Annotated in this window: 64 protein-coding genes and 1 pseudogene (1 of these 65 running past the window's edge); 3 read left to right on the top strand and 62 right to left on the bottom strand. The window is 44.7% G+C overall.

Features of this window, described 5'->3' with window-relative positions:
* From CARFE_RS0107375 to CARFE_RS0107360, 4 genes are all read right to left on the bottom strand, one after another.
* Positions 1–44, bottom strand: partial view of an Ig-like domain-containing protein gene (locus tag CARFE_RS0107375; protein WP_028052285.1) — the start only. Its footprint begins 2,533 nt before the window's first position; only the first 44 of its 2,577 coding nucleotides appear in the window; the start codon lies at positions 42–44; its stop codon lies off the left edge, out of view.
* A 74-nt stretch (positions 45–118) separates the two neighbouring features.
* Positions 119–1,372 carry a hypothetical protein gene (locus CARFE_RS0107370; protein ID WP_028052284.1) on the bottom strand — a complete coding sequence of 418 codons (1,254 nt, stop codon included), beginning with the start codon at positions 1,370–1,372 and terminating at the stop codon, positions 119–121.
* 541 nt (positions 1,373–1,913) lie between these two features.
* Positions 1,914–4,895 carry an Ig-like domain-containing protein gene (locus tag CARFE_RS0107365; RefSeq protein ID WP_028052283.1) on the bottom strand — a complete coding sequence of 994 codons (2,982 nt, stop codon included), beginning with the start codon at positions 4,893–4,895 and terminating at the stop codon, positions 1,914–1,916.
* 394 nt (positions 4,896–5,289) lie between these two features.
* Positions 5,290–6,093 (bottom strand): LCP family protein, encoded by an 804-nt coding sequence (locus tag CARFE_RS0107360; protein WP_154652737.1) that lies wholly within the window; start codon positions 6,091–6,093, stop codon positions 5,290–5,292.
* A 224-nt stretch (positions 6,094–6,317) separates the two neighbouring features.
* Here CARFE_RS0107360 and CARFE_RS0107355 point away from each other — a divergent pair, with 224 nt between their 5' ends.
* Entirely contained in the window at positions 6,318–6,569 is a 252-nt protein-coding gene (locus CARFE_RS0107355) for a hypothetical protein (protein ID WP_028052281.1), read from the top strand.
* A 145-nt stretch (positions 6,570–6,714) separates the two neighbouring features.
* Here the strand turns inward: CARFE_RS0107355 and mreB are convergent, their stop codons facing one another.
* The 40 genes and pseudogenes from mreB to CARFE_RS0107150 all read right to left on the bottom strand — a co-directional run bounded on the left by mreB (position 6,715) and on the right by CARFE_RS0107150 (position 37,329).
* The gene (gene mreB / locus CARFE_RS0107350; protein WP_028052280.1) at positions 6,715–7,731 is read right to left on the bottom strand and encodes a rod shape-determining protein; all 1,017 of its coding nucleotides are present in this window, start codon (positions 7,729–7,731) and stop codon (positions 6,715–6,717) included.
* Between the two features lie 160 nt (positions 7,732–7,891).
* Positions 7,892–8,146: a sporulation transcriptional regulator SpoIIID gene (spoIIID, locus tag CARFE_RS0107345; protein ID WP_011345400.1), complete on the bottom strand. Its 255-nt coding sequence runs from the start codon at positions 8,144–8,146 to the stop codon at positions 7,892–7,894.
* 77 nt (positions 8,147–8,223) lie between these two features.
* A pseudogene (locus CARFE_RS15595) lies at positions 8,224–8,462 on the bottom strand (HepT-like ribonuclease domain-containing protein).
* Positions 8,463–8,538: 76 nt separating this feature from the next.
* Entirely contained in the window at positions 8,539–8,838 is a 300-nt protein-coding gene (locus CARFE_RS0107335) for a nucleotidyltransferase family protein (RefSeq protein WP_028052279.1), read from the bottom strand.
* A 148-nt stretch (positions 8,839–8,986) separates the two neighbouring features.
* Positions 8,987–9,958 (bottom strand): stage II sporulation protein D, encoded by a 972-nt coding sequence (gene spoIID / locus CARFE_RS0107330; RefSeq protein WP_257020491.1) that lies wholly within the window; start codon positions 9,956–9,958, stop codon positions 8,987–8,989.
* Between the two features lie 48 nt (positions 9,959–10,006).
* Positions 10,007–10,423 carry a putative toxin-antitoxin system toxin component, PIN family gene (locus CARFE_RS0107325; protein ID WP_028052277.1) on the bottom strand — a complete coding sequence of 139 codons (417 nt, stop codon included), beginning with the start codon at positions 10,421–10,423 and terminating at the stop codon, positions 10,007–10,009.
* Entirely contained in the window at positions 10,411–10,692 is a 282-nt protein-coding gene (locus CARFE_RS0107320; RefSeq protein ID WP_028052276.1) for a type II toxin-antitoxin system Phd/YefM family antitoxin, read from the bottom strand. Before CARFE_RS0107320 ends, CARFE_RS0107325 begins: the two co-directional genes overlap by 13 nt.
* 132 nt (positions 10,693–10,824) lie before the next feature.
* On the bottom strand, positions 10,825–12,084 hold the full coding sequence (murA, locus tag CARFE_RS0107315; RefSeq protein ID WP_028052275.1) for a UDP-N-acetylglucosamine 1-carboxyvinyltransferase: 1,260 nt from the start codon (positions 12,082–12,084) through the stop codon (positions 10,825–10,827).
* Between the two features lie 14 nt (positions 12,085–12,098).
* On the bottom strand, positions 12,099–12,677 hold the full coding sequence (locus CARFE_RS0107310) for a hypothetical protein (RefSeq protein WP_028052274.1): 579 nt from the start codon (positions 12,675–12,677) through the stop codon (positions 12,099–12,101).
* Between the two features lie 74 nt (positions 12,678–12,751).
* The gene (locus CARFE_RS0107305; RefSeq protein WP_028052273.1) at positions 12,752–13,156 is read right to left on the bottom strand and encodes a F0F1 ATP synthase subunit epsilon; all 405 of its coding nucleotides are present in this window, start codon (positions 13,154–13,156) and stop codon (positions 12,752–12,754) included.
* Between the two features lie 2 nt (positions 13,157–13,158).
* The gene (gene atpD / locus CARFE_RS0107300) at positions 13,159–14,580 is read right to left on the bottom strand and encodes a F0F1 ATP synthase subunit beta (protein ID WP_011345411.1); all 1,422 of its coding nucleotides are present in this window, start codon (positions 14,578–14,580) and stop codon (positions 13,159–13,161) included.
* 17 nt (positions 14,581–14,597) lie between these two features.
* Complete coding sequence (atpG, locus tag CARFE_RS0107295) at positions 14,598–15,446, bottom strand: ATP synthase F1 subunit gamma (RefSeq protein WP_028052272.1); 849 nt, start codon at positions 15,444–15,446, stop codon at positions 14,598–14,600.
* A gap of 19 nt (positions 15,447–15,465) precedes the next feature.
* On the bottom strand, positions 15,466–16,971 hold the full coding sequence (gene atpA, locus CARFE_RS0107290) for a F0F1 ATP synthase subunit alpha (RefSeq protein WP_028052271.1): 1,506 nt from the start codon (positions 16,969–16,971) through the stop codon (positions 15,466–15,468).
* Positions 16,972–16,999: 28 nt separating this feature from the next.
* Positions 17,000–17,533: an ATP synthase F1 subunit delta gene (gene atpH / locus CARFE_RS0107285; RefSeq protein WP_028052270.1), complete on the bottom strand. Its 534-nt coding sequence runs from the start codon at positions 17,531–17,533 to the stop codon at positions 17,000–17,002.
* The gene (gene atpF, locus CARFE_RS0107280; protein WP_028052269.1) at positions 17,533–18,012 is read right to left on the bottom strand and encodes a F0F1 ATP synthase subunit B; all 480 of its coding nucleotides are present in this window, start codon (positions 18,010–18,012) and stop codon (positions 17,533–17,535) included. The genes atpH and atpF overlap by 1 nt, the downstream gene beginning before the upstream one ends.
* Before the next feature lie 55 nt (positions 18,013–18,067).
* Positions 18,068–18,304, bottom strand: coding sequence for an ATP synthase F0 subunit C (gene atpE, locus CARFE_RS0107275; protein ID WP_034541847.1), 237 nt, complete (start codon positions 18,302–18,304; stop codon positions 18,068–18,070).
* Positions 18,305–18,355: 51 nt separating this feature from the next.
* Positions 18,356–19,039 (bottom strand): F0F1 ATP synthase subunit A, encoded by a 684-nt coding sequence (gene atpB, locus CARFE_RS0107270; RefSeq protein ID WP_226986708.1) that lies wholly within the window; start codon positions 19,037–19,039, stop codon positions 18,356–18,358.
* A gap of 2 nt (positions 19,040–19,041) precedes the next feature.
* On the bottom strand, positions 19,042–19,389 hold the full coding sequence (locus CARFE_RS0107265) for an ATP synthase subunit I (protein ID WP_028052267.1): 348 nt from the start codon (positions 19,387–19,389) through the stop codon (positions 19,042–19,044).
* A gap of 1 nt (position 19,390) precedes the next feature.
* A complete protein-coding gene (locus CARFE_RS14650; RefSeq protein WP_011345419.1) occupies positions 19,391–19,609 on the bottom strand; it encodes an AtpZ/AtpI family protein in 219 nt (72 codons plus the stop codon).
* 99 nt (positions 19,610–19,708) lie between these two features.
* Entirely contained in the window at positions 19,709–20,851 is a 1,143-nt protein-coding gene (gene wecB / locus CARFE_RS0107255; protein WP_028052266.1) for a non-hydrolyzing UDP-N-acetylglucosamine 2-epimerase, read from the bottom strand.
* Positions 20,852–20,936: 85 nt separating this feature from the next.
* On the bottom strand, positions 20,937–21,245 hold the full coding sequence (locus CARFE_RS0107250) for a MazG-like family protein (RefSeq protein ID WP_011345421.1): 309 nt from the start codon (positions 21,243–21,245) through the stop codon (positions 20,937–20,939).
* Positions 21,246–21,248: 3 nt separating this feature from the next.
* Positions 21,249–21,695 carry a deoxycytidylate deaminase gene (locus CARFE_RS0107245; RefSeq protein ID WP_028052265.1) on the bottom strand — a complete coding sequence of 149 codons (447 nt, stop codon included), beginning with the start codon at positions 21,693–21,695 and terminating at the stop codon, positions 21,249–21,251.
* Positions 21,696–21,837: 142 nt separating this feature from the next.
* Positions 21,838–23,049, bottom strand: a complete 1,212-nt coding sequence (locus CARFE_RS0107240; RefSeq protein ID WP_051250221.1) for a serine hydroxymethyltransferase — start codon at positions 23,047–23,049, stop codon at positions 21,838–21,840.
* Positions 23,050–23,104: 55 nt separating this feature from the next.
* Complete coding sequence (rpiB, locus tag CARFE_RS0107235; protein ID WP_028052263.1) at positions 23,105–23,584, bottom strand: ribose 5-phosphate isomerase B; 480 nt, start codon at positions 23,582–23,584, stop codon at positions 23,105–23,107.
* Positions 23,562–24,041 (bottom strand): low molecular weight protein arginine phosphatase, encoded by a 480-nt coding sequence (locus CARFE_RS0107230; protein WP_011345425.1) that lies wholly within the window; start codon positions 24,039–24,041, stop codon positions 23,562–23,564. The genes rpiB and CARFE_RS0107230 overlap by 23 nt, the downstream gene beginning before the upstream one ends.
* A 10-nt stretch (positions 24,042–24,051) precedes the next feature.
* The gene (locus CARFE_RS0107225) at positions 24,052–24,594 is read right to left on the bottom strand and encodes a manganese efflux pump MntP (RefSeq protein ID WP_028052262.1); all 543 of its coding nucleotides are present in this window, start codon (positions 24,592–24,594) and stop codon (positions 24,052–24,054) included.
* 15 nt (positions 24,595–24,609) lie between these two features.
* Entirely contained in the window at positions 24,610–25,638 is a 1,029-nt protein-coding gene (locus CARFE_RS0107220; RefSeq protein WP_028052261.1) for an L-threonylcarbamoyladenylate synthase, read from the bottom strand.
* A 194-nt stretch (positions 25,639–25,832) separates the two neighbouring features.
* The gene (gene prmC / locus CARFE_RS0107210) at positions 25,833–26,690 is read right to left on the bottom strand and encodes a peptide chain release factor N(5)-glutamine methyltransferase (RefSeq protein WP_034541845.1); all 858 of its coding nucleotides are present in this window, start codon (positions 26,688–26,690) and stop codon (positions 25,833–25,835) included.
* A complete protein-coding gene (gene prfA / locus CARFE_RS0107205; protein ID WP_028052259.1) occupies positions 26,683–27,759 on the bottom strand; it encodes a peptide chain release factor 1 in 1,077 nt (358 codons plus the stop codon). The genes prmC and prfA overlap by 8 nt, the downstream gene beginning before the upstream one ends.
* Positions 27,759–28,625, bottom strand: a complete 867-nt coding sequence (locus CARFE_RS0107200) for a DUF1385 domain-containing protein (protein WP_011345430.1) — start codon at positions 28,623–28,625, stop codon at positions 27,759–27,761. Before CARFE_RS0107200 ends, prfA begins: the two co-directional genes overlap by 1 nt.
* Positions 28,626–28,678: 53 nt before the next feature.
* Complete coding sequence (gene rpmE / locus CARFE_RS0107195; protein WP_011345431.1) at positions 28,679–28,876, bottom strand: 50S ribosomal protein L31; 198 nt, start codon at positions 28,874–28,876, stop codon at positions 28,679–28,681.
* 125 nt (positions 28,877–29,001) lie between these two features.
* Positions 29,002–30,339: a HAMP domain-containing sensor histidine kinase gene (locus CARFE_RS14645; protein ID WP_051250219.1), complete on the bottom strand. Its 1,338-nt coding sequence runs from the start codon at positions 30,337–30,339 to the stop codon at positions 29,002–29,004.
* A complete protein-coding gene (locus CARFE_RS0107185) occupies positions 30,323–31,033 on the bottom strand; it encodes a response regulator transcription factor (RefSeq protein ID WP_028052258.1) in 711 nt (236 codons plus the stop codon). Before CARFE_RS0107185 ends, CARFE_RS14645 begins: the two co-directional genes overlap by 17 nt.
* Positions 31,034–31,146: 113 nt before the next feature.
* The gene (locus tag CARFE_RS15590) at positions 31,147–31,962 is read right to left on the bottom strand and encodes a DUF2680 domain-containing protein (RefSeq protein WP_028052257.1); all 816 of its coding nucleotides are present in this window, start codon (positions 31,960–31,962) and stop codon (positions 31,147–31,149) included.
* A gap of 107 nt (positions 31,963–32,069) precedes the next feature.
* A complete protein-coding gene (locus CARFE_RS15585; protein WP_051250218.1) occupies positions 32,070–32,903 on the bottom strand; it encodes an N-acetylmuramoyl-L-alanine amidase in 834 nt (277 codons plus the stop codon).
* A 116-nt stretch (positions 32,904–33,019) separates the two neighbouring features.
* Complete coding sequence (locus CARFE_RS0107170; protein WP_028052256.1) at positions 33,020–33,181, bottom strand: twin-arginine translocase TatA/TatE family subunit; 162 nt, start codon at positions 33,179–33,181, stop codon at positions 33,020–33,022.
* 1 nt (position 33,182) lies between these two features.
* A complete protein-coding gene (locus tag CARFE_RS15580; RefSeq protein WP_028052255.1) occupies positions 33,183–33,758 on the bottom strand; it encodes a TorD/DmsD family molecular chaperone in 576 nt (191 codons plus the stop codon).
* A gap of 15 nt (positions 33,759–33,773) precedes the next feature.
* Positions 33,774–34,631 carry an NrfD/PsrC family molybdoenzyme membrane anchor subunit gene (nrfD, locus tag CARFE_RS0107160; RefSeq protein WP_028052254.1) on the bottom strand — a complete coding sequence of 286 codons (858 nt, stop codon included), beginning with the start codon at positions 34,629–34,631 and terminating at the stop codon, positions 33,774–33,776.
* A 12-nt stretch (positions 34,632–34,643) separates the two neighbouring features.
* Complete coding sequence (locus CARFE_RS0107155) at positions 34,644–35,183, bottom strand: 4Fe-4S dicluster domain-containing protein (protein WP_028052253.1); 540 nt, start codon at positions 35,181–35,183, stop codon at positions 34,644–34,646.
* Positions 35,176–37,329 carry a molybdopterin-containing oxidoreductase family protein gene (locus CARFE_RS0107150; protein WP_028052252.1) on the bottom strand — a complete coding sequence of 718 codons (2,154 nt, stop codon included), beginning with the start codon at positions 37,327–37,329 and terminating at the stop codon, positions 35,176–35,178. The genes CARFE_RS0107155 and CARFE_RS0107150 overlap by 8 nt, the downstream gene beginning before the upstream one ends.
* 208 nt (positions 37,330–37,537) lie before the next feature.
* Here CARFE_RS0107150 and CARFE_RS0107145 point away from each other — a divergent pair, with 208 nt between their 5' ends.
* Positions 37,538–38,446, top strand: coding sequence for a LysR family transcriptional regulator (locus CARFE_RS0107145; RefSeq protein ID WP_028052251.1), 909 nt, complete (start codon positions 37,538–37,540; stop codon positions 38,444–38,446).
* On the opposite strand, the gene CARFE_RS0107140 is transcribed toward CARFE_RS0107145, so the two are convergent.
* The 17 genes from CARFE_RS0107140 to CARFE_RS0107050 all read right to left on the bottom strand — a co-directional run bounded on the left by CARFE_RS0107140 (position 38,443) and on the right by CARFE_RS0107050 (position 55,455).
* On the bottom strand, positions 38,443–38,946 hold the full coding sequence (locus CARFE_RS0107140; RefSeq protein WP_011345442.1) for a YeeE/YedE thiosulfate transporter family protein: 504 nt from the start codon (positions 38,944–38,946) through the stop codon (positions 38,443–38,445). The genes CARFE_RS0107145 and CARFE_RS0107140 overlap by 4 nt on opposite strands.
* Before the next feature lie 5 nt (positions 38,947–38,951).
* Positions 38,952–39,173, bottom strand: coding sequence for a sulfurtransferase TusA family protein (locus CARFE_RS0107135; RefSeq protein WP_011345443.1), 222 nt, complete (start codon positions 39,171–39,173; stop codon positions 38,952–38,954).
* Positions 39,174–39,767 carry a YeeE/YedE thiosulfate transporter family protein gene (locus CARFE_RS14625; protein WP_051250217.1) on the bottom strand — a complete coding sequence of 198 codons (594 nt, stop codon included), beginning with the start codon at positions 39,765–39,767 and terminating at the stop codon, positions 39,174–39,176.
* A 159-nt stretch (positions 39,768–39,926) separates the two neighbouring features.
* Positions 39,927–41,303 (bottom strand): phosphoglucomutase/phosphomannomutase family protein, encoded by a 1,377-nt coding sequence (locus tag CARFE_RS14620; RefSeq protein WP_210432940.1) that lies wholly within the window; start codon positions 41,301–41,303, stop codon positions 39,927–39,929.
* A gap of 2 nt (positions 41,304–41,305) precedes the next feature.
* A complete protein-coding gene (locus CARFE_RS0107120) occupies positions 41,306–42,043 on the bottom strand; it encodes a DUF421 domain-containing protein (RefSeq protein WP_028052250.1) in 738 nt (245 codons plus the stop codon).
* A 180-nt stretch (positions 42,044–42,223) separates the two neighbouring features.
* On the bottom strand, positions 42,224–43,099 hold the full coding sequence (gene galU / locus CARFE_RS0107110) for a UTP--glucose-1-phosphate uridylyltransferase GalU (protein ID WP_028052249.1): 876 nt from the start codon (positions 43,097–43,099) through the stop codon (positions 42,224–42,226).
* Positions 43,100–43,165: 66 nt separating this feature from the next.
* A complete protein-coding gene (locus CARFE_RS0107105) occupies positions 43,166–44,215 on the bottom strand; it encodes an iron-containing alcohol dehydrogenase family protein (protein WP_034541841.1) in 1,050 nt (349 codons plus the stop codon).
* An 11-nt stretch (positions 44,216–44,226) separates the two neighbouring features.
* Positions 44,227–44,940: a phosphocholine cytidylyltransferase family protein gene (locus tag CARFE_RS0107100; RefSeq protein ID WP_011345450.1), complete on the bottom strand. Its 714-nt coding sequence runs from the start codon at positions 44,938–44,940 to the stop codon at positions 44,227–44,229.
* Positions 44,937–45,671, bottom strand: a complete 735-nt coding sequence (locus tag CARFE_RS0107095; protein ID WP_034541840.1) for a WecB/TagA/CpsF family glycosyltransferase — start codon at positions 45,669–45,671, stop codon at positions 44,937–44,939. Before CARFE_RS0107095 ends, CARFE_RS0107100 begins: the two co-directional genes overlap by 4 nt.
* Positions 45,649–47,601 carry a DUF5693 family protein gene (locus CARFE_RS0107090; RefSeq protein ID WP_028052246.1) on the bottom strand — a complete coding sequence of 651 codons (1,953 nt, stop codon included), beginning with the start codon at positions 47,599–47,601 and terminating at the stop codon, positions 45,649–45,651. The genes CARFE_RS0107095 and CARFE_RS0107090 overlap by 23 nt, the downstream gene beginning before the upstream one ends.
* A gap of 18 nt (positions 47,602–47,619) precedes the next feature.
* A complete protein-coding gene (locus CARFE_RS14615; RefSeq protein ID WP_051250216.1) occupies positions 47,620–48,705 on the bottom strand; it encodes a CDP-glycerol glycerophosphotransferase family protein in 1,086 nt (361 codons plus the stop codon).
* A gap of 66 nt (positions 48,706–48,771) precedes the next feature.
* A complete protein-coding gene (locus tag CARFE_RS0107080) occupies positions 48,772–49,818 on the bottom strand; it encodes an MraY family glycosyltransferase (RefSeq protein WP_011345454.1) in 1,047 nt (348 codons plus the stop codon).
* An 82-nt stretch (positions 49,819–49,900) separates the two neighbouring features.
* Positions 49,901–50,335 (bottom strand): 3-hydroxyacyl-ACP dehydratase FabZ, encoded by a 435-nt coding sequence (fabZ, locus tag CARFE_RS0107075; RefSeq protein ID WP_218852357.1) that lies wholly within the window; start codon positions 50,333–50,335, stop codon positions 49,901–49,903.
* Complete coding sequence (locus tag CARFE_RS0107070; protein ID WP_028052243.1) at positions 50,328–51,431, bottom strand: FlgD immunoglobulin-like domain containing protein; 1,104 nt, start codon at positions 51,429–51,431, stop codon at positions 50,328–50,330. The genes fabZ and CARFE_RS0107070 overlap by 8 nt, the downstream gene beginning before the upstream one ends.
* A gap of 115 nt (positions 51,432–51,546) precedes the next feature.
* On the bottom strand, positions 51,547–52,908 hold the full coding sequence (locus tag CARFE_RS14610) for an LCP family protein (RefSeq protein WP_051250215.1): 1,362 nt from the start codon (positions 52,906–52,908) through the stop codon (positions 51,547–51,549).
* A 107-nt stretch (positions 52,909–53,015) separates the two neighbouring features.
* On the bottom strand, positions 53,016–54,692 hold the full coding sequence (locus CARFE_RS14605) for a multiheme c-type cytochrome (protein ID WP_154652736.1): 1,677 nt from the start codon (positions 54,690–54,692) through the stop codon (positions 53,016–53,018).
* 307 nt (positions 54,693–54,999) lie between these two features.
* Positions 55,000–55,455, bottom strand: coding sequence for an SH3 domain-containing protein (locus tag CARFE_RS0107050; RefSeq protein ID WP_028052242.1), 456 nt, complete (start codon positions 55,453–55,455; stop codon positions 55,000–55,002).
* A gap of 132 nt (positions 55,456–55,587) precedes the next feature.
* On the opposite strand from CARFE_RS0107050, the gene corA reads away from it, so the two are divergent.
* On the top strand, positions 55,588–56,556 hold the full coding sequence (gene corA, locus CARFE_RS0107045) for a magnesium/cobalt transporter CorA (RefSeq protein ID WP_011345460.1): 969 nt from the start codon (positions 55,588–55,590) through the stop codon (positions 56,554–56,556).
* A 216-nt stretch (positions 56,557–56,772) separates the two neighbouring features.
* On the opposite strand, the gene rd is transcribed toward corA, so the two are convergent.
* A complete protein-coding gene (gene rd / locus CARFE_RS0107040) occupies positions 56,773–56,931 on the bottom strand; it encodes a rubredoxin (protein WP_011345461.1) in 159 nt (52 codons plus the stop codon).
* Positions 56,932–57,113: the final 182 nt, after the last annotated feature.

The raw sequence follows: 57,113 nt of genomic DNA, 5'->3' as shown, positions 1-57,113 counted from the left end.
GAAACGGTTAATTCATAATAACCAAGATCCCTCAATACAAACAAATATTTTCCGGCAACTTTGGGCGTAATGTAGAAGTTGACCGTGCCATTTTCTGCAACACCAACAGTACCCAGTTTTATATAATATTATTATTATCTGTTACATTTTGATAAGGCATATTACCATTACTGTAATAGACCTCAAATGGGCTTAACGAAACACTAGTAGCAACCTCATACTTGGCTGTTTGTTCATTATATTTTGTTACAACACCACTTAACTTTACTTCTTGTCCAATTACAGGCGAAGCAATAGATTGAGTGCCATCAAACTTAAAGCCATGGTATATATATTTAACTGTAGTTCCCTTTGAGGATGAAGCAACAACTGCAAATATTACATCTAAATCTTTATAAGCATTACTATTTAAGTCAACAACAAAAGTTCCTGTCGTCCGATTAACTTCTGCATTCAAAACAGGATTTAAGATATATGGGTCACCTGTAATTTTCGGATCATTTCCTAAAACATAAACATCTACTACAGCATCTTTATCCGTAATACCCTCGATTGTCGTAACCGATTGCCCCACATAAAGGGTTGATGTTTCAGGTTTAGTAATTGTTAGCGTTGCTTTACCATCTGCATTAACAGCTAAAGTAGCAAGAGGATTATTAATTGTCAGTGTACCAGTTGCTAATGTGTATGCCTTTCCGGTATTATCAATATATTTAATTTCATAATTTTTGTAATCAGATAAGGGGTTAAGAGCAATTGAACCTGAAGCTGTATCATTAATATTTGTTGTTTTCATATAATTAATAGTGCCAGCTTCATAATATGAGCTACCATTATTAAGATAAACCGCTAAAACAGAATTATTTTCTAAATAAGTCGCTGTAACAGACATTTCTTCGGGAATTGGTCTTGTAATTGGAGCAATCAGTACATTTGTAACAGCTGGAATCCCTACATAAAATTTAGGAATAGTTAAAATATTAACCGTATAAGCCAATCCATCAGTTAATGTTGCAGTTAAGTTATAAATGCCAGCTGGTGGATTATTGCTGCTACTATCTTTAAATTGAGTATAACTAATTTCTACTGTTCCATTAATATCAAAATTGGTTGGAACAGTATATGTTGCTTCATACACCGCCGCACCAGCAGATAATTCTAGCTTTATAGTGTAAACACCACTAGAAACATCTGGAAAATCCGTAAAACCTGAAAGTACAACTTTATCACCAGAATCGCTTGTACTTAAATAATTGTTTTCAATAGTTGCCAATGGTGTTCCAGCACCAAACACCACTGCCGGCAACATGCTGAGAAGAAATGCTACGATGGTCAGGATTGCGATGGGCTTTTTGTGTTTAAATTTTGCCATCTTCTAAATTTTCCCTCCTTAAAAAATTTATTTTGGGCATAAACCCATTTTTGAAACCAGAAAGGTATATTTAATTGTTCTTCCCTTTCCCGGTCTTTCCCCCCTCTCATATGTAAACTTTCTATTGTTTACACTGTTAGGAACCCTTTAGAAGATTAGCAGGGTTCAAAACCTTTTAGACAATTTTAATAAATCGTTACCAGTATATGCCCGGAAGTTGTATTTATTACCTATTCGCCATGTTTTCCAATTTTCCTTCTATTTTATAACATATTTTTTATTTTTTTCTTTGTGTAGAATATTTTTCTTTTTTGCCAATTGACTGGAGAATTTGGAGACAGTTCATCTACTTATTAATTTTAGGGGGTCAATCCTTAGATGTCAACCATTTTCTTGTATTTTTGTATAGGATTTCCTTTATCTATTATATCAAAAAAATTATTTTTATCTTATTTATCTAAAATAAAAGACCCTCCAGGTATATAATCCTGGAGGGTTAAGCAGGAAAAAGCCCCGGGTAACCCCCGGGGCTTTTTAGTATTTAAGCTTTAGTTAATGCCCAGAAGTAGGGGTCGTAGATGTAGCCGGTGTAGGTCTTATAGCCGCCCTTCATCCAGATGGAGACTCTTACCTTGTTCCAGACCCCTTCCCGGCCGAGGTAGCGCATCTTGTAACCTTTCTTTAAGGTTACCAGGAGCTTGCCGTTAGGCGCTACCCGGAGGTTGGTCTTGGAATAAGTGAGTTTTACCATCTGGCCAACAAACTTGCTGTATTTGTCGCCGGTGTTAGTATTATCGGCCGGAGGTGCCGGCTTGGTATAAGTTACATCGGCAGTAGCGGTGGCAATATTGCCGGCAACGTCGGCAGCTTCGACGGTGATGGTATTCTTTCCTTCTTTCAGGGTTACGGTTACTACTTTGTTTACTTCAACCATAGGTGCTACCAGTTCGATCCGCTGGCCGTTCACCAGCAGTCCGGCGACCTTACCTTCGTCGGTAACTTTGATGTTCACATCAACGGTTTCCTTATCGGTGGTAGCCGGAGCTTCAATGGTGATTACCGGCTTCTTATCGTCTACAACAAATTTAGCGGTGATTGCGGGTTTGGCGATATTGGCATAAGCCGGTGCATCAACCACAATCTTACCGGTAGCAAAGGGCATTACGGTAAAGATTACTTTGCCATCGGCATCGGTTGTACCGGTAAGGGCAACTCCGGTGCCGTTTAAGGTTACGGTAGCATCTTTAATCGGGTTGTCGTGAGCATCTTTTAAGGTAGCTTCAACGGCATTGTCGCTTCCTACCGCAACTTCGGTTTTATTTACGGTAAGGACCGCCGGTTTTACGGTAAGTTCGGAAACCTTAATGCCGTTTACCAAAAGCTCTAATTTTCCGTCATAGCCATAGGAAGCATTCTTCGTTGCTAAAACGGTAACTTTCGCCGGTACTCCGGTGTTATAAGCGCTGCTATTAACACTCTTTAAAGCGTTGCCGCTTTGGTCGTAGACGCCAAAGGTAGCGGAATTGTCGTAAACGCTTAAGGTTACGGTAGTGTTAGCTGTAATTTCGGTATTATCTACCGGGCTGTAAACGGCATAGCTTACCGCTTCTTTCTGGCTGTCGGTAAGGATACCGTCAACGGGTGCAAAAACTTTAATTACCGGCAGCTTGACATTTACCGTGAAAGTACCGTATTTCTTGCCGTCGGTAGAAATTACCTTAAAGTTTATGGTACCCGCTTTGGTCAAGCTTCCCAGACTTACGGTGTATTTGCCGTTGGTATAGGTGACACCGTTTACGGTCTGGCCGGTACCGTTTAAATCGGTGTAAGCGACATTTACATTATCGGTTACTCCGTAGGCTCCTTCTTTAACGGTAAAGGACACTTCGGTATCATAACCGGCAATTAAGGTTGCTTTTTCCGGCGTTACGGTATAGACGTTGCTGCCCAGAACCGGATAGGTAAGCCGGGCTTTCTTGCCGCTGGGGTCAACCACATTTACCACAAAGTTTGTTACATCGGTTAAGGCGCCGGAAGTAAAGTTATACTGGCCATTGACGATGTTAGTAATTCTGCCATCAACAGTTCCGGAATACGGACCGGAAATAGTAACAGTTGCGTTGTTTATCGGCGTACCGTTTTTATCGGTAACGGTTACTTTGGGAGTAACAGTTGCACCGTAAACCAGGTTAGCTACCGTTGCCGCATCCAGGGTTGCTTTTAAGCCATCGACCGGAATGGTCAGGGTTTTTGTTTCCTGGGTGTTGTCGGTTAAGGTCGCCACAACGGTTACGGTAACATCTCCCGCCTGGGAGGGGTTGATGTTAAAGGTGTATTCGGCTTTATTGCTATCGCTGGCGCTGACGTCAGGACCGGTTACGGTAACCTTAACGTCTTTTAAAGTAGAACCGGTATCGCCATAAACTTTGTTGTTGACATCCTTTACATAAACCGCAAGGGTTGTGGTTGTATCCGCAGCCAGTGAAGTTACATTGGTAAAGACATTTACCTTAGCAGCCGGGTTTACCGGAATGTTTAAGGTTCCCAGAAGCTCAGCGTTGTCCGCATAAAGACCATTGGCAAAATCTACCGAATCTTTCTGATAATAAGCTTTGACCGTTAAGGTTCCGCTGGTGTCCAGCAGCTTTAAGCTGGCAAGGTTTAAGATACCGTCGGTATCTTCTATTGCAACTTTGGTGTAGTAGGCGCTGTCAATTACAGTTCCGTAAATGGTACCAGATACACTGTTTTTATCAATTTTTACACCGCTTAACTCGAAGTAATAGGTGCCGCCGGAGACGGTTACAGCCGGCTTGGCAGTAAAGGTAACGTTGTTGTCAAAGCTGCCGCCGGTAAGGGCGGTTTTATCGGCGGTTACCGTCAGGGTTTGGGGAGCGACGGTAATTTCTTCGTATTTAACGAAGCCAGTGCCATCGGTATTAGCGGTTCCCAGGACATAGGTGCCGGCATAGGTGAAAACGGGAACGCTGATGGCAAAGCGGCCGGTGTCGGTGACGGCACTGGTATAGTAAACACCCGCAACCGATTCATGCTGTAAAACCATTTGCCGGCCTGCCGGAAGGCCTTTGATGGTCCCCCCAAGAATTACGTTGGTGTCTCCTACTTTGTAGCTGCCCCGAGCATCGGGGGTGTACTCATAGCGAGAAAGGACGGTTACTACGTTGGAAACATCGGTGCCTTCCTTGACCTGGAAGGTGTAGTCCCCTTCTTTGTCAAAGACATAATTTTTGGCAAAGGTACCGTCAGCAAGAGTGCTGGTAAAAGTTTGTTCGGTACCACCTGCCGGGGTGTAGACAATTGTTACAACCCCTTTGTTGCCGTAAATGTCCACCACACTACCGGAGACCAGGGTAGCAGTGGTGCCCGGCCTTACCGTAGTCGGGCTAAGGGTTAAGACGTACTTAGCCGGCGTACTGGCCAGGACAAAAGCGGGGAGCATGGTGAGTAAGAACGCTGCCATCGTGATAATCGCAATGGCCTTCTTCCCCTTGAGTCTTATCATTTCTTTCCCTCCTTAAAAATTTTGTATATTTATTTAAAAATACGGAACCCTATGTAAGATTTTAGATATTTTGGATATTAAGGCTATTATAGATTTATTAGACTTTTTTTATCACATTTAAATTTTAAAGCATCCTCCAGTAGACTGTCAATTGTTTTTAGGCTGTAAGGCTTATTTTTAGCTTTTAATTAGGCGTAATTTACTTTATTTTTCTCTTTTCTGCGGTTAATTTGCTTTAAGGATTTTTTTAAGCCAATGGTATTCGACACCATTTTTAATATTTCGATATTTTAGAGAGTTACTGCCGCTGGTTTTCTCTTCCATCATAATATTCGTAAGCTTTGAAAATTTTCGGGGGGTTGTTTGGGGAGAAAGTTAAATTTTGCAGTTGTTTTCAGGGGAGACTTTCCTGCGTAATTTGGGAGAGAATCCGTCCGGTTACCTCCGGGGATGGAAGAGATACTTTGGTCAAGGAATTTAACTTCATGGCGGGAAGCTTAGAAAAGATATCCAGGAAAACAGGTAAAGTAAGGTTGGTTTTTATATTTTGAACGAGAAAGGAAAGATGCCCGGGAACTTTCCACATTTCTCCGGGCAACAATAATTTTTGGACCAGGGCCTTTACCAGGTCGGTGTCGTTGATACGCCTGCCGGAAAGAGTATCTTCAAAGATGGAAATTACCGGTACCGTTTCACCCTGCAGGTTTACGCTGCCCAGGCGGCGGGAGAATTGTTCGACTACCGTCTGGTCGATGATGATGTAATGGGGGATTTTGGTGTTAAAGGCTTTTTCCAGGGTTCTGGTAAAGGTGGATAAACCTTTCCGGGCATAGATTTCCCCGGTGGTGAGGGTTTCTCCGGGCAAAAGGGTACAGGTAGGCATGGTAAGAAGGGCCGGGATTTTGGTTTTGGGGTTGTAGGTGATGATGGTGATAGCTTTTAAGCCGCCCTTTTCGGTCCAGAGGAGGAGGATGTTCTGGTTTGGGCAAAAAGGGGCCGGAGGAGTAGGCTCGGGACTGGGGACAGGATAGTTTTTAATTCCTTCTTTAACGTGAAGTGGGACAGCAAGGGTAAGGCCGGTGGTTTGTTCTTCATAGCGGGTTTTTATAATAGTTTTTTTAAGGTCACCGGTTTTTACAGGAGTAGTAATAAATATGGTAATGAACAGTGCTGCTATAAAAAAGAAAAACCTTTTCAAAATAAAAACCCCCTTTTGGCCTCTAAGTAATAGTTTGGGCCGGGCAAGGGGGAAATATACGGTATTGGTGGTAAGTGATAAGTGGTTGGTGGTAAGAAAAAAAATCTCAACCCACAACCTACTACAGAGCACCGATAACTTTTTTGTAGGGTTAAGTTCATTCTGTAGAATAAATTGTTTGAAATGCCATATTTATGGTATTATTAAATCAAGAGGTGATAACCATGAAAAAAAGCGTAAAAATATTGCAACTAAAGCTTCCTTTTGACCTTGATAAAAAGTTAGCTGAACTTGCAAAAAAGAATCAAACCAGCAAAAATAAGATAATTATAGATTTACTTAATAATCAAATAACGGGATTAGAAGCGAGAAAATTATTAGATGAAATTAAAAACGAAATAAAACCAGAAGATGCACCAGACTGGTTTAATAAGCCTGCTTCTGAATATATTAAGGAGTTAAGGAGTGATGGATAGTTGCCGCCTCAGCTCAAATTAATAATTATTGGGTTATAACAAATAATAAAAAAGATTTTTCAAGTGTTAAAGCTATAACTCTTCTTGAACTAAAATAATACTATAAAAAAATCTGCCAAAGGTGGCAGATTTTTTATTTTACATCTCAATGCTGATTATTTCTTTTGCTGAGCATATCCCACATGGCTAAAGCTTTGCCGGTACCGAGGGCAACACAGGATAAGGCATCAGGGGCTACAAAAGTAGGCAGGCCGGTTTCTTTGGCAATTAGCCGGTCAAGACCGTTAAGTAACGAGCCACCGCCGGTCATAACAATACCGCGGTTGACAATGTCAGCAGAAAGTTCCGGTGGAGTGCGCTCTAAGACTTCTTTAACGGCATTTACTACAGCAACTAAGGGCTCGGTTATTGCCTCGTGGATATTGAGGCTTGTTACTTCCACATTTTTAGGAAGGCCGGTTAAGAGATCGCGTCCGCGAATTTCCATTTTTTTAATTTCCGTTCCTTCGGGAAAGGCAGTACCAATTTCGATTTTTACTTCTTCCGCTGTTTTTTCCCCGATTAAGAGGTTAAACTCTTTTCTGATGTACTTGACGATGGCATCGTCAAACTTATCGCCGCCAACCCTTAAGGATTTGCTTACCACAATACCTCCCAGGGATAACACGGCCACGTCGGTAGTCCCGCCGCCTATGTCCACGACCATAGAACCGTACGGCTCGGAAATATCAAGCCCCGCTCCCAGAGCTGCAGCGATGGTTTCCTCGATGACTTCCGCTTCCCGGGCGCCGGCCTGCTTGGCCGCCTGCTTTACCGCCCGTTTTTCCACGTCGGTGACCCCGGCGGGAATACTGACCATAATCCGGGGTTTAAAGAAGAGAGGCCTCCCGCCTAAGGCTTTGGTAATAAAGTAGCGAAGCATTTTTTCGGTGGTGTCGTAATCGGCGATAACCCCTTCTTTAAGAGGGCGGATAGCCACGATGTTCCCGGGAGTGCGACCGAGCATTTTTTTGGCTTCTTCGCCGACAGCGATGATCTGTCCCGTATCCCGGTTTACCGCCACCACGGAAGGCTCGCGTAAAACGATACCTTTACCTTTAACATATACAAGCACATTGGCAGTGCCTAAGTCTACCCCGATATCGGTACTCCAGTTAAACATTTATGTAAAACCCCTTTCGGTAGAATGGTCAATTTTTTATCATAAAAGCAACAGGAGTCGCAACGGCAAATCTGCTTGTCTAATAATGAGCTAAAAAATAGGATTTTGTCAAATATTATTTTATTCTACCTCCAGGGGAAAAAATCCTGCAAATTTAGAGTTATTTGGCCATGTTTTTATATTTTTTGCGGGTAGCCTCACCTCCCCGGATGTGCCGCTCCGCTTTGTTCTGTTCGAGAATTTTTTTTATTTCCCCGGCCAATTTTTTATCTAATGCAGGGAGGCGCTCGGTTAAGTCTTTATGGACGGTGCTTTTGCTGACCCCAAAAACTTCGGCGGTTTTCCGGACCGTTGCTTTATTTTCTAAGACATAATAGGTAAGCTTTAAAACCCGCTTTAAAATGTATTCCTGCATTAAAAGACCTCCCGCGCATGGCATTGGTTAGTAAATACTATGCGGGGAGGTGGGGTTTTAGAAGTTTTCTTTTTGGCCTAAAGGTTTATGTTTTCAATCTTCTTAATTAAATCTGGAATATCTCTTTTAATTGTTTCCCAGATAATTTTTATACTTACCCCAAAATACTCATGAACAAACAAGTTTCTCATTCCAATCATCGATCTCCATGGTATCTCCGGATAAAGGGCTGTTATTTTTTCGGGAATTTTATTCGCTGCTTCCCAATTATTTCTAAATTTCTTACTACGGCATCAATGGTTTTACTGTCTAACATAAATTCATCATAAGTAATATTTTTCGTATAATCCAATATTTTTTTCGCTGATTCTAAAATATCAGATAAATATAACTTATAATCCCTCAATGATAATGGCCTCCCGTAAAATATTTTCCATGATTACTGGCTTTATAGCATCAAAAGTTCCAAGGTCTACTTTCCTTTTAAAAAGTTCTTCGAGGGCGTTTTTTAATTCAACAAATTGAAAGATAGTAACTGGCTCAGCGAAATCAATCAATAAATCAATATCACTGGCTTGACCTGCTTCATCCCGGACAAAAGAGCCAAAAAGTCCAATTTTAGATACATTATAGGTTTTTAGTAAATTTTTATTTTCTAAAAGCTTATTTAAAATAAAGTTTTTATCTTCCACAAGTAATCACCTGCATGCTTACTATTTTCTTACTTTTAGTATATTTTTGGTCAAAGCCGTATTTTTTGCCCATTTAATATAAATTCGTACATGGGGCCGGCGCCGGCACTATGAACTTTAGCAGCTAAAGCTACCTCTATACTTACACCTATTTATATAAAATAATCTTAGTTCCGGGGTAGTAGTGGCTTAAAATTTCCCGATAGTTTTTGCCCTTATCCGCCAGAGCCGCCGCTCCCCGCTGGCAGAGGCCGACCCCGTGGCCATAACCCCGGGTGGTGAAGATGATTTTATCGCCCCGGGTGCTTACGGTCATAATGGTTGATTTTAAACCCAAACGGTAGCGAATTTCTTCGGCTAAGAAAATACGGCTGCCAAGTTTAATCTTCTTTACCCGGCCGGTGCCGGTTCGTTCGCTGATTTTAACCGGCTTTGCGCCGGTAGATACGGCCAGGACCTGGAGGTCCGTTCCCAAAACTTTATCGATATAAGAAATTTTAAAAGTTTTCGTTTCCACCGGATAGTCGTTTTCCAGACACGTTACCGATTTTAAATAAGGAACATCGTAACCCCAGACATCTTTGGCCGCTTCCGTCTTTTGACCGCCGCAGGAAGCGTGGTAAACCGGATCAATTAGCTCACCGTTATATACCAGCACTTTACCCTTCGTAGAGTTGACCGCCCACTTTACGCGGGATAAATAATAGTAGTATTTTACCCCCCAGCGCTTTCTCAGCTCTTCCCCGGAAAGGTAAGCCTGGCTGTGGGTCGGATCGGTACACAGGTCCGCCCCGGGATGATATCCCCTGGTGTTCTGCGGAGATAAAATTCGCTTCAAGGTATAAGTTCGCGCCGCTATGGCCTGGGCTTTCAACGCTTCCAGGGGATAATTTGGCGGCATTTCGCCGGCAACAACCCCCACCAGATATTCTTCCAGTTCCACCGTCTCGATTTTACCGGTTTGGTGGTTGTACAGCTTTAAGGTTATCCCTTTTTCCGGCTTGATCTTTACCGGCTTCTCCTCTTCCTTCTCCTGCTTTACCGTATAAGCTGTCCACGCTACCAGCAAAATTAATATCGCAATTGCAATTTTTTTCATAATACTCACCCAATTTGGCATATTTTTATTAATAGTGTATACGCCAACGGGTGAGTTTATACATCTAAATCACAGGGCGATTTCTATAAACTCTTTAGGTGTAATGATTTTAATATTTTTATATGTTTTTAATTCCAGTAAATGCTGATCCCCGGTAACAATAAAGTCAGCTTCTCCGGCCTCTGCGCATTCCAATATTCTGTTGTCTGCCGGGTCATTATCGATTATTTCAATTTGTTCCAAAGGATAGACAAAGTAAACCCAAGGAAGCTCTACAAATTTTTGGACGATTTTCAGCCTTTCATCAACACTCCCCAATATTTTAAATTTATCCCGAACCAATACCCTGGAGTATTCACCTACAATTTCTTTGCTAACCAGTGGATAAAAACGGTTAAACACCCAGGCATCAAGAACTTTTGCAGGATAAGTGTTTCTTTTTAAAAGTCCAGATATAAATACATTGGTATCCACTACCGCCCGCATTTCCTTACATCCTCAATTTCTTTTAATACTTCTTCTTCCGAGATTTCATAATTTGCCGCCTTTTCCCGTACTTCCTCTAACATAGTTTTTAGTTCCATCATTTTTACTTTTTCCTGTACTTTCTTTAATTGTTCATATTGCCTGTAACTCATTATGACCCCTTTGGGCGCAGAACGATAGGTGATAACTATTACATCGCCCTTTTCAATTTCTTCTAAATATTCCCCTAAACGCGGTCTTAATTGATCAACTCCAATAATTTTTTCCATCCAAAACACCCCGACCTGAGATTTATTTTAACATTAATCTTAACTTTAATTTTAAGTTTTTTTTAAAATTTAAGCAAGCCAATTAACAAAGTTTGCGGAAAAATAAAAACGCCGGTAATTTATACCGACGTTTTAATCCCCAACCCTGTAAATTTTCGCTCCCAACCCCCGGAGTTTTTCTTCAAACCGCTCATAACCCCGGTCGATATGGAAGATATGGCCTACTTCGGTAACTCCATCGGCAACAAGGCCGGCTATAACCAGAGCGGCTCCGGCGCGTAAGTCGGTAGCTTTTACCCGGGCGCCGGTCAGGCTTTCTACCCCTTCAATGAAGGCGGACCGGCCTTCGATGCGGATTTTTGCTCCCATGCGGTTTAATTCGGTAACATGCATAAAGCGGTTTTCAAAGACCGTTTCGGTTACCACGGATATTCCCGGCACAGTAGCCAGCAGAGCCATCATCTGGGCCTGTAAATCGGTAGGAAAGCCGGGATAAGGCAGGGTTTTTATATCAAGAGGTTTTAATTTTCCGTCACTTCTTACCAGCAGGGCGTTTTGGTCTTCATCTTCAATTACTTCAGCCCCGGCTTCAATGAGTTTGGCAATGAGCGGGGTTAAGTGGTCGGTAATAACGTTTTCTACGATCACCTCTCCCTGAGTGGCCACCGCCCCGATCATGAACGTTCCGGCTTCAATGCGGTCGGGAATTACGGTATGGTTAACGCCATCTAAATCCTTTACACCGGTAATCCGGATGACTTTGGTTCCCGCACCCTTGATTTTGGCTCCCATGTTGTTTAAAAAGTTGGCCAAATCCACTATTTCCGGCTCTTCAGCGGCGTTTTCAATAATGGTTTGCCCTTCCGCCAAAACAGCGGCCATCATAATGTTTTCGGTAGCTCCCACCGAGGGAAAGTCGAGATAAACGGTATTCCCCTTTAACCTGGGTGCGGTAGCTTCGATGTAGCCATGTCCCATTTCTATTTTAGCTCCCAAAGCTTCAAAACCTTTTAAATGCAGGTCTATGGGCCGAGCGCCAATGGCACACCCTCCCGGCAGGCTTATCCGGGCCCGTCCGGTTCGGGCTAAGAGCGGTCCCATAACCAAAAAAGACGCCCGCATCTTGCGCACCTGCTCGTAAGGTGCTTCCGCCGACGTTATTTCCGGAGTATGTAAAACCACTTCTCCCTCGGAAAAGGTAAATTTCGCCCCCAATGCTTTTAAGACCTCAAGCATCGTATAAATATCGGTAAGTTCCGGAACTTCGGTAAGGCGAACGGTACCGCCGGTTAAAAGGGCTCCTGCTAAGATGGGCAATGCTGCATTTTTGGCGCCGCTTATTTTTACCCGTCCCGTAAGACGCTGCTTTCCTTCTATGACAAACTTTTCCATCTCTTTCCTCCTGCTTAATAGTTACCAAGCCACACGGGAATGCCCAGTTTAACCCCCGCACCCCCCGGCTTACTGGTAATGATAAGCTGATAGTTCACTTTTTCTCCCTTTATCATTATACCGGTATTTAGGGCCGGCGTATAGCCCAAAACCACAGTATTTTCGCCATTTTTTTCGATTTTTCTCACCGTTCCCCCGACTATTTTTTCCGGGCTCCTGCCGGTATAGGTAAACTCTAACAGGTAATAGCGTAGCCCCCGTTCTTCGGGTAAAAAAAGGTCCGGCCCGGCAATTAGACGTTCGTAACGGTTTTCCTCCGGCTGATACAATACCCAGTACTTTCTCCCTTCAGCAAAACACTCGGTTCCAAGGTCGGCAAAAGTAAAGTTATCATTCAACAGGTAAGCGAGCTTTTTTAAATCATCTTCGGGCCTTTTATTTATTTTACTGCCAAAAATAATTTTTAATTCCGGATTCTTTACTTCCGGTTTTCCCATGATTTTCTGGCAGAGTTCGTACTCCGGATAAGAACCGGTGGAAATAAAACTTACCGCCAATACCGCCAGCAAAAAAGCCGAAAGGATTTTTTTCATCGGTATCCCTCCGGCTAATAGTTTTGCCAAAATTAAGTAACAATAAAAAAGCGCACCTTTTTTGGTGCGCTCTTTTACATTTTTCCCGCTGCTTTTAAGCGGTTTAATGCCCGGCGCATGGCCAGTTCCGCCCGGAGCACGTCTATATCGGGGGTGCGTCTGGCAAGACGCTCCCGGGCCCGCTCTAAAGCCCTCTGGGCCCGCTCCACATCGATCTCCTCACCCCGCTCGGCGGCATTGGCCAAAACCACTACCTTGTTGCCCTTTACCTCCAAAAAGCCGCCGGAAAGGGCAATTTTTTCCGTTTTCCCCTCCACCGTATAGCGTAAAATTCCGATATCAAGGGAAGTAATTAACGGAGCGTGAAAGGGTAAAATACCAATCTCCCCTTCCACGCCGGGAGCAACCACGAAATCCACGTATTCGTTCGCCACTACCCGCTCGGGGGTGACTACCTCAAGCTTGATTTTATCCGCCATATTTATGCACTTCCTTCAAGCTCCCGGGCCCTTTCCACCACTTCGTCGATGGTGCCCGCCATGTAGAAGCAGGTCTCCGGAATATCGTCGTGCTTGCCTTCCAGGATTTCCTTGAAGCCCCGGATGGTTTCTTTCACCGGCACGTACTTCCCAGGCCGTCCGGTAAACGCTTCGGCCACGGTGAACGGCTGGGAAAGGAAGCGCTGCAGCTTCCGGGCCCGGGCCACGATCAGCTTGTCTTCGTCGGAAAGTTCATCCATACCTAAAATGGCGATGATGTCCTGCAGTTCCTTATAGCGCTGGAGCACCCGCTGCACGCCCCGGGCTACCTGATAATGTTCCTCCCCGACGATATGCGGGTCTAAAATCCGGGAAGTGGAGTCCAGGGGGTCCACCGCCGGATAAATCCCGAGCTCGGCAATTTGCCGGGAGAGAACGACGGTAGCATCCAGGTGCGCGAACGTTGTCGCCGGCGCCGGGTCGGTCAAGTCGTCCGCCGGCACGTAAACCGCCTGGACCGAAGTAATGGAGCCTTTCCGGGTTGAGGTAATCCGCTCCTGGAGCTGGCCCATCTCGGTCGCCAGGGTGGGCTGGTAACCCACCGCCGAAGGCATCCGGCCTAAAAGGGCGGACACTTCGGAACCGGCCTGGGTGAAGCGGAAGATGTTGTCGATAAACAGGAGCACGTCCTGCCCCTCTTCATCCCGGAAGTATTCAGCCATGGTAAGACCGGTCAACCCTACCCGCAAACGCACCCCGGGTGGTTCGTTCATTTGCCCGAACACCATGATGGTCTTATCCAAAACGCCCGCTTCTTTCATTTCGTGGTAAAGGTCGTTACCTTCCCGGGTCCGCTCGCCCACACCGGCAAACACGGAAATACCACCGTGCTGCTTGGCAATGTTGTTGATGAGCTCCATCACGATAACGGTCTTTCCTACACCGGCACCACCGAAAAGTCCGATTTTACCACCCTTTAAGAACGGTACCAAAAGGTCGATAACCTTAATCCCCGTTTCCAGGATTTCTGCCCGGGTGGACTGTTCTTCCAGGGGAGGAGCGGGCCGGTGAATGGGATAGTAGTGGTCGCTTTCCACCGGTCCCTTGCCGTCAATGGGTTCCCCGAGCACGTTTAACAGGCGTCCCAATACAGGACGGCCTACCGGAACGGTAATGGGCGCTCCGGTATCCACCACTTTCATGCCCCGAACCAGGCCATCGGTAGACGACATCGCTACCGCCCGGACCCGGTTGTTGCCCAGGTGCTGGGCAACTTCCAGCGTCAGGTTAATGGGCACTTCGGTGGGTGTGTCCTGGTCTTCGCTTCTTATTTTTAAGGCGTTATAAATGGGAGGAACCTTACCCGGTTCAAACTCTACGTCCACCACAACGCCGATAACCTGCACTACCCGACCTACGTTCATCAAATAACCTCCTTCTTTTAGGCCTCAAGGGCAGCAGCCCCGCCCACGATCTCGGCAATTTCTTTGGTAATCGCCGCTTGACGGGCACGGTTAAGCTGCAGGGTAAGCTTGGCAATCATTTCCGTCGCGTTTTCCGTTGCGGTATCCATGGCGGTCATCCGGGCACCATGCTCGGAAGCCTTGGATTCCAGGAGAGCCCGGTAAACCTGAACCTCAACGTATTTCGGTAGCAGGGTGTTTAATACCGCATCGGCGGACGGTTCAAAAATATATTCGCCACCCCCGCTCTCCTCGGCAGGAGATTCCAGCGGCAGCAGTTTTAATGTCTGCGGCCGCTGCACCAGGGGGTTTACAAATTCCGAAAATACCAGGTAAACTTCATCGAAGGTGCCGTCTAAATATTTTTCCATGATAAAGCCAGCTATCACCCGAGCCGCATCAAAGGAAATCGACTCGCCAAGGTTTGTAAACTCGCCGACGATCTCAAAACCCCGCTTTTTAAAGAAGTCCCGGCCCTTGCGGCCAACGGTTATAAGCTTTGGGTTGGAAAATTCTTTTAACTCCACGGTGGCTTTTCTTATAAGGTTGGCGTTAAAGCCACCGCAAAGACCGCGGTCCGCCGTGATTAGCACGTATCCGGTAGCTTTGACTTCCCTTTTAATTAAGAGCGGGTGAGCTGTTTCGGTGGTGGCTGCCGCCGCCCTTGCTAAAACATCTTTAATCCTTTTAGCATAAGGTCTTGATGCCACCACCATTTCCTGGGCCCGGCGAAGTTTTGCTGCTGCGACCATTTTCATTGCTTTGGTTATCTGCTGGGTATTTTTGATACTTTTGATGCGCCGGCGTAAATCCCGCATGCTTGGCATTTTTTCTCACCACCTTCTCTTAAGCGAAGGTCTTCTTGAATTCTTCGATAGCTGACTTTAGACGAGTGGTCAATTCGTCGGTAAGTACCCCTTTGGTGCGAATTTCTTCGCCAATTTGCGGATAGTTGGCCCGCATGAATTTTAAAAATTCAGCTTCGAAAGGCCTTACTTTTTCTACCGGAAGATCATCTAAATAGCCGTTAACCGCCGCAAAAATCGCCATGACCTGTTCTTCTACCGGCATCGGTTTGTACTGGTCCTGCTTTAAAAGCTCCACCAACCGCTCACCGCGGGTAAGGCGAGCTAATGTAGCTTTATCAAGGTCCGAGCCAAACTGGGCGAAGGCAGCCAGCTCCCGGTACTGAGCGAGGTCCAAGCGCAGGCTTCCGGCAACCTGCTTCATGGCCTTGATCTGTGCCGCACCACCGACCCGGGACACGGACAAACCGACGTTAACCGCCGGCCGTACCCCGGCGTAGAAAAGGTCGGACTCAAGGTAAATCTGCCCGTCGGTAATGGAAATCACGTTGGTAGGAATGTAAGCCGAAACGTCACCGGCCTGGGTTTCGATGATCGGCAGTGCCGTTAAGCTACCCCCACCGTACTCGTCGGACAATTTTGCTGCCCGCTCCAAAAGACGGGAGTGTAAGTAGAATACGTCTCCCGGATACGCTTCCCGACCGGGGGGACGGCGCAGCAACAGGGAAAGCTCCCGGTAAGCCGCCGCTTGCTTGGAAAGGTCGTCATAAACCACCAAAACGTGCTTGCCCTGCTCCATGAACTCTTCTCCCATAGCACACCCGGCATAGGGTGCTAAGTAGAGAAGGGGAGCCGGGTCGGAAGCGGTTGCAGAAACAACGATCGTGTAGTCCATCGCTCCGTGGTCTTTTAAGGTTTGTACCACTTTAGCCACGGTAGAAGCTTTCTGACCGATCGCCACGTAAATACAAATTACGTCGGTATTTTTCTGGTTAATAATGGTGTCAATGGCTATCGCCGTTTTTCCGGTTTGCCGGTCGCCGATGATTAACTCCCGCTGACCGCGACCAATGGGAATCATCGAGTCAATGGCTTTAATACCGGTCTGCAGCGGCTCATGCACCGACTTCCGGGTGATAACACCCGGAGCAATCCGCTCCACCGGACGGTACTTATCGGTCACAATCGGGCCCTTGCCGTCTAACGGTTGACCCAGGGGGTTTACTACCCGGCCGATCAAAGCCTCTCCTACCGGAACGGATACTACCCGGCCGGTTCTCTTAACAGTATCCCCTTCTTTAATATGGGTATAGGGTCCGAGAATAACGCAACCCACGTTGTCTTCTTCCAGGTTTAACGCCATTCCCAGAACCCCGCCGGGAAACTCCAGAAGCTCGGAGGCCATGCAGTCCTCCAAACCGTAAACCCGGGCGATACCGTCACCGACCTGGATAACCGTCCCCACGGAGCTGACTTCGACCTGCACCTGGTAGTTTTCTATTTGCTGTTTTATGATCGAACCAATTTCTTCAGGGCGTAAACTCATGGGGATTTATCACCTCGCAGTTTTAACCTTAACCGTAAATACTACGCTTTAAACGGTAAAGCTGGTTTTTAATACTGCCGTCATAAACTTTATTACCAACCCGCACCACAATCCCGCCAATTAAATCGGGATTGGTGCGGACCTTCATGGTCACTTTCTTTCCTGTTAACCGGGAAAGCTTTTCTTTTATTAAATCGGAAAGGTCACCTTTTAATTCCCGGGCGGATTCAACTTCTACCAGCATTTCTCCCCGCTCTTCCCGGAGTTTTTCAGCAAAGAGAGCGACAATTTCCGGAAGATATACTTCCCGCCGTTTATCCACCAAGAGCTTTAAAAAGCTTTTGGTAATGGGATTAAAATCGGGAAAAAGCTTTTCCAGAAGCTCTTTTTTGGCGGCAGGAATCAGTACCGGGTTATCCAGAACCTTTTTTACATCCGGTGTTTCCTGAATAGCTTTTTCCAGAACTTCGAAGTCGTGGGCTATCCTGTCAATAGCCCCTTTTTCCCGGGCCAGTTCAAAAAGGGCGGACGCGTATCTTTTAGCAACTGCCAAGGATTTCATTACATTTTCACCTCATTTAAGAACTCGTCCACCAGCTTTTGATGGTCTTCAAGGGTAACCGCCCGGTTTAAGATTTTGCCCGCGGCCAGTACTGCCAGATTGCCGATCTCCTGGCGAAGCTCTCTAAGAGCCTTTTCTTTTTCCTGGGCAATGGTAGCCTTAGCATCCGCGAGCAAAGACTGCGCTTCCCGCTGAGCCGTAGCGATAATCTCTTCTTTTTCCGCCTGCGCGGTTTTCTGGGCTTTGGCAATAATTTCCCTTGCCTCTTCCCGGGCTTTGGCGATCATGCCGTCGTATTCGGCTTTGATCCTTTCCGCCTCTTCCTGAGCTTTAGCGGCTTTTTCTAACGATTCTTCAATTGATCTTTTCCGGTCTTCTATGGTTTTCAGGACCGGTTTATAAAGAAGGATCTTCAGTATAAACAAAAGGACAAAAAAGTTAATAAGCGTCCAAATAAAATCAGACCAGGCAAAATGCACTCATAAATCCTCCCTTCAAACGGGATAAAACCGCACCGCGAAAAACAGTGCGGTCTTAGCTCATCTTATTGAGCAGCATAAAGGCGATAACCAGACCGTAAATGGTGAGGGTTTCCATGAAAGCAAGGGCGATGATTAGGAAAGTCTGTACAGTACCCCGGACTTCCGGCTGCCGGGCCATAGCTTCAAACGCCTTACCGGCGGCAATACCCTGACCGATACCGCTACCTATCGCCCCAAAACCTACAGCAATACCCGCACCAATAGCAATTAAACCAGCAACTAAACTCATTGTAAAATCCACCTCCGTTAAGATTTAAAAATGATTAGAAACTTAAAAATATTAATGATGCTCATCGTGCACGGCTTCGCCAATGTACGAACTGGTTAAAAGGGTAAACACCACCGCCTGAATGGCGCCGGTTAAAACTCCTAAAAGGTTAAATACCACCGGAATTAACATGGGCACCAAACCCATAAAAGTACCTACCACCAGCTCGTGGCCGTAAATGTTTCCGTACAACCGCATGGAAAGGCTCAAAGGCCGCACCAGCTGCTCCAAAATATTCAAGGGCAGCATAAAGATAAACGGTGAGATGAAGTGTTTAAAGTAGCCCAGCCCTTTTTCGGCAATGCCGAAAAACTGGGTCGCAAAAAACACGATGATCGCCAAAGCAGCGGTAACGCTAATGGTTGAGGTCGGCGGAACGTACGGTCCTTCATGGCCGGCAAAAGGCAGTAAGCCTATATAGTTGGAAATTAAAATAAATAAGAAGAAAGTCGCAATAAAGGGAAAATATTTCGGTGCTTTTTTCTCACCGACAATACCACCGATAAAGTTATAAAGTCCTTCCACAACCATCTCTAAAACATTTTGGAGCCCCCGGGGTACCCGTTCCATTTTTCTTGTCCCAAGGTAGGAAAGGATTGCCAGGAAAAGGATAATCCCCCAGGAAGTTTTAACATAAAGACTTGGATGCAAAAGGCCTTCTAAAATCCCGGTACTTTCCGCCATGCTCCCGAACACAATTACTCACCTCCTCCGCCCGGTAATCCCAAGCCTAAAAGGCTCAGTTTAATAAAAGAAAAGCCTAAAAGAAAACCAATAATCTCCCCTACACCTTTTCTCACTATAAAGAAAATTAATATGGCTAAAAGGATTAGTCTTAAATAATAACTTATCAGGACTAACCCCTTTCCCCGCCCGATTTTACCGCCTAACCAAACGGTAAGTGAAATCGCGAGCAAATTTATAAACCCCACAAGACCACCCAGGGCAAAGCCTAAGGCCAAGGAGGGCTGGTTAAGGCGGTAGAGAAAATAAGTTATTGCTATAAAAAATGCGCCGCTAAACACAATAACTATCTTTTTTTTCATTTTATTTTTCCCGGGTGAAGTCAAAGATTGCTTTAAAAGCAGTCATTACGCCAAGTACCAAAAAAATAAAGGTAAGCCAGGGGTAGGTAGAAAATTTTTTATCCAGGATGCCACCCAGCCAAACCCCTCCCACCACGGAGAAAACCATGGTGGTGGCTAACTGCACCGAACGGGCTAAAAAATAATAAGGGTTTTTTTTATCACCGCCGTTGTCCGGCATCCCGCCACCCCCGCAAAATAGACCATTTTACTTTATTCAACATGATAGAGCAAATTCCTTCTTAGTGATAACATTCTCTAACGTAGTTATTAAAGATTTTTATAGAGAAAATTCCTCCGGAGGTGCCTGGTCGATTTTATAATAATACTTTAACGCCTGGTAAATCCGCAAAGAAGCCTTGCCATCACCGTAGGGATTTACGGCATTGGCCATCTTTTGGTAGGAACTCTCATCAAATAAAAGCTCTTTAAGATTTTTATATACTGCCTCGGTACCGCTACCGATAAGCCTGACCGTTCCTGCCTCAACCGCTTCCGGCCTTTCGGTAGTGTCCCGGAGCACCAGTACCGGCTTACCAAGGGAAGGTGCTTCTTCCTGGATGCCTCCGGAATCGGTTAAAACTAAATACGACCGGGCCATGAGGTTGGCAAAAGGTTCGTAGTCCATTGGCTCTACCAAATGAACCCGGGGATGTTCGCCAATTACTTCTTTAACCGCTTCCCGGACCACCGGATTTTTATGAACGGGAAAAATTACCCTTACGTCAGCGGCTTCTTCCAGTACTTTTAAAAGCCCCCGGTAAATGTTTTTTAACGGTTCTCCCCAGTTTTCCCTGCGGTGGGTAGTCATTAAAATAATCCTTCCGGGCCGGTTTAAGATTGCCTCTATCTCCGGGTCAAAACGGTAGTTTTCCCGGACGGTGTAATACAAAGCATCAATTACGGTATTACCGGTGACAAAAATGTTTTCCGGTAAAACCCCTTCTCTTAATAGATTTTCCCGGGAGGTTCTGGTAGGAGCAAAGTGCAGGTCGGTTAAAGCTCCCGTAAGTCTTCGATTCATTTCCTCGGGCCAGGGAGAATATTTGTTCCTCGTTCTAAGTCCCGCTTCCACGTGACCCACCGGAATTTTTTTATAAAAAGCCGCCAGAGCTCCCACAAAAGTAGTGGTGGTATCGCCATGAACCAGCACTAAATCCGGTTGACACTCGTCCAGCACTTTCGACACGCCCAAAAGCGCCCGGGAAGTTAAGTCCTGAAGGGTTTGGCGCGGGGTCATCAGGTTTAAATCATAGTCCGGGGTAATGTTAAAGAGCTTTAATACCTGGTCTAACATTTCCCGGTGCTGGGCAGTAACCGCTACCAGGGTTTCAAACTCGGGGGAATCTTTTAAGATTTTGTATACCGGGGCCATTTTTATTGCTTCCGGTCGCGTACCAAAGATTAAAAGGATTTTAGGCATCGCTGCTCCTTTCTAAACAGTGGTTGGTGGTCGGTGGTCGGTAGTTGGAAAAAGATTTTACCGACCGCTTACCACTTACCACCGATTACCGTTTTAAGTAACCTTTTTCAATTAATTTATCAATATGCTCTCTTAGAGCTTTTTCAATGTCTACACCGTACATTTCTTCCAAAACAAACATCATTGAAACTGCCGTCTGAGCCACATCGAGAAGTTCTTTGGTGATAAGTTTTGCCACCTCTTCCTCGGATAAGCCCTGCTCCCCGGAAAGCCCCCGAAACTTTCCTATAGCTTGAGCCAGTTCTCCCGCTTCCTCCATAAGTTTTAAAGCAGTGGATTCCAGGGTCGGCGTAAGACCGTTCAGCCGGGGCAATGCGATTATTTTTTGTTCCACCCCTTAACCCTCCCCGTATTTAACTACCTTTATCCCTGCCTCGGTAAACAGGTTAATCGCTAAAGAATCCGGATAATCGCCTTTGTAAACCACCCGTTCTACTCCGGCATTTATCAGCATTTTGGCACAGAGAGAGCAGGGTTGGTGGGTGATATAAATGGTGCTTCCAGAAGTTGAAACCCCGTAAACTGCCGCTTGAATGATAGCATTTTGCTCAGCATGCAACCCCCGGCACAGCTCGTGGCGCTGACCGGAGGGCACATGTTCCTGCTCCCTTAAGCAACCGACCTCCTCACAGTGGGGTACGCCTTTCGGAGCACCGTTATATCCGGTAGCCAAAACCCGGTTATCCTTCACCAGCACCGCGCCTACCTGCCGGCGCAGGCAGGTAGACCGGGTTTTCACTACCTCGGTTATCTGCATGAAATAATCATCCCAGGACGGGCGCAATTTTTAACCCTCCAAACGGTGGTATGTGGTACGTGGTCAGTGGTAGGTGGTGGGGTGGTCTGTATTAAATCTTTATACCGACGACTTACGACTTACCACTGACTACCATAAAGGCAGCTCCTGCTGCCAGGCAACGTTCAATTTATTCATTATAGGGAAGTTTATCGTAAAGCGGGAAGCGGTTTAAAAGATCCCGTACTTTCCGGGCTGCTTCCCGGTGTTTGTCTTCGTTTTCAGGATTCTTTAAGACCAGAGCTATTATTTCGGCAATTTCGGCCATTTCTCCTTCTTTCATTCCCCGGGTAGTTACCGCTGGAGTACCAATTCTGATTCCCGAAGTTACGTTGGGCGACTCGGGATCGTACGGAATGGCGTTTTTATTTACCGTTACGCCAATTTCATCCAAAAGCTGCTCCGCCCTTTTACCGGTAAGACCTACCGGACGCACATCCACTAACATCAGGTGATTATCGGTACCGCCGGAAACCAACCTTAAGCCCTGCTTTTTCAGTTCTTCCGCTAAAGCTTTAGCGTTATTTACCACCTGCTGCTGGTATTCCTTAAACTCCGGCGATAAGGCTTCTTTAAAAGCTACAGCTTTTGCGGCAATTACGTGCATCAAAGGTCCACCCTGTACCCCGGGAAAAACGGTCTTATCGATTTTAGCAGCATGCTCCGCTTTACAGAAAATCACTCCTCCCCGGGGACCGCGTAACGTTTTATGGGTGGTAGTGGTCACCACATCGGCATAAGGAATGGGTGATGGATGCAATCCTGCTGCCACCAGGCCGGCAATATGGGCCATGTCCACCATAAGATAGGCCCCCACTTCATCGGCAATTTCCTTTAAATGCCTAAAATCGATAACCCGGGGATAGGCCGATGCTCCGGCAACAATCATTTTGGGTTTATGCTTGTAGGCAAGCTCAAAAACTTTTTCATAGTTTATTTTTTCGGTATCCGGCTCTACACCGTAACTCACAAAGTTATAAAGCTTACCGGAGAAATTCACCGGACTTCCGTGGGTTAAGTGACCGCCGTGGGCCAGGTTCATGCCCAAAACCGTGTCCCCCGGCTCCAAAAACGCCATGTACGCAGCCATATTGGCCTGAGCCCCGGAATGGGGCTGGACGTTAACGTGTTCTGCCCCAAAAAGCTTCTTGGCCCGCTCCCGGGCAAGATTTTCGACCACATCCACGTATTCGCAGCCGCCGTAATACCGCTTTCCGGGAAGTCCTTCGGCGTACTTGTTGGTAAGGTGGCTGCCCATAGCCTCCATTACCGCTCTACTTACAAAGTTTTCCGAAGCAATGAGTTCAATCTTTTCCCGCTGCCGGGAAAGTTCCTTTTCCATAGCCTCAAAAATTTCCGGATCCACGTCTTTTAAGCGTAAGTTCAAATGGGTCACATTATTCACGCTCCCTTTTATTGGATGTTTGGGGTTTACAATATTTCTCTTCAATACCCGCTATCTTTTCTACCCGGCGGGCGTGGCGGCCACCTTCAAAGGATGCTCCAAGAAAAGTGTCCACGATATCCAGGGCAAGACCCACTCCCACCACCCGGGCCCCCAGAGCTAAAACGTTGGCATCATTGTGCTCCCGGGCTGAGTGGGCGGAAAAGGTGTCCGAACAAAGGGCTGCCCGGATCCCCGGGACTTTATTGGCGGCGATGGAAATTCCTATCCCGGTACCGCAGATTACAATGCCAAAATCTACCTCCTTTTGCACCACCGCCTCGGCCACGGCTTCCCCAAAATCGGGGTAATCCACCGATTCCGTGGAGTAAGTCCCTTTGTCAATCACAGCAATCCCCTTTTTTTCCAGGTGCTTTTTTATTTCTTCCTTTAAGTTAAATCCCGCATGGTCAGCCCCGATGGCTATCTTCACCGTTTTCAGCCCCTTCCTTTTCCAATCTGGCTATTAATTTTTGGATTAATTCCTTTAATTCTTGAGCGGTTTGCCGGTAAACCTCGATATCCCCACCAAAAGGATCGGCCACATCTCCTTCTTCGCCCACATATTCTTTTAAAGTGTATACTTTATTTTCAAGTTCGGGGTAAAGCTGTAAAAGAGCTTCTTTGTGTCCTTTCCCCATGGTGAGAATTAAATCTGCCTGCTGAGTAATTTCTGCAAAAATCCGGGTAGCTTTATGGGGCGAAAGGTCAATTCCTTCTTCCTGCATAGCAATTACCGCATTTTCCGAAGCCGGATCGCCATCAAAAGCAAACAGGCCAACGGACAGTGCTTCGTGAGGTAAGCCCTTCTCCTCCACAATTTTGTTAAAGAAATACTGGGCCATGGGACTTCTGCAGGTGTTTCCGGTACAAACAAATAAAACGTTCATTTTCCATGGCTCACCCCCTGAAAATAAGCTTCCCGGCAATTAAGAGTAAAATAAGCCCTCCAACAATCTGGGCCCTATCCCCTAAAACCTTGCTTACCCTCCGGCCCAACAAAAGCCCGGAAAGGGTCATAACGCCGGCAACAATGCCGGTAATTAGCGCCACAAACCACAGATTTACCTTTACCGTACCCAGGGTAAAGCCTACCGACAAAGCATCCATACTAACCGAAAGGCCGATAAGTAAAAGCCCACCAAGGTTATAAGTTATGTGCGGTAGTTCCTCCTCCTGGGAAATTCCGTGTCTTATCATTTTGTAACCAAGATAGATAAGGATGGCTCCACCAATGTAGGTAGCTACTTTTCCCAAAAACCTTCCGGTTAAATCTCCAGCAAACCAGCCAAGAATCGGCATCACAATATGATACACCAGTACCGTAAGAGACAAGGCGATAATTTCTTTTCGTTTAATTTTCCCCATTCCAAGGCCAACACACAGGGAAAAGGAGTCGGTGCCAAGGGCAACCGCCAGTAAAAAAATTTCCCAAAGGCTCATTTATATCCTCCTGCGTTAAGATAGATACCTGCCAGCCGCAGCTTTCTTTAACCGGTTCATTAAAGCTAAATAAAGTCCTTCTTCGGGATAGACCTCCGCCAGAATTAGTTCTACATCCCTCCGGTCAAACTCCCGGAGTTTCTCATATAAGTTATGTAAAAGCTCTGATGGGTTATTTCTACTTCCCAGTACCAAAAGATTTTGAAAAGGGTCCGGGAAAAATTGCTCTTTTGTTTCCCAGGATATCAATAGCCCCACATTTTTACCGGCTGCCCCCAGCTCCTGCGCCCGCTTCCGAATTTCTTCGGGAGTTTTTACCAGGTACACCGGCGCTCTGGGAGCATAATGGGGATATTTCATCCCCGGTGCTTTGGGAGCGTCCAAATCTTTGGCGTTAAAGTACCGGACCTCTCCGATAACTTCTTCAAGCATTTCCGGAGTTATTCCGCCGGGTCTTAAGATCACCGGTGGAGTTACCGTTAAGTCCAATACCGTGGACTCTACCCCTACGCGGCAGTTCCCTCCGGCTAAAACTACCGGAATAATTCCGGATAAATCGTCAAGGACATGCTCGTAAGATGTAGGGCTTGGCCGACCGGAACGGTTGGCGCTGGGAGCGGCAATGGGAGTCTGGGCCGCTTCGATCAGCATCACCGCCACAGGATGGTCCGGAAGTCTTACGGCAACGGTAGGAAGGCCAGCGGAAACCACCCCCGGAAGTTCTTCCCGGCGGGGCAAAACTAAAGTTAAAGGCCCGGGCCAGAATTTTTCCATAAGTTTTTGCGCCCGGACGTCAACCCTGGCAGCTACCCTGTAAATGTCTTCGTGCCTGGCTATATGAACAATTAAAGGGTTATCCTGCGGGCGACCCTTGGCGGCAAAAATTTTTAACACCGCAGCAGGGTTAAAGGCATCGGCTCCCAAACCGTAAACCGTTTCGGTGGGAAAAGCTACTAACTCCCCTTTTTTTATGTAATCTGCCGCTTCATTAATAATAGTTTGCTCCGGGTTTTCCGGGTTTACCTTAAAAATTTTTGTTTCCATGGAAACTCCTTTTGTTACTTATATTTTTTCGGAGAGTTTTCATATACAATATCTTACTTCAATTAAGTTTTTCCGGCAAGTTTTCTTAAAATTCCGTTAAAATTTATGTAAAATATATTATAAACTTTCATCGGCGAAAAAGTACTTGCTTGCAAAAAAGCCGCCATGGCCATTTTAGCCCTGGCGGCTTTAAACTACTTCTTTCGTAAAATTACCAGCCGGTCATTTCCGGCCAGATCTTTTTTAATTTCCACCCGGTAAAATTTTTCCGCCTCGGCAGTAATCGCTTTTCCCTGGTACGGGGCAATCTCCAGGAGCATTAACCCGTCTTCCGCCAAGAGCTTATGGGCTTCGGGTAAAAGGCGGCGGTAAAGCATCAGGCCATCCTCGCCCCCGTCCAGGGCAATTTGCGGCTCCTTTTGCACCTCCGGCATGAGGGTGGAAAGTTCTGCCGTTGGAATGTAGGGAAGATTGGCGGTAATTAACGAAAATTTTCCGCTAAAATCGAGTTTGGAAAGGGGCTCTAACAAATCCCCGTGTCCTAAAATCACCCGCTCATCTACTCCGTGATGATGGGCATTAACCCTGGCAACTTTTAATGCTTCTTCCGAAATATCCAGGAGAAAAAAGAGTCCCAGAGGAATATGGCAGGCAAGTGCTACCCCCACCACTCCGGAGCCAGTGCCGACATCGGCGACCAGCTTTAACCCCTGGTATTTGCGCAAAAAGTTAATACCCTCTTCCACCATGAGTTCCGTTTCCGGCCGGGGAATTAACACTTCCGGAGTTACGAAAAAGTCAAGGCCGTAAAACTCCTTTTTGCCGATAAGGTACGCTAAAGGAATACGGGAAGCTCGCCTTTCGACATGGTCCACAAACCGTTCCCATTCGTACTCCGATAAAACCCGCTCGGGCCTGGTGTAAATCGCCACCCGGCTAATACCAAGCACATGGGCCAATAAAAGTTCCGCATCCAAAGCCGGCATTTCAATACCCGCAGAGTTTAACCGGTTTTTAGCCCATAGGAGCGCCTCCCGCAGGGTTTTAAGCATTACCATCCACCTGCTTTAACCGTTCCGCCTGATCGGTGGTAATTAAAGCATCGATAATTTCGTCCAGATCCCCTTCCAAAACCGCATCCAGGCGGTGGAGGGTTAAGCCAATGCGGTGGTCGGTGACCCGGTTTTGCGGGAAGTTATAGGTTCTAATCCGCTCGCTGCGGTCTCCGGTACCCACCTGGGATTTCCGGGCGGAAGCCAGCTCCGCTTCCTGTTCCTGCCGGGCTTTGTCCAAAAGCCGGGCCCGGAGTATTTTCATCGCCCGCTCCTTGTTTTTGTGCTGCGACTTTTCGTCCTGGCAGGTTACCACAATACCGGTAGGAATGTGGGTAATGCGCACCGCCGATTCGGTCTTGTTGACGTGCTGACCGCCTGCCCCCGAGGCGCAGAACACATCGATCCGCAGGTCGTTGGGGTTTATCTCCACTTCCACTTCTTCCGCTTCAGGAAGCACCGCCACCGTCGCGGTGGAAGTGTGAATACGGCCGCCGGATTCGGTGGTGGGAACCCTTTGGACCCGGTGAACACCGCTTTCAAACTTCATCCGGGAATAAACTCCCTTACCTTCAATGGTAAAAATAACTTCTTTAAACCCACCGAGGTCGGTAGGGTGGCTGTCCATGATTTCTACCTTCCAGCCCATCCGGTCGGCATATTTAGAATACATCCTGAAGAGGTCACCGGCAAAGAGCGCCGCTTCTTCCCCACCGGCACCAGCTCGAATTTCCATAATAACGTTTTTCTCATCGTTGGGATCCTTGGGAAGAAGAAGAATTTTCAGCTTTGCTTCCAGCTCTTCCCGCCGCTCCTTTAAATCATGCAGTTCGCTCTGCACCAGCTCCCGGAAATCCTGGTCAAGCTTCTCGTCCAGCATCCTTTCCGCATCTTCTATTTCCTTTACGGTTTTCTTATATTCCCGGTAAACCTGGACGATCTCTTCAATTTCCGCATGGGCTTTAACGTACCCCTGCCACCTTTGGGTATCGGCAATCACTTCCGGGTCCGAAATTAACCGGGAAAGTTCTTCATATTTTTCTTCTAACTGGTCCAACTTGTCAAACATTAGCTCTTCACCTCATCTTTTATTACCGCTTTTAACGATGTGATGGCTACTTCTAACATGCTGTCATCCGGCTCCCGGGTGGTAAGTTTTTGCAGCCAAAGTCCCGGTGCCGTCAGGATTTTCCCCAGAAGGGTATGGCTAATTTTCGCCGACCCTTTTAATACTTCGTAACTTACCCCGGCAACCACCGGAATTAACAGGATTCGGCTAAAAATGCGCCAGAGCAGGTTTTGGTCCCCCAATAAAGAGAAAATGAGAATACTTACCACCATTACAATTAAGAGAAAACTCGTCCCGCAGCGGGGATGCAGGGTAGTATACTTCCTGACCCTTTCTACCGTTAGCTCATCCCCTGCCTCGTAAGCGTGGATAGTTTTATGCTCCGCACCGTGATAGGCAAACACCCGCTCAATATCTTCCATGCGACCTATTGCCCAGACGTAAAGGAAAAATAAAATTACCCGGATAATTCCCTCGACCAGGTTTTGCGCCCAGTACGCTTTTATAACCGGGGCTGAAGCGTGGGCTGCCCAGGTAGGTAGCACCACAAAAAGGCCAATACCAACGGCAAAGGCCAAAATCATGGATAGGCCAAGTTCACTTTTACTTAATTTTTCCCCTTCTTCCTCTACCGCCTGGTTGGCGGAATAAACCAGCGCCTCAATTCCCAAAACCAGGGCATCGTACAATGCTACAAGCCCCCGGATAAAAGGTAGCTTGAAAAATGGAGTATTTAGCGCCGAAGCTAACGGGCGCTCTTCAATGACAATTTTACCCGAAGGAGTTCTGACCGCCACAGCCCACTTTTCCGGGCCGCGCATCATCACTCCTTCTATGACCGCCTGGCCGCCGTAGTTAAATTTCATTCTCTCTCCCCATTTCTAAAAAAAACGCAGAGCCAAAGATGCTCTGCTTTGTTTTAGAGACCGTACTTTTTCTTAAACTGCTCGGCACGACCCCGGGCTTCTACCGTCCGCTGCGAACCAGTGTAGAAAGGATGGCACTTGGAACATATTTCAACCCGGATCTCTTTTTTGGTAGAACCGGTTTCGAATGTCTCGCCGCAGGCACAAATAACCCGTGCTTTGCCGTACTCCGGATGAATGCCAGGTTTCATTCCTATCACCCCATTTTCGAATATTAACACAAGGTAAATTATAACACACCCAACTTTAACTGGCAAGTATAAATCCAGGGACGGTTATTTTTGCTATACTTTAAGTATAATTTTAGGGACTGTCCTTAAATTACTACTTTGAAGGTGGTGCCTTGGCCTTCGGTGCTTTCGACCCAAATTTTGCCGCCGTGGGCTTCTACCAAACTTTTGGCAATTGCCAGGCCCAGGCCGGAACCTCCGGTGGCTCTGGAACGCGACTTTTCCCCCCGGTAAAACCGCTCAAAAATGTACGGCAAATCTTCCGGGGGAATCCCCGGACCGGTATCGGTAACCTCTATTAAAAGTTTTCCATCCAGCAGCTTAACCTCAAGTTTAACCTTGCCTCCCTCACCGGTGTATTGAAAGGCATTGGTTAAAAGGTTATATACCACCTGTTTCATCCGGTCGGGGTCAAAACTGTATCTTTCTCCTTTTGCCGGTAAAGTAGTTTCAAAACTGATGCTTTTTGCTTCCGCCAAAGATGTAAAGGGAGCCGCCACCTCCGAGAAAAACTGATTTACCTCAACCTCTACCGGCAAAATTTTAAGTTCCCCCGCTTCCGCCAGGGATAATTCTCTTAGCTCCTCCACCAAACGGGACAAACGCTTTACTTCTTCTGCCAGGGAATGAAGGGTTTCCTCATCCGCCTCAATAACTTTCTCCAGCAGTAGTTCAAAATTTCCCTGCAAAATAGAAAGGGGAGTTCTTAATTCATGAGCAATATCGGCAATCATCTGCCGGCGCAACTTTTCGTTCCTCTCCAGGGCTTCGGCCATTCTGTTAAAAGCTCTGGCAAGCTCCCCGATTTCATCGTTGCTCGTTTCCGGTGCCCTTAAGTGCAGATTTTTACTGCTAAACTTGCCCACCACGGCTATTAAGGTTTTAAGGGGGGCAAGCAAGCGCTGGGATAGGAAAAAACCGAGTACCAGAGCTACCGCTACCGCTAAAAGTCCACCGAAGAAATTGGCCCTTTTTACCGAACTGATAAAACTCTCTTCTAAAAGGCCGTAAATGGTAAAGGGCTGATAGTAAAGGGTGCCAATTTTTTGGCCGTTTAAATAAATTTCCTGTCCATTTTTTAAAGGAAGATCTTTCTCCTTTTGGCCAAGGTATTCCCAGTTGTTATCCACAACAACGGTGCCATCGGGGGCAGTAATAATTATCCTCTCCTGCCGGGGACCGCCAGGACCTCCAGATCTCCTCCCATGGGACATTTGCAGTCCCGCCTGGACGGCCTCCCAGCCTCCGGCAAAATAAAGCTCCCCTATATAGCTCAAAATCATTTTAGCCCGGGCATTCATATTTTGTTTAACGTAAAAATCAAAAGAGTCGCTAATTTCCTTTACCGCAAAAAATGACGTAACTAAAACCGATAATACTGCAACAATTAAGAGCGCCGCGGTAATTTTAACCGTGATTTTCATCCTTTTCTCCCCTGGGTTTTAGTTTGTAGCCAATACCGAATACCGTTTGGATGTACTCCGGATTTGCCGGGTCTTTTTCAATTTTTTTCCGAAGATTGCTAATATGCGTGTCAATAGATCTCTCGTACCCCTCGTAAGCTTCCCCAATAGCATATTCTAATAGTTCAAGCCGGCTATAAGCTTTACCCGGATTTTTTAAAAATGCTTCTAAAAGTTTAAATTCAGTAGGGGTTAAATCAAGAGGTTTCCCTTTTAGAAAAACTTCGCGCTTATGGGGATAAAGGGTTAAGTCTCCTTCAGTCAGCACAATCTCTTCATTGATAGTTTTAGCTTCCAGACGTTTTAAAATCGTTTTAATACGAGCCGAAAGTTCTCTTAAGCTAAAAGGCTTTACTACGTAATCATCAACCCCAAACTCAAAACCAATTAACTTATCCACCTCTTCGGTCTTTGCCGTAAGCATGATGATAGGGATTTGGCTCTCCTTTCTTATTTCCCTTAAAACCTCTATACCACTCATTTCCGGCATCATCCAATCCAGAACTATTAAATCAGGCTTTTCTTTGTAAAATGAATTTAACGCTTCCCGACCGTTAAAAGCGGTGATTACTTCGTACCCTTCTTTCATTAAGTAACTTTTTACCATGGTAACAATTTTCGGCTCATCATCAACAATTAAAATTTTTCTGGCCATAAAACCCTCTCCATTGCTTTTTTAGTTATTATATCAGTATTTTGTTACAAACGTATAAAGATATCTAAACATAAAAAAACCTTACCCTTCAGGGTAAGGTTTTAGAAATTAAGTTATTGAATTACAGGAACCGGGCCAAAGCCCATACCGTGGCCACCTCTACCACCCATACCCTTAAAGCCAAAGTCTTTGGGTCCCGGCATGGTGCTGTTGACCATGTTTTTAACCCGGGTTTCTATGTTCTTTAATAAGTTATCCGCCTGGGCCTGGGTTATTTTGCCATCTTTTACCAGCTGGTTAATCTTTTCTTTTTCTTTGGTGACGATAAAGTTTATTAGCTCAGTCTCGGTTTTCCCTTTGGCTTTAGCGATTTCCACCAGGGTTTTTCCGCTGTGCCGTTCGCTTATTAAGGTGTTGACATCAATTCCCAGGAAGCTTGCTAATTCGTCAGGGGTTACGCCAAAGCCCCTGTGATGCCCAAAACCTTTAGGACCAAGGTCTACGCTGTTAACCATTTGCTTGGTCCGTTCGGTTATATTCTGCAACATTTGGTCAGCCTGAGCTTGAGTTATTTTTCCGTCTTTCACAAGCTGGTTAATTTGGGCTTTCTTTTGCTCAACCAGGTAGTTGACCAGTTCTTCTTCAGATTTCCCTTTTTCTTTGGCGATTTGGGCTAATGTTTTCCCGCTGTGCCGTTCGTTAATTAAGGTTGAAACATCAATTCCTAAAAACTTGGCTACATTGTCCATCATGCCACCAAAGGCCCTGCCAAAATGCCTGCCAAAACCGCGGTAGGTTTCAACTATTTTTGTGGTGGTAGAGGTGGTACCGTCGTTAGTAGTCGCCGCATACACCGCCGGAGCTGCCGCCACTAACAGGCCCGTCATGGCAATTCCCGCAATCACTTTCTTACCCCATTCTTTTTTCACTTAAATCACCCTCCTGTTTTAATTTTGCTCCCTGGCGGAGCTTTCATTTATATCATAACCGGAGGGTTTTAAAAAGATTTCAGGGAAATGTTAAAAAGTTGTCAAGATTATAAAAGAGCTTTGGCCAAAGCCCGGGCAAAGCGGGATAAGCCGTCAGAAGAATTTACTATTTTTATTTCCTCGGGGTTGGTGATAAAGCCAATTTCTGCCAAAATCCCCGGCAAGCGCACGTTTTTGATGACATAAAAGGTAGCAGTTTTTAGCCCCCGGTCTTTAAAGCCGAATTCATCGATTAGCTGCTTTTGCACTTTAGCGGCCAGGCTTTCGCTGTCCTCCCGCCCTGCTTTAAAGTAGGTCTCAATTCCCCGGGCGGTATGGTCGGTAGCCGCATTTAAGTGAACCGAAATAAAAGCCCGGGCTTCCGAGTTGTTGGCAATTTTCACCCGCTGGGGCAGCGGAATAAAAACATCTTTATCCCGGGTTAGTACTACCTCACCTCCCAGCTTTTCTATTAGTGCCTTGCCCGCCAGGGCAAGCTTTAAGGTAACTTCTTTTTCGGCAATACCGCCTGCACCTACCGCTCCAGGGTCCTTCCCGCCATGGCCGGGATCGAGAACAATTTTTTTCCCAGCTAAAAGTTTGGCCCAAACTTCTAAAATAACCTGCCCGCCGTTTACCCTGACCTCGTACAATAACTCTTCTTCGCCCTCAATCACCAAACGTAAAACATCAGGCTTGTACTGGGCCAGCCGTACTTCTTTTATTTTGTATTTTTTAACCGGTACTTCCTTCTTACCTACCCCCTGGACTTTGGTAATGTCAAGGACAACCCGGTAAGGATTTTTCAGGGTAAAAGATTTGAGCGAAGGTTTTTGGTCAAATTCCAGGATTATCCGCAAAACCAGTTCGGTTTCCAGGCGAAAATTTTTTAATACCGCCATGATAATTCCCCCTAAAATAGTTTCTACTAATTAAAATATGCGGGGGTTTTAAGGAGCGGGATAAAGATAATAATGAAAAAGGCTCTAAAAGCTAAAAGCTCTTAGAGCCCTTAAAATTAACCACTGATTTCCTTTTGAATTTCCGTTGCCTCTTTTTTAAATTCCTTAATGGTTTTGCCAAAGGCCCGGCCGATTTCCGGAAGCTTGGCCGGACCAAAGATTACCAGGGCAATTACCAGTATGATTAAAAGCTCCGGAACTCCAATGGAACTAAACATCTTATCCCTGCTTTCCCAAGAGTAAGTTTTTTTCTTCCTGATAAAACTTTCCTAAAAATTCCACTATCTCCCGGTAAATTCCCCGAATATTCTCCTCCCGGCTTTTTTCCACCACCCGCTCGATAAAGGAAAGGTGGTCTACCAGAAAATCTCTCTGACCGGGATGATTATTTTCCACCAACATCGCCATAAACTCCAGCTCCAATACTAAATGATCGGGCATTCCCGAAAAATCTTCGGGAACGATAAGCCCCGCTTTTTCGTATAAAGCCGCCACATGCAGGGCGTGGTCGCTCATAAGAAAGCCGCGGCTATTGGCCATAACCGGGTCTACCTCGGGATCCGAAGACCACTTGCGGTACACCGATTCTATCAGGCTTACTCTTGGTGCATAGAGCCCAAAGTATTCTTGATACTGCCGCGAAAGTTCCGGGAAACCGGGAAGTTCCCCGAGGTTAACTCCAAGTTTCCCAAAAGCTTTAGCACCGTCACTTTTTAACCAGCGGTAAAGTTCCAGATCCGGTTCGCTTAAGGCATAGGCTAACAGGCGGTAAATTTCGACCCGGTTACGTTCCATAGCCCTTCCTCCCTTTTAGTTCATTAAAGTTACGGGAACTGCTGCCAATAAGATTAACGCCCGCAAGGTAAAGCCTCCTGCCAGTACCAGCAAGGCGTCTAACGCTTTAATTCCTTTTCCCGCTTTCGGGGAAGCGGTAGCTCCAATCACCCCGGGGATGATGATACCCAGGAACACCAGTACTCCCCAGAAGTACAGGCTGTATTTCCCGGAAACAATCATTTCCGCCGATTGTCTGGCAGCTTCCGGGCCATGGGTTGCAACTATCAAGAGGAAGAAAAGAAGTAATAGCTCTATTGCCGCAAGGCCAGTGTGCAGGGGCTTAAAGAAATCGGGCAGGGTTTTGCCGCCAAAGACAAAGCTTCCCAAGATAGCGGTAGCCATTCCGGTAACTAATGCCGATACGACAAAGAGCACCGGAATTACGGCATTGTTCCAGAAGGGTACCGCTTTAACCACCCCTAAAAGCACGCCGGTGTAAACGGAGGTTGCAAAGGCCAGGACCGCTCCGGCACAGCGCAGCGCTGTATTGGTATAATAGGGATTTTTTAGCTTCATCCAGCCGTAAACAAACGATACGGGCATAAACAGGGTTAAAATCCAGGTACCCCAGGTAATCATCGAAGTAAAGTGGGTGTAAAGGTAAAATATCCGCCAGGGTTCAAATTTTCCTGCCTCCACCCAGGTAAGGTCCAGGACCAGGAATAGGGTGCCAATGGCTACCAGCGGAGCCGCTAAGATCGTTCCGGCTTTAATTAATGCTTCATTTTCCTTATTTATCCCGGAGCGCTCGGTCATGACCGCTATTAAAAAAGCTCCCGCTCCGGCTCCGGCAAGGAAAAGATATATCGCAATTATCATTCCCCAAGCCATTTAAATCCCTCCTTAGCGTACGTAGTAGATGGAGGGTTTGGTGCCCAAATCCCCCCGCAAGGGTTTTGCCTGTTTTTGCTGAATAATCCGGTGAATTTCATCGTTGGGATCTTCCAGGTCTCCAAAATACCTGGCTTCACCAATACAGGTAGAGACGCAGGCTGGCTTTTTCCCCTGCTCTACCCGGTGATAGCAAAACCGGCACTTTTCCGGCACACCTTTTTCGTGATTTATGACCCGGGCCTGGTAAGGACAGGCTACCATGCAGTATTTGCAGCCGGCACAGCGCTTATCATCTACCAGCACTATGCCGTCCTCCCTTTTATATGTCGCTCCGGTAGGGCAAACTTCAATACAGGGGGCATTGTCGCAATGCTGGCATTGAATTAATAAAAACTCCCGCCGAACATTGGGAAAACTGCCCGTTTCCCGTTCTTCCAGCCGGGTAAATTTTTCCCCGGGGGGTAGCCCCCATTCCGCTTCACAGGCAACGGTGCACGCCTGACAGGCAGCGCATTTGGTCATGTCAATTACCATAGCATACTTAGGCATTTGCCCCACCTCCAACTTTTCTTACCTCCACCAGCACTTCACAGTCGGCCGATGCTCCGGATACCGGTTCCACGTGGCAGGGTATGATAAAGGAAGTACTGGCGCCTTTTTTATACGCCTTTTTCTGGTACGGCGAAAAACCTCCAAAGCCGTGGACCATGAAAACAGCATCGGGATGAATGGCTTCGGTAACTTTACCGTAATCCGATTTTACTTCCACTAAATCACCGTTTTTTATACCGAGCTTTTCTGCCGTCCGGGTATTGATCCAAAGGACGTTTTCCGGCATGAGAGCATGCAGATACTCGTTATTAAAGGTGGAAGTATGGGTATGAACTGCAGTATGACCGTGCAGGAAGCGAAGCTTGCCGTTTCCTTCGGTAACACCGGGCGGCACCCAGGTCGGAACTTTTTTGGCACCGGCTTTTTCAAAAGCTGTTGAAGCAAGTTCAATTTTGCCGGACTCAGTCTTGATTTCCGGAACTTTGTACTCGGTTTTCCCGTCATCCAGGGCAATAACGCCTTTTTCTACAAGTTGTTTAAAGGTTACGTTAAAGGGCTTTAACATCTGGTCCGAAAACTGCTCTAAGGTAAAGTTAAAGTACTGCCCTATCCCCGCTTCATGAGCCAGTTCTTTGATAATATCATCAACACCCATGGTATTATGAAGCGGTTTTACTGCCGGCTGACGTAAAGCTACAGCATTACCAGCAATCTGCGGCGGGTCAAACCGCTCCAGGTACGTGGATTCGGGTAAAACGTAATGGGCCATCATGGCAGTTTCGCTCATCTGCACATCAATTACTACTAACAGCTCTAATTTCTTTAAAGCTTCAATCCATTTCTGGGAATTACCGGCCGAGCGCACCGGATTGTGGTGGTTGACAATATATGCTTTAATCGGATAAGGCTGACCGGACAAAATGTGCTCCGGTAACATTTGAATCATCCCAAGGCCTTTGGCCAAAGGCCATTTTTCCCCGCCGGCACCGTCAAAGCGTTTAGCCTTCGGTTTTTCCAGTTTCGGCCAGAGACCTTCCCTTTCTTCCACCTTGGTGAAATTGTACTTGGAAAACTTCAGGCCTCCCTTCATCCCGAGATTTCCCATAAGGGCGTTGATTACCGCTCCGGCTCTTACCATTTCGGTACTGTTCATGTAACGCGAGGTATGCCAGCCGGGATCTACCACCGCTGCCGGTTTGGCCTTGGCAAATTCTTCGGTAATCCGTTCAATCGTTGCTGCCGGAATACCGGTTATCTCCTCGGCCCACTTCGGAGTGTATTTCTCCACTTCCGCCGCTACTTCTTCAAAGCCAATTGTGTAATTTTTTACAAACTCTTTATCGTACCATTCGTTTTTAATGATGAGGTGAATCATTGCCAGTAAGAATGCAAGGTCGGTTCCCGGTCTTATCGGCACCCATTCGGAAGCAAGGGCCGCAAAATTGGAATACCGGGGATCCAGGGCGATAAGTTTGGCCCCTTTTTCCTTGGCTTTCATGATCCCGGTAACCTGGCTTACGTTTATCCCTTCTACCAGATTGCGGCCGCAGGAAATGTAGTACTTGACATTGCCGTAATCAACGGTAGGAACTTCTCCATACATGGTTTTATAAGCCACATTTCGCGGAGAGTAACAGGTCGGAGCATGGGCACTCAAGTTTGGCGAACCAAACGCCTGATTAAAGATTACTTCATAATCGTAAGCCAGCTCCGGATGGGTACTCCAAACCAAAGCTTCAGGACCGTATTTGGCCTTTATATCTTTTAGTTTTTCGCCGATTTCACGAAAAGCCTGCTCCCAGGAAATCGGCACAAACCTGTCCCCTTCTTTCTTTAAGGGCTGCTTTAACCGGTCCGGGTCATACAAAAGCTTCATACCGGCATTACCCCGGGCACAAATTTTACCCTTACCATTGGGGTGTTCTTTGTTGCCTTCGATTTTTACCACCCGGCCGTTTTTTACTTTGACGATAATGCCGCATTTGGTACCGCACATTTCGCAGATGCTGGGAATCAATTTTACCTCCCCGGTTTCCGCCGCCTTAGCCGCCCAGCGTTCAAAAGACATCACTCCGCCGGATAAGGCTGCCAGGGCACCGGTAGCAGCAGAAGCTTTTAAAAAGCTCCTCCGGGTAAGCTTCATACACCTTCCCCCTTTATTCGTGCTGTTTTTCACTTTCTATGTTAATTGTAAAACAATTTCGAATTGTGAAGGTAATCGCAAAGACTTATGGGGTTATAAAGATAAATTTATACCCATAAAATTATTCTTTGAATTGTTTTTGCTAAAATTAATTTTCAGCAAAGTTATGATATAATAAATATTGATTTAAGTGACGGGGGAAGAAAGCATGAATTTATACCAGTTTGAACTTTTCTGTCAAATTGCTAAAGTAAGGAGTTTCACAAAAGCAGCGAAATTAATGCACCTGACCCAGCCGGCCATTTCCGCTCAGGTGCAGGCAATGGAAAATTTTTATGGCACCAAATTATTTGAGCGCTCGGCCACCGGGGTAAAGCTTACCCCCGCCGGGGAGCTGGTTTATAAGTATGCCCAGCACTTTTTGGCCGAACACGAAAAGTTAGAAAGGGAGATAGACAATTTACTTGGCACCAATGCCCAGACCATTGTTATTGGGGCCAGCTCCACTATCGGTAATTTTGCCCTTCCCTGCAACGTGTGGAGCTTTAAGGAAAAGTACCCGGAAGCCAATATTCGTATCGAAGTGGATAACTCAAAGAAGGTTATTGATATGGTAATGGAAGATAAGGTGGATTTCGGGCTGGCGGAAGGACCGGAGTTTACCCATCCCGATCTCGAAGTAAAAAAAGTCGGGGAAAGTCAGGTGGTAATAATCACCTCCCCCGAACTTCCCCTGGCCCGGCAAGATTCCATTACCGTTGAGGAATTAAAAAAGCTTCCTTTGATCATGCGGGAACCGGGTTCTTCGGTGCGGGAAGTGTTTTTTGACGCAATAAAAAAAGCCGGGGTCCCGGCCAAGGAGTTAAATATTGTTTTGGAGCTGGGAAGCTTTCAAGGAGTTTTGGAAGCGGTGAAAAAAGGACACGGCGTATCAATCTCCTGTTTGGAAGCAATTAAAAAAGAGTTCCACCGCAAAGAACTCCACTACCTTACTTTAAAAGATATGGAACTGATCATGCCGTTTTTGCTGGTTTACCGCAAAGACCGCGCCTTTAGCCCGCTGGCAAAAAGGTTTTTAAGGTTTATCATTGGGCCTGCCGCTTTAGAATTTTGTTAAAGGATATATTTTTTTAAAAATAAGATTCCGAGATACGTACCGATAATCAGAGAACCACCAAAAATCCAGCCATGCAACGAAAAAGAAGCGATTCCTCCTACCAGGTTGCCAATATTACAACCAAGGGCCAGCCTTGCCCCAAATCCCATTAATATCCCGCCAAAGATCCCCAGGAAAAATTTTCCCGGGGACTTTATTTTTTTAGGTCTAAATTCGTTGTGCCACAGAGCGGCAAATAATCCTCCTAAAATAGTCCCTACCACCAGGAGATTTTCCTGGGAAAACAAAGTGGTTTTAAAAAAGGCCTCGGGATAAACTTCCTGGTAATACGCCCACTTTTCCGGATGCATGCCCAAAACTTTCAACCACCAGGTACCCCAGTCGGTAAGGATGTGGGTAACAACCCAGGGCTTACCCCAGGTTAATAGAAGCAAGATATTCAAAATTCCGAGGACTATGCCGCCCTTTATCTCCGACCAGCCAAGATCAACTTTTTTCACTTTCTCTACCCCTTAATAACGCTGACTTCCCAAATTCCCGGAGAAATTTCTTCTAAATCGTACTCGTACTTTAACCTTACCGCCAGATCAACGATATTGCGCACCGAACGGCTAAAATCGGTAATAACGGTAATCTTATCTCCCGGTTGCAGTTTTTTTAATTCTTCCTGCACCCGCCAGAGGGGAACCGGGCAAACTTCGCCGGTTAAATCTATTTTTATTTCCATTTACATTTCCTCCCGTAAGGCTTTAAGTAAAAGGAAAAATATTATTGCATAAATAATAAGTGTCGGGAACCAGCCGATAATGCCGGGCAGCCAGAATTTTTGAGAGGATATTAATATATCCTTCCAGTACCCGTATCCAAACGCCCCAAGAACCGAACCAATTACAATTCCCAGTAATACTCCCCAGTAGTGGAAAAATCCCTCTCCTACCCGTACCAAAGTGCTAATCACACAACCACCGGCTAAGACCATGCCGGCGCCAAAAATAATGCCGCCAATCACCAGATGCCAGCCCACCGGATTTATTTTCCCCGGAGGTACGTTCCCCTGTGAGACTGCCAAAAACTGAACTGCAAAAAAGCCGGCAGCCGACACGGCAATTAACACCGTAACTCCCCGGCTCATGGCTTTATCCCGAAACATAATTAAATCCCGAAAGGCCGAAGCAAAGCAAAAGCGGGAGCGGCTAACGGCATAACCAAAGCCAATGCCGAGAGCAAAGACAGCCGCTCGGGTAAAATTTTGATTTGCAAGAAAATACAGTATAACTATCAAGAAAAAAAATAATAAGCCGTAAGCTACCTTTCTTTGCACCTTTTATCACCTAAGTACATTATATCTTATCCGCTAAATTTTTGCTTTAAAAAAGTTTTTCCAACAAATAAAACACCCAGGGGTGTCGTAATGCCGGCTAAATTTAAAGCGGGCCAAAGCCCGCTTTAAATCTTTTTTAACCTCCCTGAAAATGGATGCTCACAGAACCGTCCCTAAAACCACCATTTTTATTTCGTTTAAGAGGAGGTCTAATTTTTCTTCGCTTTCAGCTTCGCCGTAGATTCTAAAGACCGGCTCGGTACCGGAAGCCCGGACCAGAACAAAGCTCCCGCTTTCAAGTTCCCACTTCATTCCATCAACGCGGCTTTCCCGAAGTACTTTTTCTCCGGCAATTTCTGTTAGTTTTAATGAAGACAGCCGCTTTAAGATTTCTTCTTTTTGTTCGGGGGTTGTTCTGTAATCGTCCCGGCGAGTATATGACCGGCCGTAGCGGCTATAAATATCCTCTAAAACTTCAGATAACGGCTTTTTAAAGAATTCCCGGATTTTTACCGCCAGTAAATCGGCCAAAATCCCGTCTTTTTCCGGCACATGTCCGGCAATGGATAATCCTCCCGATTCTTCGCCGCCTAACACCGCTCCTTCCCTCAGGGCTTTACCGATGTACTTAAAGCCAACGGGCGTTTCAATTACGTTAAAACCATTAGCCCGGGCCATTTTATCTAAAAGGTGGGTGGTAGGAACGGTCCGGGCTACATCTCCTCCCCGGCCGCTTTCAATTAGGTAATGGTAAGTAAGGATTAAAACTTCGTTAGCAGTAAAAAGCCGCTCACCTTCGACAATTCCAAAGCGGTCGGCATCACCATCTAAAGCAAGGCCCAGGTCGGCCTTTTTATTTTTTATTGCTTCGACAAGGGGTTTTAGTTCTTTTTGTTTCGGTTCGGGCATGCTCCCGCCAAAAAGGGGATCCCGGTAATTTCTAATAGTACTGACGGTATAACCAAAGTCCGTTAAAACTTTTTCCAAATACCCCTGTCCCGCTCCGTACATCGGGTCCACGACTACCGTACCCTGTCCGTAGCTTAGACCGGTAAGCTTTTTTAGGTGGTCAACGTAGGCACTCTCTAAATTTAACGTTAATTTTTTCCCCTTTTCCTTTAAAGAAGGAACTGCCCCGGCATTTATGAGCTGCTCCAGGCGATCGGTTACATCAGGTAACGCCGGTCCTGCGTAATCGGGGATGAATTTAAAGCCGTTGTACTCCGGCGGGTTATGACTGGCAGTTAGCATTACCCCGCCTATGGCCTTAAGTTTGTTTATCGCAAAAGCCACGTAAGGTGTTGGCACAAACTTCTCCGGAAGGTAAACATCAAAGCCGCTTTTTAAAAGAATTTCCGCTACCGTCTCAGCAAAATGCTCCGATAAAAAGCGGCAGTCATAACCCACTACTACCGCTCCAGCTCGATATTTCTCCTGTAAATAAGCGGCTAATCCCAGGCTTACCTTTTCTAAACTGGCAAAGGTAAAATCTTTAGCAATAATGCCCCTCCACCCATCGGTACCAAATTTAATCACTCTTATCCCCCTTTTCTCCTTGGTTTTTTATCGGTAATATCCACCGTCATGGTAAGCCTATCGTGTTTTAAGTCAATATAAACCTGGCCTTTAGCATCGATTTGAGCATAAGCGATATCTTTAATATCGTTTATCCCCTGTTCTTTTAAATAATGAAAAAACCATTGTTTGGATATTCCATGCTGTTCAAAATTTTGTTCAATTAGTTCTCCGTCAACCACCAGTTCTGCCGGAATTCCTTCGTATGGCGGATCTAAGCCCAGGTCTTCGGGGGTTAGCGGGCGCTTGGTAGATTTAAGCAATACCGAAAGCTCTCCGTTGGGTTCCGCAATGGCAAACTCCACGTCAGCAATGTTAAAAGCACCCTTTTCCCGCAGTTGCATCATTAAATCGTCCATCGTATACCGCATTAATTTCATATTATGTTCCAATATTTTTCCGTTGTGAACGACAATAGTCGGCTCGTCCTGTAAAAGTTTTCTAATATTCCGGTTTTTTAAGCTTGCCCACTGGACAAAAATCGTCAGCGCCCCAAAGGCTACCATTCCTGTCAGGTAATGAATCACGTTGGTGCGCAAATCCACCGCCACATTGGCAGCAATCGAGCCAATGACAATGCCGTTTATATAGTCGGAAATGGTAAGCTGCCCTAACTGGGATTTCCCAATTAATTTGGTAATTACCAGCACTGCTATAAAAGCTGCAATTGACCGAAAGATTACTTCTGTTAAGTCGTGCACAGGAACACCTCCACCCCTATTTTGAAAAAAACCGACGGATTTTATTCCGTCGGTTGCATAATTTTTGCATTAACGGGATAGCCTTACAGTAGAGGTGATCCTATGGATGAACGGGAAAGGGCCCGATTACTAAAGGGAAGCTTTTACGGGGTGGTTTTAAGTCTTCCCTTTTGGTGGTTATTATTTTATCTCCTTTTCCACTAATTCTTTTAAGTAAGCTTTAAAACCGCTTGCTAACTCCTCCCGGTCCAGGGCAAACTCGACAGTTGCTTTCAAAAAGCCCAGTTTATCGCCCACATCGTAACGCAATCCTTCATAAACATAGCCGTAAATAGGTTTCACCTGACAGAGCATTCTTAGAGCATCGGTCAACTGTATTTCGCCGCCGGCTCCGGGGGGAGTTTTTTCCAGGAACTCAAAAATTTCCGGTTCAATTATGTAGCGCCCCATTACCGCCAGGTTCGAGGGCGCTTCTTCCGGCTTTGGCTTTTCTACCAAGTCATACACCCGGTACAAACGCTCTCCGACCTCCTCGGCCTTTATAATTCCGTACTTGCTTACTTCCCGGGGCTCCACGGCCTGGACCGCTACGATACTCGCTTCCACTTTTTCGTATAAGTCAATCATCTGCTTTAAGACCGGAGTTCTGGCCTTCATTAAGTCATCCCCGAGTAAAACAGCAAACGGTTCATTGCCGATAAATTTCCGGGCGCAGTAAATAGCATGGCCAAGACCTAAAGGCTCTTTTTGCCGCACGTAATGGATGTCCACCATATTTCCGATGGAACGGACTATTTCTAAAAGGTCTTCCTTTCCTCTTTTTTCCAGATACATTTCCAATTCCGGCGACTTGTCAAAATGGTCTTCAATAGCCCGTTTGTTTTTACCGGTAACGATTAAAATGTCCTCTATCCCCGACGCCACCGCTTCTTCCACGATGTACTGAATCGTTGGTTTATCTACAATAGGAAGCATTTCCTTGGGCTGAGCTTTAGTTGCCGGCAAAAACCTAACTCCAAGTCCCGCTGCAGGAATAATGGCTTTTTTGATTTTCATGTCCCTTACCCCCCTCGGATAATTTTTTAAACCCTCCACTTTTCTTATTATAATAAAATTACCTTATTATGGCAAATTACCATAGACTTCATCGTAAATTTCTGCCGCTTTTTGCACAACATCTTCGTTTAAAACCGTGTAACGCTCCGGTCGCATAGAGGGGGCAAGGTAAACCGCTTCTAAAAATTGCTGTTTGTTAAGGCCGATACTTTGCGGATTTTCCCATAACCCGAATTTTCGATAAAAGCTCAAAAGTTCTTTGAAATTTTTCCCCTGCAGGGCAGCGGTAAACAACGCCGCCACCCCTACCTGCTCACCGTGAAGGGCCGGACGGTCAAAAAGTTTATCTAAAGCATGGCTAATTAAATGTTCGGCTCCGCTCGCCGGCCGGCTGTTTCCGGCAATCGCCATCGCAATCCCGGATAAAACCAAACCTTCCGCTAAAAGCTTTAAAAATTCCGGTGCTAAAAGGTTATCTCCCGAATAATTTAAAATCGATGAAGCCGCTTTTTCCGAAAGCATGTAAGCAAAACCATCCATTTTATCTTTACCCTTCTGACAGGCCAGCTCCCAGTCGTTTAAGGCAGTTATATTCGAGATTAAGTCCCCGATCCCCGCTTTTAATAGCTTCACCGGAGAGTTTTTAATGACCTGCAAATCAATCAATACCCCAACCGGCATGTTAACTCCAATACTGCGGAGCTTTTCTCCATCCCGGATTACCGCCACCGGGCTTACCACCCCGTCATTAGCTAAGGTCGTGGGAAAAGTGATAAGGGGTAACAACTTTTCCGTTGCCACCACTTTTGCCACATCGATAACCCGTCCACCCCCTACAGCTACCAGCAAATCGGGGTTCACCGTATTTATTTTTTCCTTTAAGTTACTAATTTCCTGTAAAGAGTTATCCCCTACCTGGTAAAAATTATATCTTTCCGCCTCAAAGCCCCGGGAAACTTCTTCCGCAACCCCCCAGGTATTTGCTCCTCCAGTTATAAAAAGAGGGTTTTCAAAATAAAAGTTACTTTCCCGGATAACGTTTTTTAAATGATAACGGAGGTTTTCCTCGATACGGATAAAAAGCGGTAAACTTATAAACCGGTTAAATAACGGCATAAAAATCCCTCTTACCAGTTGATTTTTTGAGCTATTTCCCGGGCATATTCTAAATCTTTAAAATCATCAATTTCCGTCCATAAATAACCCCGGGTAGATACCGGGCGAATTTTCAGCTCCGGTAAAAGAGTATTTAAGGCAGTTTCGTACCAGCCGTTTACTTCCCCGGCCTCCACCATTTCCCAGCAGCGATTAATTACCTTTCGAGCTATATCCCGGCTAAACCTTAAAATTCCTATATATTCTCCCTGCGCTTCCCGGGGATTTACCTTTTTGCTGATATGGGTTATAAAGCCATCTTCAATAACTACTTTCATATCTTCTTCATCTAACGGGTTAACGTCATCTACCACCAGTACATCCGGATAATTTTCTGAAAAAAGCTCATCCAATATTTGCGGAGCAAAAACTACATCGGAATTAAAAAGGATAAAACCGTCGGATAAGTGATCTTTTAACAGAGCCACCGAATACACGTTATTTTTGGTATTGTACTCAGGGTTTTCAATAAGCTTTACCCCGGGCGGCAGTACTTTTTTTAAAGCTTCAATCCGGTAACCCCCAACTACATAAATATCTTCCGCTTTAATTCCCCTTTTTAGCGCTTGCTCAATTTGTTTTTCAATTATGGTTTTGCCGTTTATCTCAATCATTGCTTTCGGCCGGTCGGAAGTTAAAGGATAAAGCCGACTTCCCACTCCAGCAGCCAAGATAACCAGTTTCACCAATCTTTCCTCCCCCGTAACTTGTAATCAACCAGCACTTTCAGGGCAAATTTCGGTAAAACCATCATTCTTTTGTACCGCCAGGGCTCCTGGATTAACCGCCAGAGCCACTCCAGACCTGCTTTTTGCATGAATTTGGGAGCTCTTTTGGTAACCCCCGCCCAGACATCAAAGCTTCCGCCAATTCCCACTGCTACCATAGGCTCAGGGGATTTAGTAAGTAAATTTCTGATAAAAATTTCTTGCCTGGGAAATCCCATTCCAACCAAAACAAGTTCGGGATTGCCTTTAATTATTTGTTCGATTTTTTCCTCATCATTGGTAAAATAGCCGTTTTCAATACCCACAATTTCAACTGTATTGTTAAATTCCAGTAATTTAATTGCTGCTTTTTCCGCAACTCCGGGCTTGGCGCCAATTAAGTACACTTTCAAATTGTTTTTTTTTCGGATAACCCCTTCCACAAGCTCAATCCCCGGTACCCTCTCTTTAAACGATTGGCCTTTTATCTTCCCGGCTAAAACTATCCCCACCCCATCGGGCAGGATTAAGTCGGCGTTTAAAATTAATTGTTTTAAATCCGGATTATTTAAGGCTGCATAAATCATTTCCGGATTAATAGTGATGATATGGGCTTTCCTTCTTTCTTCTATTAATTTTATCACCTTATTTACCGCTTCGTTTAAACTTAAGTTGGCAACCGGAAAATCATAAATTTTTATTACCGCCATTTATCTCACCTTGACTGCCTTTTAAAAATGCCTTTACCATCACCATATTTATAGCTATCAAGAAAATCCCCAGGATGCTTCCTAATAATAAACCGTTTCCGGTTCTAATTAAACTTACCCACAGAGGATCGTACTGGTGAGCAAAAGTATTGATAACCGTAACCGGTGCTAAGCTTCCAATAACCAGAGCTATATACCGTATCTCCGGTCTCACTTTTGTCCATAATCCCCAAAGAAGCAAAGGATAGCCAATGGCAAATTCTTTAAATCTCGGCCTTACATACAGGTACTTATTTAGCAGGGCGCGAAGCTTTATCTCGCCGGGTAAAACCAGCGATTCCGCAGCATTTCCCGTCCGCAACAGGTAATAAGCACCAGCCCCGAAAACAATTATTAGCACAAATAGCTGCCACAATTTTAATTCTAAACCTAAATACTCAAAAACCACTTGTTTTAAACTTTTTTCCCGTACTAACAAAACCCTTGCGGCATAGATAGCAAATATTAATACCGGCAGAAGAAAAGATAATTTTACACCCCGAAATAAATCGGCATGAACAAAGTAATTATTTCCGGTTAAAAAGGCAGAAATCGCAAAGCCTCCAAAAACACCGATTAAAACTACAATGGCAAGAGAAGCCAATGCCTTTAAAAAGGAGTTTGGATTCTTAATATCGATACTAAACAACGCAATTAGCGGATATAATACGGACGCACCAAAAGCACAAAGTTTAAAGTACAAATCGAAATTCAAGGTAAATAAAGCAAAACCACCAATAAGTAGAATTACGGTAAAAGTTAGAGCGGTTTTAATATTTACTAAATCAAATAGCACCAGGGAATATCCAAATAAGATAATGAGCAATACTGATAATAATAGTTTTTCAGGCTTTCTTTCGGGTATTTTCTTTAGAGGATTAACCGGGACAAATTGATAATTTAAACTTTTCATCGTTTCATAAGTTTGGGAAGTTACGGTCTCAAAAGCAAGAACGGTAGTTTTGTTAAACTCTTTTGCCGGAATTTTAAAAACAATGGCTTTATTCCTCCGTTCCCTGATGCCAATTTTTAAACTTTCTATTTTTTCCTCCGTAGTTGCTAAAATATTGCCGCCTTCAATGGTATTTATTGTAACTTGCCGTACCCGAAAAACAGGAAGCTTAGTCCGGTTAATCATAGCATTAGTTTGCGGCTGGTCAATACCATCTAAAAGCCCCACGGAAAAGTTTTCTTTTAAAAAGGTATCGGCAAAAATTTTGGTAAATTTGTTGTTTTCCGGCAAATTCTTATCGGCAAAAACAACCTTGGGTTCCGGGCAAAAAGTTTTTATATAGGAAAGATAATTTTTTACTTCTTGTTCATTTGCGATACTCCACTGGGGAATAAATAGCAGAACATCTAAATTGTTTTTCCGGGCCATTTCCAAGCCTTGAGGATTAAAACCCAATAACAACTTTTCCGTGCTTTTATACGGATAGTTTATTTTTAGAATATATTTTTTATTTACTTGCTGTATTTGATTTTTAATCTTTCTGGCACTTAACGCGTGAATTGCCGAATCAACAATCTCCTTGTTATCGGTAATTAAATAAGTATAAGGTGCTTTTAGTTCTATAAAATCTTTGAATTCAGGAAAAGTTGCAACTGCACTAACTCCCGAAAAAAGTCCAGCCTCCTGGTTAAATATTTCCTGACTGCTACCATTCTCTTCATACAACGCTAAGCCAACAAAGCCCGTTTTCTTTAGCTTGGCTATGGTTTGCTCCGGTGTTAAACCCCAGTAACTACTTAAATTTATTAAAGTTTCGTAATCCAAGTAAAACCCCGTTTCTTTTTTCTTATCTTCAGCGATCCGCGGAGGCAAAAGAATTATTGAAAAAGCAAAAATAACCAGCAGTAAGATTGCTAAAAGTATTTTTCCTTTTTTCACCGTAAATCCCCCACCCGCTTAAAAAATTTTATTTAAATAACCGTAAATTTTTTTGTTACGTATAAGTTGCGGCAGTGCTAATCGTTCCATTTGTCTTAATAGCTGTCCCTTTCCATGGGGAAGTTTTTTTTCGCGATTTTGGGCCTCATAAAGCGTCTTTGCTATAACTTCCCCGGAATTTCCCGTAGTATTGCTAAAAATTTTAGCTTTCATAGCTTCCCTTTGACTTAAGAAAGCATCGTTATGCAATAATTCTTCAATCACCCCTCTAACTTCTGCCGGTTCATTCACCTGCCGGCAGTAGCCGCGAATTATATTTTCCAGGCTTTCTTTTGAACTTAAGTGCTCCGGAATTTGCGGTAAATTAAATAATAATATTTTTTTGCCGGCTAACATAGCATCAAAAATCGCCCCCGAATAATCGGAAATAACCACATCAGCAATTTTAAGTAAACTTAGTAAATCCGCAGATTCATCACGAATTACTATCTTATTTCCTTCTGCAACTTTGAGACCGTGGTGCAATTTGGCAATCACCAGATAACGTTCACTTAAATCTTCCAAAGCCTTTTGGTAATATCCCCAGGAAGATAATTCCCCGTAAGTGGGCAAATAAAGAATTACCGGTCTTCCTTTAGCTAACTCCAAGACCTTATCTTCTACTACTTCCCCTTTAAACCACCGGTCAAATCTGGGATTGCCAGCTTTCACTACCGGCGCATAGAAGGAAAGCTTTTCGGCATCGTAATCTCCATAAACAAAGATTAAATCAAAAAAAATATTCCACCAGGCATAATTCCACCCATCTTTTGCTAAACCATAAACCATCCGGAAATGATGGGCCTCGGGCTTTAACCGGTAGACCGTTGGAAAGAAAAAAGGACCTAAAAATACTTTAATATTTTCTTTAATTAAATTTTGTTCGGTTTTATCAATCATCTGCCAAAAGTCTATACCTTTTTCCGTTAAAAATTTTCTTGCTTCCCGGACATTACGGACATACCCTTCCGTTAAAATAATCCTGTAATCACTTTTGTTTAAATGTTTAATTATTGGTTCGTATAAAGTATAGTGAAATTTGGTATTCATTAAAAACCCAATCATAACCTCGCCTCCAAATTAAATATCCACCCTCTATCGGGTGGACTAAAAACGCTTTCCTAAACAATTTTAATTATTAATTATAGTTTTTCCCTTACTAAGACTTTCCCCTAACACTCCTATCTTCTGTGCTCCAAAAGTTATCGCCGCTAAAATAATTAATATAAGCAATGCTGCCTGGGTAAAAGTTAAAAGATTTACATACAACGCAACAATGCCAAGTAAAATGTTTAATAAATAAATTATCAAAACGGTTTTTCTTTGGGAATAGCCCAAATCTAAAATACAATGGTGCAAATGGCCCTTATCCGGTTTAAAAATCGGACGGCCTGCAAAAAACCTCCTCAAAATTGCAAATAAAGTGTCAAAAATAGGTATAGCCATAACTAAAACAGGAACGAAAATTGAAATCAAAGTTGGACTTTTCGCGGTACCCAAAACCGACAAAATACCCAAACAGTATCCCAGAAACATTGAACCGGTATCACCTAAAAATATTTCTGCCGGATTAAAATTAAATTTTAAAAAGGCCAAGGCCCCGCCCGTTAAGGCAATCGCTGCATAATAAGCAAATTCATTTCCCCGGGTCAAGGCTGCAATCCCGATAAACACAGCAGAAATAGCAGCAGTCCCCGAAGCTAACCCATCAAGACCGTCAATTAAATTAATGGCATTAACAATTGCCACAATCCAGAAAATAGTTAAAAAATAAGAAGCATCTCCCAGCCAAATTAAACCGCCAAAGGGATTGGTAACGTAATTTACTTTTATTCCAAAAGCAACCGGAATAACGGCTGCCATAATTTGCCCTAAAAGCTTTACTTTGGGATTTAAGCTATAAACATCATCTAATATTCCAAAAATTATTAAAACAACACTTCCTGCCAAAATAGCCAGAACCTTCTGGTCAATTGGTAACAGTAACAAAACTGCGGCAGTAAAGCCCCAAAAAATGGCAAGACCTCCCATGCGGGGAATGGGAGTTTTATGAACTTTTCGAGCATCGGGAATATCGATTGCTCCCACTCTTAAGGCAATTTTTTTAACCATGGGAGTTAAAATTAACGTTAAAATTAAAGCAAGGGTAAATATTTGGAATGTTTTAATCACTAACACTTAAATCATCTCCTGTAAAAAATAACCCTAAAGATTATTGTAACATTTTCGGCATTTTTCTCAATAGCAATTTTTTCTTTTTTTAAGCCAAGGCAAATAAAATTTCCGCTTCAACCACTAACTCACCATTAACTTTTCCCGATCCTCTGGCTTTCCCAAGACTTCCTTTTATTTTTAAGAGTCCAACTTCAAAAACCACCTGATCTCCCGGTAATACAGGCTTTCTAAAGCGGGCGCCATCAATACCGGCAAACATCGGAAGCTTTCCGGCATAACGTTCATCGGTCAAAATAGCCACAGCTCCTACCTGGGCCATGGCTTCTAATAGTAAAACCCCTGGCATAATAGGCCGCCCCGGGAAGTGCCCTTGAAAAAAGGGTTCGTTTATTGTGACATTTTTAATTCCAACCGCTTTTTCCCCGGGTACAACCTCCAGAATCTTGTCCACCAGTAAAAAGGGATACCTGTGGGGTAATATATTCATAATTTCGGTAACGTCTTTAATTGCCTCACTCATTATTTTCTTGTAACACCCCTTTAAAAATTATTTTCTTTTCCACAATATTATTTAACCGTTTTTCAATTTCTTTAATGTCGGTAGTTTTTGACACCGGATAAGCATAAACGATATCTCCCTGGCCAATTTCATTTACCAGAGCGTAATTTATCAGGACTTGATATTTAATACCGCTCTGCCGAACTGCAGCCATATTTAAAGAATTATTTTGTTTAGCCTTCCACAAAAATCCTTCCACACCGGTATTGAGATTTTTACCCACCAGTTCTCTGGCGGCATTTACATCACTGATAATCCGGCTTTTATACTGTTCTAACGACTCCCCCGGTTTTTGGCTCCAAAAGCCGTTATCCGGAATTTTATGACCCTCAATACCAAACTCAGCCAATCCTAACTGGCTTATAGCCCGCACTTCTTCCCAGTTCATCATTTCCGGCCATACACCTATATAACCTGTTATTAAAAACAAACTAAATTTCATGTCATAAGTTTTAAGTAAGCCCGCCCCATCGTTAAAAAATCCTTTATAGCCGTCAATAAAAATTAGTCCCACGGGTTTAGGAGGAGGTAAATTCCTTTCCCCCACATAATCGGCAATTTCACCGGCGGTTGCGGTCTGAAAGCCCCCCTCTTTAATTAATTCCAGAATCCGGTCAAGGGTCTGGGGATAGAGGGCAAAAACGTTTTTATCATCCACCCCGGGTGGTCTTATGTCATGAAAAAGAAAAACCGGAATATGGTATAGCTCTGCTTCAACTTCAAAGCGGTATCTTTCTTCGGTTAATAAGTTACCATCATTGTCTCGGCCATCCCAGGTAACTTCGTTGGTGCCTTTTTTTATTTTTTCTAAATTAATTTCACGGACCAGGTCATTTGCTTCGTTATAAATTTTTATTTTTCCCCGGGCCAATATCGGGGAGTCAAAGTAAATTTTATACGAATTATTTTTTGACCAAAGACCGATAACCTTAAAAGTCTTTAAGTCATCGGGGGTAAAAAAGTCAAAAACATCACCTTCAATAAAAAATATTCCGAGAGTAAAAATTGCAACAAAAATAATTAACTGAATTAAGATAATCTTTAACCAAAATTTCATTAAAACTGCCCCCAAACGGCAAAAAATTTATCATCAGGGGTTTTCCCACAACAAATTGGGGTGTAAAACCAAATATTCCTATTAGCAGCCAAAGTAAAAAAGTCTTTTTTCCCGTTCACCGAACTCCCTCGGAAACCTGGCTGTTATAGGTCTCCCCAGCGGTAGTTTCGGGAATACTGTTCAGAGGTGGTGGTTGTTGCTCAGTCGGTGGGGAATAACCGACGGGACCATTCTGGTAAGTAGTCCCGCCGGTAGTACTATCTGAGCTAGGGGGTGGAATAGTTTGCTGATTATCATTTTGAGCTGGCGGCGTAGTTTGTTCGGGTGTACCCGGAGGCAAAGTAGCCTTGTCACCATCAGTGCCCGAACCATTTCCGGGATTTGGCTGATAAGTATCACTACCTGTGGCAGGTTTTTTCTGATAGGTTTCCTTAGTAGTTGAAGTTTTTGGAGTCTTAACAGTTTTTTTCTTCTTGACAATTTTAACCCCGGCATTTTCTTCCTTGGTACCAAGAACGATATTTTGTTCTATTTGGCCCGCAAACAGCATATCTACCAGGTTTTTAGCCACTTCCAAATCCGCCTGCCAGTAGCTTACGCCATTGTAGTTGTAGAAATATCCCGGAAGGGTCTGGGTAATGATGCTATCCTTATTGAGCTCCCGACTAAAGGCTAAAAGCGACATCAGGTCTTTGGTGGACATATCCGTTTCAACCATTTGAATAATTTCCGGAATGAGTTTGGGAAGCTTTAAAAGCGTTCCCGGTTGCAAAGCTTGTTCGGCTAAAGCTTTTAAGAATTTCTGTTGCCTTTGGGTACGACTAATATCACCCAAAGCATCACTTCTATAACGCACATACATTAAGGCTTTTTCCCCGTTTAAGTGCTGCCGACCCTTTTTAAGATTAATGGTATAGGGATACTCATCAGCGTGATACATGTCTTTCTCGACGTCAATGGTAACCCCGCCCAAGGTATCAATAACTTTTTTAAAATCTTCAAAGTTTACCAGTACATAATAGTCCACCGGCTTTCCTAAAAGGTCGGAAACCACTTGTTTGGTTAAATCTATCCCACCTACAACATGGGCAGCATTTATTTTATCCCAGCCGTGCCCCGGAATATTTACCCGCGTATCCCGCGGTATGGAAACCAGGACAACTTTTTTTAAATTGCTGTCAATGCTGGCAAAAATAATGGTATCGGTACGCTCCCTGCGGTTTTTGCTATGGCGGTCATCAACCCCTAAAAGAAGAATATTTACCCTCCCGGGTTTTTCACTGGCAACGGCTATGTTATCCCCCTGGGTTCGCGGGGGGGTAAAGACATCTTTCATGGTATAGTAAAAGTAAGCAAAAGCGGTTCCGATAACAAATAGCAAAATTAAAAGGGATAAGAGTAAAACCTTTCGCCGCCGCTTTTTTTTACGAAGAATCTTTTTCTGCACTCTTTCCATTGCGGAGTCCAAGCTTATCACCTCATTTCCTCATCTATTTTACTTTATTTTAAAAACTTCCACAATATTAAAATCTTAGAAAAAAGAAAAAGCGGAAAGGGTCTTCCCCTTCCGCCCGGTTATTGATTTTATTCGCCAAAATAATATACCGGTTTTCCGGTAGCCGTAGGACCGCTTGGTCTGGTCTGTCCTGCAAAGAAGGTATGGGTGCGGACATAGAGGTTATCAGCGGTCTTAGCGGTACCCGGCATGATTTTTTCCACATCAAAGGCACTGCCGTGGCAGGTAGAGCAGGTTGCTTTTGGATCTTTAAGGGTTGCGTTTTGCTTAGTTTTATGCGGTGAATGGCAATCGTTACAGCTTAAGATATTGTTCTTGTAGTGCTTGGACTGGATAAATCCTTGATATTGCTGATGGTGTTTAGCTTCTTCGTAAACCCCGTAAGTCGTAGAAAGCACATCGGTCTTAAATAGGCCAGCTAAATCTCCGGTATAACTCTTATCAAAAGGATCTTCCGGCTGTATTCCAGGCATTACAACTTCCTCGGGATACCACTTGGTCCAGTCATCCCAGGGTCGGAAAGTTTGGCCAACTTCCGGTGCTGGCAGGTCTTCCCTGGGGTTACCTTGCGGCGATTTATACTTCTCGTTTTCCACCCGGATGTGGCAATAGCCGCAAGCCCGGGTTTGCTCGGCTTTAGTTTGCTTGGCCGGGTTCCAGATATCAAGCTTGGATTTGGTGTAAACGTGAACTGATCCGGGACCATGGCAAGCTTCGCAGCCAACGTTCAACTCCGACCAGGTGGCTTTAGCTGTTGCCGGATTATTTGGATCATAGGATGTAAGCCTATATCCGGTGGTGTGGCAGGTAGCGCACATCATGTTCCAGTCATTGGCACTCCCGTAATTTTCCCATTTGCCGGTCATGCGGTTAAACTGCTTGTTTAACATTTGCAATCCACCGGTAACCTTATTTTTGACAAGGTAGCGTTGCTTCCACTTGGACCCAATTACATACTGAACATCAAGGATGGAAAAAGTCTCTTTGGTAACGTTGCCAATCGTTGGTCCATCGTTGGTACCATTTCCGTCCTGGTCATAAACCCATTTTAATACTGCATCCTTAAGGATCCCTTCATCCCGCTTCATAATCATCTTGCTGTGATAGGTATCTTCTTTCCAGCTACTATACTCGGTTGGGTGACAGGTTTTGCACTTTTCCGAAGTAACAAAAGTACGCTCCTTGGGTGCTCCCTTATACATTAAAGTCTTAGCTTTAGCTAAAAGAGCTTCCGCCTCAGCTTTGGTTAAAACCTTACCGGCGTTAAGGTAATAGTACTTACCGGATTTGTCCCCGGACACAAGATTATTTTTAACCATAATAGCAACGTAGCTTTTGTAAGCTGCATTTACCCCTTTGGAATCCTTAAACTTGGCCAGCACCTTATTAACTTCCGAAGGATTAATCTTGAGATTTAAAAGAGTTGCAATGTACTTGTAGGCTTCCTGACGGGTTACCGTTGAGGTAGGAGCAGATACTTGAAGAGTTTTGCCTAAAATCTTGTCCACCGAAGCAGCAAAATCATTTTCGGTGTAATAACTTGAAGTAGGTGCAGGCAGTTTAAAGCCGTTATTTTTAAACGCCTGCCCTTCAGAAGTAAGTTTGCTAAAATCTGCCATGTCCGCATGGCAATAAGTACAGGCCTTGCCGGTTTGTGAAGCATAAGTACTATTGGCAAAAGCCATGCCGGTAAAAAGCATCAGGCTTACAATAATACCGGCAACAATTAAAACAGTACGCTTCAAGAAAAACCCCCCTTTCAAAATCTTTTACATTTCGTAGTACTTCTGTAACAATTTTAACACATTTCGACTTAACTGTCATATGAAATATTGGAATAATTTACTTTGGAAAAAATTATAAATACTATTTCAGTTATTTATGGTTTTTTATGGTTGTATTTTTTTTCTTGTAATTTTACATCTTGCTCATTTTGTGTTTTATATGTTTTATGGATATAAGCATTTTTTATAGTAGCGAAAATACGTTTTTATTTCATCTTCTAATAAGTGCATTATTTTAAAAAAATAACCCTCCTTAAACGGAGGGTCTTTACTGAAGTTTTACGTATTTTTTGCTTACATATCCATATTTTCCGTTCGAGGTTTTTACATAATACCAATCGCCGGTAGACTTATTTAGGTAAACGGTGAGGCGTGTATTTAAAGGCAATTTCGCAATGATATTATTGCTTAAAACCTGAGGGGTTTTCCTTAAGTATAGATTATTAGTTGCTACTATCCCAACTCTTGTTGTATAAGGAACTGCAGAATTAGAAGTTGACAACTCTGCAATTTTTTTCTCTAAAGCAGCAATACGACCTTGCAGGTTATAGACCTGGTCAGCAACCGCCTTCACCTGTTTATCCACATAACTTTTAGCTACCAGCGGATCCTGGGGTGACCCGGGAACCACATCTTCATTCTGGGCCAAGATTTTTCCCCCCAGGAATAGCCCGGCAGTAAAAGCGATAATTATACCCAAAATCACATATACGTTTTTTTTCATAAAAACCACCGCCTTAAATCGTTTTAATTATATTTTAACACTTTTTCGGCAGATTTGTCCAAAAAAACTGGTAAATTATCCGTTATCCTTCTATAATTAAATATATAAGCTACGGCCAAAGGGGGTGGAAAAATGATTAAAACTTATTACTACAACCACAAAACTAACACCATGGAACATGATGTGGATTTATCCAGACTTGCGGAACTTTTAGCGGATCCCGAAAGCATGCTGTGGGTAGATTTATACAATTTTGAGGAAAAAGAGCTTTACTACCTTGCCCGCATTTTTAACTTTCACGAATTGACGGTAGAAGACTGTTTAACCTTCAGCCCCCGGGCCAAAGTGGATAAGTACGAAAATTATTATTTCTTCCTGCTCCACGCCTTAAGATACGATGAAGAACAGGACGAAGAAATCCTTCTGGTGCAGTTAGGTGTATATCTGGGCACTAACTTTATCGTTACCGTTCATAAAAGCGCCCTTCCCAGTCTTGGTAAGCTTGCTTTGGTATGCCGCCGGAGTTCCGAAATCTGTGTAAAGGGCACCGAATACTTTCTTTATTCGATCATTGACGGCATCGTCGATGAATATTTCCCCATCCTCGAACAAGTAACCAACCGTATCGAGGACCTGGAAGATGAAATTTACGAACAACCCAACCGGGAAATTACCGATGAGTTTATTGACTTAAAGCGTACCATTTTAGCAATCCGTCGGGCAATATCCCACCAGAAAAGGATTTTCGGTAATTTAATTCGTCCACCTTTCCCGTTAAGCGAAGAGATAAAGCCTTATTTTTCTGACCTTGCCGACCATTTAGAGCGGGCCACCGATACGGTCGATAGCCAGCGGGACATGCTCGATCAAATCTTAATGACTTATAACTCTATTATTACTACGCGAACCAACGAGACAATGCGGGTTTTAACAATTATTTCGACCATTTTCATGCCCCTCACCTTTGTCACCGGGTTTTTCGGAATGAACGTTCCATTTCCGGCCCAGAATCATTATATCTCTACCGGCATTATCACCGCAGGTTTAATCGCTATTTCTTACGGCATGGTTCGCTGGTTTAAGTATAAAAATTGGATGTGATAATGGTGATAGGTGGTGAGTCGTAAGTGGTAGGTAAAAGATTTAATACATACCACTCACCAGCTATCACTGACCACTGCTTTAGTAAGGCCGGCTCCTGCCGCGTGCTTTACCGACGATTGACTGCCCACCACTTACCACCATAAAGGCTCCTGCTGCCTAAAAATGTCCAAAAAAATTGCGCACAAAAGTGCGCAATTTTTTTGTGGTTTCATTTTACATCTTCTCAAAAGCATCCTTGTCGGCGCCGCAGTCGGGGCAAACCCAGTCCGCCGGAAGGTTTTCAAAAGGCGTACCTGGAGCTATCCCCTGAGACTCATCCCCTACTTCCGGGTCATAGACATACCCGCAAATACTGCAAACATATTTGTCCATTACAATACCTGGTCATCCAAACTGTGCAAAACTGCATCAGTTTAGAAGGTTGGGGTATTTGTTGTCCGCCTTTCAGACTGTCCCAGCCCCAACTGGCGGTATTTGGGACAGCCATAGCCCCTGCCCCAAGAAGCAGGAACTTACCGTGACTTTCAGCCACCTTCTCCCATACCGCTTACGAG

Source organism: Carboxydothermus ferrireducens DSM 11255, assembly GCF_000427565.1.
GTDB lineage: Bacteria > Bacillota > Z-2901 > Carboxydothermales > Carboxydothermaceae > Carboxydothermus > Carboxydothermus hydrogenoformans.
The sequence above is the reverse complement of the archived record's forward strand: the minus strand, read 5'-3'. Positions and strand labels throughout refer to the sequence as shown.

Coding starts and splice junctions, on each gene's coding strand:
- CARFE_RS0107305 (WP_028052273.1), bottom strand. CDS start 13,156: ATGGCGGATAAAATCAAGCTTGAGGTAGTCACCCCCGAGCGGGTAGTG.
- CARFE_RS0107105 (WP_034541841.1), bottom strand. CDS start 44,215: ATGCCGTTATTTAACCGGTTTATAAGTTTACCGCTTTTTATCCGTATC.
- corA (WP_011345460.1), top strand. CDS start 55,588: ATGATTAAAACTTATTACTACAACCACAAAACTAACACCATGGAACAT.
- rd (WP_011345461.1), bottom strand. CDS start 56,931: ATGGACAAATATGTTTGCAGTATTTGCGGGTATGTCTATGACCCGGAA.
- spoIID (WP_257020491.1), bottom strand. CDS start 9,958: ATGCCAAATTGGGTGAGTATTATGAAAAAAATTGCAATTGCGATATTA.
- CARFE_RS0107135 (WP_011345443.1), bottom strand. CDS start 39,173: ATGGAAATAAAAATAGATTTAACCGGCGAAGTTTGCCCGGTTCCCCTC.
- CARFE_RS14650 (WP_011345419.1), bottom strand. CDS start 19,609: ATGCCGGACAACGGCGGTGATAAAAAAAACCCTTATTATTTTTTAGCC.
- prfA (WP_028052259.1), bottom strand. CDS start 27,759: ATGTTTGACAAGTTGGACCAGTTAGAAGAAAAATATGAAGAACTTTCC.
- CARFE_RS0107185 (WP_028052258.1), bottom strand. CDS start 31,033: ATGGCCAGAAAAATTTTAATTGTTGATGATGAGCCGAAAATTGTTACC.
- CARFE_RS0107240 (WP_051250221.1), bottom strand. CDS start 23,049: ATGGAAAAGGAACTTTCCCGGCAGCGGGAAAAGATTGAACTCATTGCT.
- fabZ (WP_218852357.1), bottom strand. CDS start 50,335: ATGAGTGAGGCAATTAAAGACGTTACCGAAATTATGAATATATTACCC.
- CARFE_RS15585 (WP_051250218.1), bottom strand. CDS start 32,903: ATGGCGGTATTAAAAAATTTTCGCCTGGAAACCGAACTGGTTTTGCGG.
- CARFE_RS0107355 (WP_028052281.1), top strand. CDS start 6,318: ATGAAAAAAAGCGTAAAAATATTGCAACTAAAGCTTCCTTTTGACCTT.
- CARFE_RS0107325 (WP_028052277.1), bottom strand. CDS start 10,423: ATGCGGGCGGTAGTGGATACCAATGTATTTATATCTGGACTTTTAAAA.
- rpmE (WP_011345431.1), bottom strand. CDS start 28,876: ATGAAACCTGGCATTCATCCGGAGTACGGCAAAGCACGGGTTATTTGT.
- CARFE_RS0107050 (WP_028052242.1), bottom strand. CDS start 55,455: ATGAAAAAAAACGTATATGTGATTTTGGGTATAATTATCGCTTTTACT.
- CARFE_RS0107170 (WP_028052256.1), bottom strand. CDS start 33,181: ATGTTTAGTTCCATTGGAGTTCCGGAGCTTTTAATCATACTGGTAATT.
- CARFE_RS0107310 (WP_028052274.1), bottom strand. CDS start 12,677: ATGAAAAAAATCCTTTCGGCTTTTTTGCTGGCGGTATTGGCGGTAAGT.
- CARFE_RS0107220 (WP_028052261.1), bottom strand. CDS start 25,638: ATGGAAACAAAAATTTTTAAGGTAAACCCGGAAAACCCGGAGCAAACT.
- CARFE_RS0107145 (WP_028052251.1), top strand. CDS start 37,538: ATGAATTTATACCAGTTTGAACTTTTCTGTCAAATTGCTAAAGTAAGG.
- murA (WP_028052275.1), bottom strand. CDS start 12,084: ATGGAAAAGTTTGTCATAGAAGGAAAGCAGCGTCTTACGGGACGGGTA.
- CARFE_RS0107200 (WP_011345430.1), bottom strand. CDS start 28,625: ATGAAATTTAACTACGGCGGCCAGGCGGTCATAGAAGGAGTGATGATG.
- CARFE_RS0107365 (WP_028052283.1), bottom strand. CDS start 4,895: ATGATAAGACTCAAGGGGAAGAAGGCCATTGCGATTATCACGATGGCA.
- atpG (WP_028052272.1), bottom strand. CDS start 15,446: ATGCCAAGCATGCGGGATTTACGCCGGCGCATCAAAAGTATCAAAAAT.
- atpE (WP_034541847.1), bottom strand. CDS start 18,304: ATGAGTTTAGTTGCTGGTTTAATTGCTATTGGTGCGGGTATTGCTGTA.
- spoIIID (WP_011345400.1), bottom strand. CDS start 8,146: ATGCAGGAATACATTTTAAAGCGGGTTTTAAAGCTTACCTATTATGTC.
- CARFE_RS0107265 (WP_028052267.1), bottom strand. CDS start 19,389: ATGAAAAAAAAGATAGTTATTGTGTTTAGCGGCGCATTTTTTATAGCA.
- CARFE_RS14615 (WP_051250216.1), bottom strand. CDS start 48,705: ATGATTGGGTTTTTAATGAATACCAAATTTCACTATACTTTATACGAA.
- CARFE_RS0107070 (WP_028052243.1), bottom strand. CDS start 51,431: ATGAAATTTTGGTTAAAGATTATCTTAATTCAGTTAATTATTTTTGTT.
- atpH (WP_028052270.1), bottom strand. CDS start 17,533: ATGAAATCCTTGGCAGTTGCTAAAAGATACGCGTCCGCCCTTTTTGAA.
- CARFE_RS0107230 (WP_011345425.1), bottom strand. CDS start 24,041: ATGAACGTTTTATTTGTTTGTACCGGAAACACCTGCAGAAGTCCCATG.
- CARFE_RS0107225 (WP_028052262.1), bottom strand. CDS start 24,594: ATGAGCCTTTGGGAAATTTTTTTACTGGCGGTTGCCCTTGGCACCGAC.
- galU (WP_028052249.1), bottom strand. CDS start 43,099: ATGAAAATCAAAAAAGCCATTATTCCTGCAGCGGGACTTGGAGTTAGG.
- wecB (WP_028052266.1), bottom strand. CDS start 20,851: ATGCCTAAAATCCTTTTAATCTTTGGTACGCGACCGGAAGCAATAAAA.
- prmC (WP_034541845.1), bottom strand. CDS start 26,690: ATGCTTAAAACCCTGCGGGAGGCGCTCCTATGGGCTAAAAACCGGTTA.
- CARFE_RS0107155 (WP_028052253.1), bottom strand. CDS start 35,183: ATGCCTAAGTATGCTATGGTAATTGACATGACCAAATGCGCTGCCTGT.
- atpA (WP_028052271.1), bottom strand. CDS start 16,971: ATGAGTTTACGCCCTGAAGAAATTGGTTCGATCATAAAACAGCAAATA.
- mreB (WP_028052280.1), bottom strand. CDS start 7,731: ATGTTTAACTGGAGTACCGATATCGGGGTAGACTTAGGCACTGCCAAT.
- CARFE_RS0107150 (WP_028052252.1), bottom strand. CDS start 37,329: ATGAAGCTTACCCGGAGGAGCTTTTTAAAAGCTTCTGCTGCTACCGGT.
- CARFE_RS0107320 (WP_028052276.1), bottom strand. CDS start 10,692: ATGGAAAAAATTATTGGAGTTGATCAATTAAGACCGCGTTTAGGGGAA.
- CARFE_RS14645 (WP_051250219.1), bottom strand. CDS start 30,339: ATGAAAATCACGGTTAAAATTACCGCGGCGCTCTTAATTGTTGCAGTA.
- atpD (WP_011345411.1), bottom strand. CDS start 14,580: ATGAACGTAGGTCGGGTAGTGCAGGTTATCGGCGTTGTGGTGGACGTA.
- nrfD (WP_028052254.1), bottom strand. CDS start 34,631: ATGGCTTGGGGAATGATAATTGCGATATATCTTTTCCTTGCCGGAGCC.
- CARFE_RS0107370 (WP_028052284.1), bottom strand. CDS start 1,372: ATGGCAAAATTTAAACACAAAAAGCCCATCGCAATCCTGACCATCGTA.
- CARFE_RS15580 (WP_028052255.1), bottom strand. CDS start 33,758: ATGGAACGTAACCGGGTCGAAATTTACCGCCTGTTAGCCTATGCCTTA.
- CARFE_RS0107095 (WP_034541840.1), bottom strand. CDS start 45,671: ATGGCGGTAATAAAAATTTATGATTTTCCGGTTGCCAACTTAAGTTTA.